Source organism: Pantoea sp. SGAir0430, assembly GCF_043549295.1.
The window spans coordinates 3,093,218-3,150,729 of record NZ_CP039427.1 but is presented as its reverse complement, the minus strand read 5'-3'; the positions used below and the strand labels follow the sequence as shown (position 1 = coordinate 3,150,729).

Below are 57,512 nucleotides of genomic sequence, written 5' to 3'. Positions count from 1 at the left end.
GGCCAAGTTTTGTCGCGCTGCTGATTGTCGGACTGGCGCAGGCGCTGATCGAAGTGGCGCTGTTTAGCTATCTCAGCCGTATTATCGATCTGGTCAATCACACCACGCCCGCAACGCTGTTCAGCGATAACTGGCCGATTCTGCTGTGGATGGCGGCGGTGGCGCTGGTGCTGCGGCCGGTGGTGATCGCACTGCACGATATGCTGGTGCATCAAAGCATTAACCCCAGCATGACCAGCATGATCCGCTGGCAGCATCACAACTATGTGCTGCGGCAGAGCCTCAATTTCTTCCAGAACGATTTTGCCGGCCGTATCGCCCAGCGCATCATGCAAACCGGTAACTCGCTGCGTGACTCGGCGGTTCAGCTGGTGGATGCGATCTGGCACGTGGTGATTTACGCCGTGACCTCACTGGTGCTGTTCGCGGAAGCCGACTGGCGCCTGATGATTCCGCTAATCGTCTGGATTGTGGCGTACAGCCTGTCGCTACGCTTCTTTGTGCCGCGCGTTAAGCAGCGCTCGGTGGTGTCATCCGAGGCGCGCTCGAAGCTGATGGGCACCATCGTTGACGGTTACACCAATATCGCCACCCTGAAACTGTTTGCCCATAACGATCTGGAAAAACGCTATGCGCGCGACGCCATTCAGGAGCAGACCGACAAAACCCAGCACGCCAGCCGCATGGTGACCAGCATGGATATCACGCTGTCGACGCTCAATGGCCTGCTGATTGTCAGCACCTCCGGCCTCGCGCTGTGGCTGTGGAGCCAGTCGCTGATCAGCGTAGGCGCCATCGCGCTGGCCACCGGCCTGGTGATTCGCCTGGTGAACATGTCCGGCTGGATCATGTGGGTGGTGAACGGCATCTTCGAAAACATCGGCATGGTGCAGGATGGCCTGAATACCATTGCGCAACCGCTCAGCGTGCAGGATGCGCCGCAGGCGAAAAAGCTGCAGGTGACGCGCGGCCAGATCCGCTTTGAGGATGTGCGTTTTGACTATGGCGGCGGCCGCCAGGTGATTAACCGCCTGAATCTCAATATCAAGCCTGGCGAGAAAATCGGTCTGATTGGCCCGTCCGGCGCCGGTAAATCGACCCTTGTGAACCTGCTGCTGCGGCTGTATGACATCAACGGCGGGCGCATTCTGATTGACGATCAGGACATCGCGCAGGTCACACAGGCGAGCCTGCGCAGTCAGATTGGCATGATCACCCAGGATACGTCGCTGCTGCACCGCTCGATTCGCGAAAACCTGCTGTACGGTCGCCCGGATGCCAGCGAAGCCGAACTGCAGGCGGCGATTGTGCGCGCCCGCGCCGACGAATTTATCCCGCTGCTCTCCGATCCGCAGGGCCGTACCGGGCTGGATGCGCACGTCGGCGAGCGCGGCGTCAAACTCTCTGGCGGCCAGCGCCAGCGCATTGCCATCGCCCGCGTGCTGCTGAAAGATGCGCCGGTTCTGATCATGGATGAAGCCACGTCGGCGCTCGACTCGGAAGTAGAAGCGGCGATTCAGGAGAGCCTGGAGACGCTGATGCAGGGCAAAACGGTGATCGCCATCGCCCATCGCCTGTCGACCATCGCGAAAATGGACCGGCTGGTGGTGCTGGAAAATGGCGGTATTGTTGAGATGGGTAACCATCGCGAACTGCTGGCGCACGGCGGGCTGTACGCGCGCCTGTGGCAGCATCAGACCGGCGGATTTGTCGGCGTCGATTAATCGCCGCGCCGGTAAGGCAGGGCGTCGCGCGCTTCCTGTGCCCAGGCGTGTACCCCTGCCCGCTCCTGCTGCAGAAAATCCCCGACCGCATCACGCAGCCCCGGATGGCACAGATAGTGCCAGGAGTGGGTGAGTTGCGGTTCAAAGCCGCGCACCAGCTTGTGCTCGCCCTGCGCACCGGCATCAAAGCGCTGCAGCCCTTCGGCGATGGCGAAATCCATGCCCTGGTAGAAACAGGTCTCGAAGTGCAGCCGGTCAAACTCCGCCAGACAGCCCCAGTAGCGGCCATACAGCGTGTCGTCATCCACCAGACAGAAGGCCATGGCGGCGGGCTGCTGCTGTAGCGTGGCGATCACCACGCGAATCGCCTGCGGCATCCGCTCCGCCAGCAGGCTGAAGAAGGAGCGCGTCAGATAGGGACGCTGGCCGCGCACCGCGTAGGTGTTGGCGTAGCAGGTATACACAAAATCCCACTGATCTTCACGCAGCTCATCGCCACGATACCAGTTAAACGCAAAGCCGCTGCTGGCCACCTGTTCGCGCTCTTTGCGCAGCTGCTTGCGTTTGCGCGACATCAGCGTGTCGAGAAAGTCGTGAAAATCGCGGTAGCCGCGATTGTGCCAGTGATACTGCACGCCGAGGCGCGCCAGCCAGTCCGGCTGGGTTGCCAGCAGCGCGTTGGCGTGCGGCGTGGTGAAGTTGATATGTGCCCCGCTTAAGCCGTGCCGCTGCAACGCATCGGGCAGCGCCTCCAGCATCGGGATGATGGCCGTCTCGTCGCCCAGCAGCCGCGCACCGGTCACCGGGCTGAACGGAATGGCGCCGAGCCATTTGGGGTAATAGGCGATGCCGGCACGCTGGCAGGCATCGGCCCATGCGTGATCGAACACATATTCGCCCCACGAATTGCGTTTACGGTAGCCCGGCAGCGCCGCCCGCAGCCTGCCGTCTTCGCGCCACAGCAGATGATCCGGCTGCCAGCCGTTTTCCGCGCGCACGCTGCCACTCTCTTCCAGCGCGAGCAGGAAGGCGTGACGCAAAAAAGGTTGATTGTCAGGTAACAGCGCATCCCATTCGGCAGCGGTGATCTCCGCCAGCGATGACAGGTGAAGCAAAGGCATTGGTGGCTCCCGGCCAGCTTAAGGCGAACGCCTAGTTCAGCAGGTTTTGCCGCTGTGCGAAAGGTGCGGCGCACTGAATGTAAAGCGGGTCGTTGCGCCATGCTGCGCACATTGCTGTCGCGGCCCGTGCCACGATTTTTCACTTCGCCTGTGTATACTCACCCTTTTCCCTTGCAGGAAATACCATGGATCGTCTTGATTGTGATCGCATGTTTGTCGCCGTACTCGAAGTCGGCAGTTTTGCGGGTGCCGCCGCCCGGCTCGGCACCAGCAGCGGCCAGGCGTCAAAGCTGGTGTCGCGTCTGGAGCAGCAGCTTGGCGTGCAGCTGTTCAAGCGCAGCACACGGGCGCTGTCGCCCACCGAGATCGGCCGCGCCTATTACGAGCGGGTGAAAACCCTGCTGGAGGCGTTCGACGCGCTGGATGCCACGGTGCAGGAGAATGCCCGCTCGCCCACCGGCCGCCTGAAGATTAGCGCACCCGGCACCTTCGGCACCGCGGTGCTGGCCAGCGTGCTGGTGGCGTTCGCGCGTCACTATCCGCTGATTGAGCTGGACGTCAACTTCTCCGACCGCGCCGTGAATATCGTCGATGAAGGCTTCGATATGGCGATCCGCATCGGCAAGCTGGACGACAGCAGCCTGATTGCGCGCCGTCTGGGCGAGGTGCCGATTCGCCTCGCCGCCGCGCCCGGCTATCTGCTGCAGCACGGCACGCCGCAGCACTGGCGCGATCTGGCGACGCATCAGTGCATCAGCGACACCAACTTTCGCGATCCCTGGCACTGGCCGTTCGTTACGCCGTGTGGCGACAGCGTCAGCATGCCGATTCGCGGCCGCCTGTGCTTCTCCAACACCGAAGCCTGCCTGCAGGCGGCGCTGGCCGGCCTCGGCATTGCGCGTCTGCCCGGTTTTATCGCTGCACCGGCGCTGCAGCGGGGCGAAATCGTCACGCTGCTGGAGGACTTTGCGCCGCCAGCCATGGGCCTGTTTGCTCTGTATCCGCCCGCGCGCCATCTGGCGCAGAAAACCCGCCTGCTGATCGACTTTCTGGCCGAGCACTTCCGCCTGCATCCGCCCGGCTGATTCCTTCCATTCTGGAAACAATAAAAGCCGTTTTGCCCGGATTATCAGCATAACGGCAGCACGGTAAGCTGCTGACATCACTTCAGAGGAGCAGAGCGATGTTGGTAAACGGTAAGTGGAGCGCAGAGTGGCATCCGGTTCAGGCCACCGATAAACAGGGTGGCTTTGTACGCCAGACTTCCAGCTTTCGTCACTGGATTAGCGCCGATGGCAGCAGCGAATTTGCCGCCGAGCCGGATCGCTATCATCTGTATGTCGCGCTGATCTGCCCATGGGCCTCGCGCACGCTCATTGCGCGCAGCCTGAAAGGGCTGGAGCAGATTGTCAGCGTGTCGGTGGTTGAGCCGCAGCTTGGCGCGCAGGGCTGGCGCTTCGGCGATTATCCCGGTGCCGATCGCGACCCGCTGAACAACGCTGAGTATCTCCACCAGCTGTATACCCGCGCCGACGCCGACTTCACCGGGCGCGCCACCGTGCCGGTGCTGTGGGATAAAAAAAACCAGACCATTGTTAACAATGAGTCGGCGGATATTCTGCGCATGTTCAACAGCGGCTTTGGCGATCTGGCTGACAACCGGCTCGATCTCTACCCTGAGGATCTGCGCCCGGAGATCGACGCGCTGAACGCAACGATCTATCCGCGACTTAATAACGGCGTTTATCGCACCGGTTTCGCTACTACCCAGGTGAGCTATCAGCAGGCGTTTAATGAGGTATTCGAGCAGTTGGATGAGCTGGAGCAACGGCTGAAAGATGGCCGCACTTTTCTGCTGGGTGAACGACTGACCGAAGCCGATATCCGCCTGTTCGTGACACTGATACGCTTTGACGTCGCCTATCACGGCCTGTTCAAATGCAACCTGCGCCGCCTGCGCGATTACCCGCTGCTCGATCGTTATCTGAAGAGTGTGCTGGCGGTCTCCGGCGTGCGGCAAACGGTGAACATCGATCACATCAAACAGGGCTATTATTCGATTAAAGCGCTGAATCCCAACGGCATCGTGCCGGCGGGACCGGATTTGGCGGACTACGGTTTTTAAGGAGCAGGGCAATGGCAAAAGCGTTAGTGGTGTTTTTACATGGCGTCGGCAGTAATGGCGCGGATTTGGCGGTGCTGGGGCAACACTGGTCAGCGCTGCTGCCCGACGTGGCATTTGCCGCGCCCGATGCGCCCTTTCCCTTCGAGCACGCTATGGGCTATCAGTGGTTCAGCCTGACCGGCATCACGCCGGAAAACCGTCCGGCACGCGTACGGGCTGCGCGCGACGCCTTTGACGCCACGCTGCAGCAGCTGATGGCGCAGCACGCGATGGCCGGCGCATGGCAAAAGGTGATTCTGGTGGGATTCTCGCAGGGCTCGATCATGGCGCTGGATGCGCTGGCCTCCGGACGCTATCCGCTGGCTGGTGTGGTGGCCTTCTCCGGTCGCCTGGCCTTTGACGAGGCGCTCACGCCGCCGCCGCATGCCTCCGCGCTGCTGATTCACGGCAAAGCCGATGAGGTCATCCCGTTCAGCGAAACCGTCTCCGCCGCGCAGCGCCTGCAGAGCGCGGGCGTCGCGGTCACCGCACAGTATGAACCCACCACCGGTCACACCATTTCCAGCCACGGCGCGATGCAGGCAGCGGCCTACATCGCCCAGTGCCTGCAGGATTAAGGCCAGTAGCGCTGCAGCGCCTGCCACGCCTGACGCGCGACCGCTTCCGGCGGCTGTGCTTTGAGGCGATCGTTAAACACTTCGATGCCCACCGGACCGCGATAGCCTGCGCTTTTCAGCTTATCGACAAAGCGTTCCACTTCAATGATGCCGTCGCCGGGCAGTAAGCGCTGATGGCGCGCATAGTCGCTCAGCGCCTGCTTTTCCTGCGGTGGCATCTGCGCCATATCGCACAGCTGCACTTCATAAATGCGGTCGGCCGGAATGCCGTCGAGCTGAGAGGCATCGCCACCGCGTGCGCAGATGTGGAACAGATCGACCACCAGCCCGATATTGGGCTGATCCAGCCGCTGCAAACGCTGCCACGCCAGCGGCAGCGTATTGTCGACGCTGCACCACGCCATCGGTTCATACATGATGCGCATGTTATAGCGCGCGGCTTCCGAGGCCAGCCAGCGCAGATCTTCATCAATGCGCTCCGCAACGCAGTCTTCGCGCGTGGTCGCCGGCGCCTGAATGGTATCGCAGCCCAGCGATTGCGCGACGCGAATGAAATCACGCAGTTCGGCGCGCTTTTGCAGCCGTTCGCTGTCCGGCGCGCCGGTAAAGTCACGCAGCACCTGCAGATTGGTAAAGCCCAGGTTTAGCTGCGCGGCCAGCGCCGCCGTGTGCTCAGTAACCTCTTCCCGCCATATTTCAACCTGATCGAACCCGGCGGCACGCGCCGCCTGCAGCTTATGCGCCGATTCACCGTTTAACAGCACCAGGTTAAGGAATTTCGGGTTTGCAGACATCAACAGCTCCTTAATCGTCCGGATAAAGCGGTGACAGAGGCTGTGCGCCACCCGCACAGCATCCTGATCAGTATCCCCCTCTTAAGGGTGATTTCAAGCGTGTCGTTTAGCCCAGCAGGTTCACCACGGCGAAACCGGCAAAGGTCATCAGCAATGAACCGATGACATGCACCATCACGCTCGACATTGCCCACAGGTATTTTCCTGATTGTAGCAACACCACGATCTCGGCCGAGAAGGTCGAAAACGTCGTCAGCCCGCCGCACAGGCCGGTGACGATCAGCAGTTTCCATACGGGATCGATGTGCGGATTGCGCACAAACCACGCCATCGCCGCGCCAATAATAAAGCCACCGACCAGATTAACGATCAGCGTACCTGGCGGCAGGTTGGGGAATAACGTATTGAAACGCAAAGAGATAAGCCAGCGCAGCGTGCAACCGATGGCACCACCGATCATGACCGCGAACAGCGACTTCAGCATAGTCTGGAGCTCCTGAATTGAGATACGCGCAGGGCCGCGGCAGGACAGAAACTACACCTGACACACCGCCGTCTCCCGCGCAGGGATAAGCAAGTTGTCAGGCGTCATCAGCCGTCTGTAACCAGAGGGCGGTTGGGTAAGGTGGCACGCCATCACCTCAGAGGCACGATAATACGCTGGCGCGGCGGAGGTGACAATATTCACCTGCCGTCAGCGTATCGTCGGGAACAATTATGTTTTACCGTGGCAGACATCATCAGCGAGGAGATTCCGATGCGTACCCTGATTTTTGATACTGATATCGGCGTGGATGACGCCTTTGCGCTGGCGTATGCGGCGCGCACGCAGCAGCTGCTGGGCATCACCACGGTGTTTGGCAATGTCGCGGTTGGCCAGGCGGTAAAAAATGCCCGGCTGTTCTGTGCAAAGATGAACATCAGCGCGCCGGTGTATCGTGGCTGTGCGCGTCCGCTGGCGCTGGCCCCTTCCGCACCGGCTACCCTGCACGGCGCAGACGGTCTCGGCGATGCCTTCGATAACCCGTATAGCGATGCCGCCGACAGCGCGGTGCAGTTCATCATTGATAGCGTACGCGCGCAGCCGCACGCGATTACCCTGGTGGCAATCGGGCCGCTGACCAATATCGCCTGCGCCATCAACCAGGCGCCAGACATCATTCCGCTGGTGAAAGAGCTGGTGATCATGGGCGGCGCGTTTGGCACCGACGGCCACGCCGGTAACGTGACGCCGTTCGCTGAGTTCAATATCTGGAAAGATCCGCATGCCGCCGATCAGGTGCTGGCCTCGGCGCTACCGGTGGTGATGCTGCCGCTGGATGTGACGCACAAGGTGCTGATCAGCGGAGAGGAAGTGCGCCAGCTGAATCAGCCGGTGTTGAGTGCCATCTGCCGGCCTTATCTGGCTTACAGCCTGCAAAAAGAAGGATTTGATGGCATGGCGCTGCACGATACCCTGACGCTGTCGTGGCTGGCGCTGCCGCAGGCGTTCAGCGTGACGACAGCGCCGGTGCGCGTGGTGACCGAAGGCATCAGCCGCGGCCAGACGCTGCAGCGCGTGAGCACCCTCGCCTCGCGCGACGATCCATTCGCCGGCCTGCGCGCCCAGCGGTTGTGTCTGGGCGTCGACGCCGAGGCGGTACGGCAACATTTTTTTGCCACACTGCGCGCCTGACACTCTCTAGCGGGCGAAATGGATGACGCCTTTGATCAGCTCAGGGTTGTTGATCACCCCGGGCTCAAAAGTCTCGGCCAGCGTCGAGAAGTCGTAATGGCGGTTGAGCATCATATCGGCCCGCAGCTGACCGCTGGCCATCAGGGCGCGCACCTTGTCGAAGTCTTCCCGCGTGGCGTTGCGGCTGCCCAGCAGCGTGGTCTCCTTTTTGTGAAACTCGGTGTCAGGGATCACCAGATCGCCTTTGTGCAGGCCAACAAACACGATGGTGCCGCCGTGACGAATCAGCTGCACGGCGCTGTTCATCGCCGCCGGGCTGCCGGTGGCGTCAATCACTTTGCCGGCCAGCCGTCCGCCAAACTCTGCGCGTAGCGCGGCCGTAAAATCCGCCGCCAGCGGATCGATCGTCGCCAGCTGCAGCTGCTGCGCAACGTGCGCGCGCCGCTGCGCGCTGGTATCGGCCACCACCACCTGCGCACCGGCTGCGGCGGCAATCGCCGCGACGCCCAGGCCAATCGGTCCGGCCCCGACCACCAGCACCTGCTCATCGGCGACCAGCGCCGCGCGTCGTACCGCATGGGCGCTGATGGCAAAGGGCTCAATCAGCGCCGCTGCTTCGGGCGCCACATCATCAACCGCCAGCAAATTAGTGTCCGGCACGCTGAGAAACTCGCAAAAACCGCCGTCCTGATGCACGCCAATCACTGAAATCTGTTCACAGCAGTTGGTTTTGCCGCTTAAGCAGGCGTCGCAACCCTGACAGGCCACGTAAGGAATCAGCGCCACGCGCTGCCCTGGCTGAAAACCCTGCGCCGCCGCGCCCAGCGCCACCACTTCACCGCACAGCTCATGACCGAGCACGCGCGGATAGGAGAAAAACGGCTGATTGCCAGCCCAGGCGTGAATATCGGTGCCGCAAATGCCGGCGGCAATCGGTTTAATCAGAACTTCGTGCGCGGCAGGCGTCGGTACGCTGCGCTGCTGCCACACCATGCTGCGCGGCTCGGCGACCACCAGCGTTTTCATATTCGTCATCGTTTCCTCCTGGCTGTTCACGCAGTTATGGCGAAAATCGACCGCGGCGGGAGGTTGCGCTGTACGAAGTGTGAGTCAGCGCGATTTTTTTGGGCTTTGTGTGGTTTTTAATGCATAAAAAACCGGAGGGCCGTATGAGCCGAAGTCAGAATCTGCGCCAGAACGTCATCAATCAAATGCTGGAAGCCATTGCCCGCCGCCATGTGCGCTCGCCGCTGCCCCCGCAGGCGGCGCTGGCCGAGATGTTTAATATCAGCCGCACCACGGTGCGGCACACGCTGCAGCATCTGCATCAGCGCGGCGTGCTGGAAAAAGTGGCTGAGACCTACGTGATCGTGCGCGATCCCTGCGAGGAGGATGGATTTAGCGTACTCAGCCCACCGATCGACCAACAGGCGGTGCAGTTTGAGCAGGCGTTTTTTAACCTGATTAATCAGCGCTTGCTGATGCCAGGCGACAGTTTTACCGAACTGCAGCTGGCGCAGCAGGTGCGGGTCAGCCCGGTGGTGGTGCGCGAGTTCCTGCTGCGCTTTATGCGCTATAACCTGCTGGAACCGGTTAAGCGCGGCCACTGGCGAATGAAGAAATTCGATCAGGAGTACGCCGAAAAGCTGTTTGAACTGCGCGAAATGCTGGAAACGCACGCGCTGACCCGCTTTCTTAACCTCGCCGCCGGTGATGAACGCTGGGTGCAGGCGCGCGATCTGCTGGATCGTCATCGCGCGCTGCGCGACACCATCGCCAGCAACTACCGCCAGTTTGCCGCGCTGGATAAAGAGATGCATACGCTGATTCTCTCCGCCGCCAACAATCCGTTTTTCAACCAGTCACTGGAAATTATCTCTGTGATTTTTCACTCGCATTATCAGTGGGATGAAAGCGACCTGAAACAACGCAACATCGTCGCGCTGGAGGAGCATATGGCGATTCTCACCGCGCTCATCAGCCGCCAGGATGTGGACGCGCTGTGCGCGCTGCATGCGCATCTCAGAACCGCCAAACACTCAATGATCCGCTCTATCCGGCAGTACAATTAAAAACCGATTAAAAACCACAAAGCATAAGCGCCCGCACGAATCAGAAACATGTTTGCAACATCTCCCGCGGTTTACTTCTAGTCTCGAAGGCAGCCCCTTAGGGCAGCCCGTTTCGCTGCCGCAGGAACCCCAAGACTGATAACGATAAGTACCCGAACCTGGGAGGTTGCAATGGAAAATACATCAACGCGCGGCGGCACCACCGCGCCAGCACCCGAGCACGCCGGACAGGATTATGTGCCGGCGCGCGCCGATGTGGTGCGCTCTCCGCGCATCCGTAAGATTCAAATCACCGCCATGCTGCTGCTGCTGTTCGCCGCCATCATCAACTACCTTGACCGCAGCTCGCTGTCGGTAGCCAACATGACCATCCGCGAGGAACTGGGCTTATCGGCCACCGAGATTGGCGTGTTGCTGTCGGCGTTTTCGCTGGCCTACGGTTTAGCCCAGCTGCCGTGCGGCGCGCTGCTCGATCGCAAAGGCCCGCGCATTATGCTGGCCATCGGCATGTTCTTCTGGTCACTGTTCCAGGCGGCGGCCGGGCTGGTGCATAACTTCACACAATTTGTGCTGGTGCGCATCGGGCTGGGCATTGGCGAAGCGCCGATGAACCCGTGCGGCGTGAAGGTGATTAACGACTGGTTCAACATCAAAGATCGCGGTATGCCGATGGGGATGTTTAACGCGGCGTCGATGATTGGTCTGTCGGTGGCACCGCCGATTCTGGCGGCGATGATGCTGGTGATGGGCTGGCGCGGCATGTTTGTCACCATCGGCGTGCTGGGCATGTTTCTCGCCATTGGCTGGTATCTCACCTATCGCGACCGGGATAACAACAAGCTGAGCGGTGAAGAGATTCACTATCTGCAGGCGGGCAGCGTGGCGTCACGCAAAGAGCCGCTGAGTTTCGCCGAGTGGCGTGGGCTGTTTAAGCAGCGCACCATGTGGGGCATGATGATTGGCTTCAGCGGCATCAACTATACCGCGTGGCTGTACATCGCCTGGCTGCCGGGCTATCTGCAGTCGACCTATCATCTGGATCTGAAAAGCACCGGCCTGCTGGCCGCCATTCCTTTCCTGTTCGGCGCGGCGGGCATGCTGCTCAACGGTTACGTGGTGGATTCACTGGTGTGTCGCGGTTTTGACGCGGTGAAAGTGCGCAAGGTGTCGATTGTCAGCGGCATGCTGCTCTCCGCGGCCTTTACCACCTTTGTGACGCGCGCCACCGACACCACCAGCGCGGTAACGCTGATTGGGATGGCGCTATTCTGCATTCACTTTGCCGGTACCTCATGCTGGGGCCTGATCCACGCTAACGTCACGGCGCGCATGACGGCGTCAGTGGGCAGTATCCAGAACTTTGCCAGCTTCGTTTTCGCCTCTTTTGCGCCAGTAATTACCGGCTGGGTGCTGGATACCACCAAATCGTTCAGCCTCGCGCTGATGATATGTGCGGGCGTCACGGTGGTCGGCGCGCTGGCTTACCTGCTGCTGGTCAGAAAACCGATCACCGATGGGGTGTAACACCAGGGTTTCTGCTTAATCCTCTTCTCCGGGTGCGCAGGTTATGCGCACCCTTTCTTCATCCGCCCGCCACACCTATTCCAGCCGCCGCGTTATCGCCTGATTCTGCATCTGATCAGATAAATTAAACTGCATGATGGCAATTACTATCCAGCACCATTAAGCCCAAAATAAGGAAAATATACCGCTAAACACGCCGGTAATAGTTATTATTTTAAGACAAAACTCAAAGACGAATATTATAAACCACCACCCTCAATGTATTATTATCCATTAATGCATTAACGAAGATGAATTAATTAGCCACAGTAAACTTTTGTGGATTAGATCAAAGTTTGACCGGATAATTTAACTTACCGTTCAGTCACTATTAATGTTCAGGTATGAGCGTGGTGACCAAATGGATTTACAACGCAAGGCCCTTTTTATCTCTTTTGATGCTGTGGCATTATCGGGTATTACGGTAGAAGCCACTAAAATTGCCGTTCGTTTACGCGAGCAGGGAATCACCTCCTTTCTTGATATCGGCTACGACATAAAAATTGATAAGGGAAATTTCGGACGCCCCTATTCCGAAAATGAAATCAATTCGCTGCAGCATCATTTTACCTTAGTCCGGCACGATGAAATTCGTCAGGTGGAAGGTTATAACCCGGCCTTTCTGCAATATATTCATGACGTGCTGATTAAGCATAGCCAGACGCTGGATGCCGCCGCAGAGAAAATCCTGGTGCAGCAGACGGAAAAGATGGCACAGGCGGTGGCAAACGCGCTGTGCGCAAAATGGCAGGCGCTGGATATCAATTATTTAATCATTGAGAACGGGACGCTGCCGGATAATATTATTTTTACCCGCGCGCTCTATCTGGCGATTACGCAATACGGCGCCGCAAAACAGCTCGGCCGGTTTGTGTTGTGGCGCGACCATGACCTGATGTGGAACAGCGAATCCACCTCATCGCGCTACGGCAATGCGCCCTGGCCACATGCCGTCAGGCCACAGCCCTCGCCGCATATTACCTACGTCACGCTGAACCAGGCACTGGCCTCACAACTGGCGGCCTGGTGCGAAAATCAGGTCGAAATCGAGGTGATGCGTAATACCTATCCTTTTGACCCGAGTCATCCGCGCAAAGATTTACGCCGCCAGTTTGGGTTGCTGGCGCAGGACAAGGTGATTGCCCGCACCACGCGAATTATTCCGGCTAAGCGACTCGATCGGGATATTCACCTGTTGCATGCGCTGAACAGTGAACTTATCGCGCAGCATCAGCCACAGCGCGTTTATTTAATGGTCGCCGGCGATCCGCTGGAAGACAGCGTGCATTATCACGCATTAAAGCAGTTAATTAGCCGGTTCCAGCTGGAGCGTTACGTCATCTTTTTTGGCGCGTTAAATCACGACTTCATGGAGCGTAATCCACAGGCCACCACCATTCAGGATCTTTATCACGCCTGCGATGTGGTGTCGTTTTTAACCGCATGGGATTACGACAGCTACGGTAATCCGATTGGCGAGGCGATCAGCCATCAGCGCTGTTATATCGCCACCCGCTATGAATATTATCACGAGGTGTATGGCCAGTACGGTTTTGAAGGCGAACTGATGGCGATTTCCGCCAGCCATGATGGCCTGCCGGATGCCGATTTTATTCAGCGCGTCAGTGCCTTATTACAGGATGACGCACGCCGCGACGCCATCGCCACGCGCAATTATCAGAAAGGAAAATCCCTGCTGTCGGATCACATCTTCCGGCAGATATTTAATGTGTAGTTAAGGAGTGACTATGGATAACCGTTGTTTTATTTCTGTCGTGCTGCCGGTTTATAACGAGGCAGCACGTATTAACGCGGTGCTGGAATCAATATTGCAGCAGCGTTCACCCGGCGGATTGTTTAATTTTGATAATCTGGAAGTGATCATGGTGGATAATAATTCCACCGATAACTCGGTCGCGCTGATTGAAGCCTTTGCCGCGCAGCATCCGCAGCTGACAATTCATCAGCTGCAGGAGACGGTGCAGGGCGTCTCTTCGGCGCGGAAAAAAGGCATGGATTTCGCCTCACAGCGCGCCGGTCTGCGCGACGAGGCCAGCGGTTTTCAGCGCAAACATTACATTCTCTCTGCCGATGCGGACTGCACCGTTGATGCACTGTGGATCGACGAACTGGTCGGCACCATGATTGCGCAAAACGGCGATCTGGGCACCTGTAACTACTACTACGAAACCGCGGATTTCCACGAGCGCCCGCGGCTGTATGCGGAGATTGATAAAACGCTGCGCTGCCGCCACGCTTCCTTCTCCCTGTTTGGCGGCTTTCCGGACGGCAAAGGCTTTGGCGTCGAAAAGCAGCTGTACGATGAAGTGGGCGGCATTGAGATTTTTTACCAGCTGAAAAACGGTGAGTTTGTCGAGCATCTGTCAGACGACTGGGATTTTGGCATCAAGGTGATCGCCGCCGGCGGCAAACCGGTGTATGCGCCCAACTCCCGCGTGCAGATCAACAGCCGCCGGGTGGATAATCTGCTGCACGAAGTAATTGAAGGCGTGGCCTACGGCCATAACGGCACCATCATCATGAAAGATGTGCGACCCACGCTCACCGCACTGACGCCGTTCACCGATGTCAGCGCAGAGCAGGCGCAGCAGGCGTGGCACTACTCGATTAAAGATTACGTGCCAAAAAATCTGGTGCTGCCGGTGCTGCTGAATCCGTCGCTGCTGCGCGACAACGCCGCGGTGATTGATTTCTTCACGCCAGAGGTGGCTGAACGCCTGTTCGACCGCATTCACAGCATAATGCTGGAGATGAGCGTGACCGATTTCCTGCCGATTCACAGCTACAAAACCCCGGCGTTTCGCCTCTATTTTGAATTCCGCCATGAGCTGTTTGCCGCGCTGCGTCGTGCCGTCGGCGCAGAGATTGGCGAGCCACCGCCGCTGCCGGCCTGCTTTGCTCAGGTAACGGAAAATGATTTCGCCCGCTTTGTCTGGTATTACTGCGAAGATCGCGAATCCGGTGAGGCGCATAACTACTTTGCAAACGGCGGGGTGTTCTGATGCGTGCTGCCTGGCTGCAATCCCTGCAGGATATCGATCGTCACTATCCTCGCCCGGCCATATGCGAGGTGCTTAGCCGGCCGGAAAACGCCGATTTGCTGGAATACGTGGTGCATGATCCTTTTGGTTGCCATGTATTTCCCGGTGATATTGACGATTTCCCGCTGCCGAATTTTTTCCGCGCCATGCAGCACAGCCTGAGCCATGCGCCGCAAATTCATCTGTGGGCGTATATCCCTACCTGCCGCTACAAGTGCCACTTTTGCCAGTTTCCTACGGTGATTGTAAATCCGCAGTCGCCGCGCGCACCTGAGCTGTTCCGCGATATCGTCGATCGCAACATTCAGGAGGCGAAACTGTGGCTGGCGCAGCTGCCGGCACTGGGTGAAGTGCCGGTGGGTGAGTTCAACCTGTTCGGCGGCACGCCCTCGCTGCTGCCACCGGATGAGCTGCGGCGCTTAATGGATTTTTACCGCAACCATTTCAACTTCCGCGAAGCCACGCTGCGCTTCGAAGGCGAGCCCGGCACGCTGACGCGCGAATTCCTCGCGCAGCTGCGCGAACTGGGCTTCAGCAAACTGTCGTTTGGCGCGCAGTCATTCTCAGATCGCCTGATCAAAGGCTGTGGTCGCCTGCACAGCGCGGATGCCTGCTACAAGGTGATTCGTGATGCGCGCGAGCTGGGCTTCGCCCTGGTCAGCGTCGACCTGATGTATGGCCTGCTGGGACAAACGGTGGACGACGTGCGTGACGATCTGCAGCAGGCGCGCGCGCTTGACCTGTCGCATCTGGTGTTCACCAAGCTGCACATGAAGCCGTTCGCCGAGAGCCGCACCGGCGTGTCGGCGGAGGGAGAAAATGCCTGGCAGCGTAAGAATGCGGCGATGCCCAGTCTGGGTCAGCAGTATCAGATGCGCGCGCTGGCCGAGCAGTGGCTGGATGGCGATTACCTTGAACATCCCACCATGTATTTCCACCATCGCAGCGCACCGCCGGAGAAGTGGAAAGCGATCATTACCGATCTCGACCAGCAGGCGCCGGAAGTGGCGATTGGCCTTGGCGGCAGCTCCAAATGTGCCGGCGCGGAGCTGATTAACCTGACCGACTACGCCGATTATCAGCGCGCACTGGATAACGGTGAGCTGCCGATCGCCTCGGTGCGCGGTATGTCGCCGGATCAGCAGGCCATCAACGGCTGCAAGATGGCGCTGTCAACGCTGATTCCGCTCGACGATGTGCTGTTTCAGCAGAAGTTTGGCGTCAGCCTGTTTGCCCAGCCGACCATCGCCCGTGCGCTGCGTGAGTTGCAGCAGCGCGAGTTAGTGCACAGCGATGGCCGCTACGTCACGCTCACCCCCGCCGGCCGCGTGCTGGTAGAAGCCATCATCAATACCCAGTTCGACTAAACCGCCCTTACCTCTCAACGGCACGCGACGGCGTGCCTGGAGCCTGTTATGTCCCAGTCTGTTTATAGCTTTTTTTATATCGCCATCGACACCGAAGCGGGCGTCACCGCTGAACAGTTTGAAACCTTCGTGCGCGAAAAAGGCGTGCATCTGCCCTGCTATCCCGGCTGGCGCTGGACGCTGTTTCGCGGTCTGCGCGGCGAGCGCGTCGATCAATACCTGATGCTGTTTGAAATGAAAGATGCGGCACAGCGCGCGCGCTTTATGCAGGATGACGGGGAACTTACCGCCGAGGCAGAGCACTTCTGGCATCTGCATCCCGACGCGGACGCGCTGCTCAGCGAGTGGCGCCAGCTGGCGACCTTCGCGCGACGCCCGACAATTTTCACCCATTTCGATCTGCTGGCAGAGAATCCTCACAGTACGCTGCCGGGTGGCCCGCGATTTGATGCCCGCAGCGGCACCGCGCGCATTCTCGGTACCCACTATCTGGCGCTGCGACCGGGCGTGCAGCCGCAGGAATTTGAGCAATTCATCGCGCAGAATGCCGCGCATATCGTTGATTATCCCGGCTGGAAGTTTCATCTGCTGAAAGGTCACAGCGGCAACCGGCTGGACGGCTATGTGGTGATGATGGAGATTGAGAGTGAAGCGGCGCTGAATGTGTTTTATCCGCAGCCTGATATCGCCACCGCCAGCGCGGCTGACTTTGCGCGCGCGCACCGGGATACCAAACAGATGTATGAAGAGTGGAAGCAACTGGCGTCCTTTTCCGGTTCGCCGCAGCTGTATACCGATTATCTCGCCGTGGCGGAATGCGGCACGCTGAAGTGAGTGCAGGCGGCGCGTTCTGCTCATTGCTGAAACGCGCCGCCGGTTTTCTCCGTTACGACTGGTAATAATACACCGCTTCAAAAGGCCGCAGGTACGTCAATGCCCCAGGCGGCGATGCCTCATTGTAATTACTCATCAGCACCTGCCAGTTGCCTTCAACTTCCGGCAGCAGCAAGGGCTGCGCGCTGTGACTCAGGTTCGCCACCACCAGCAGGCTTTCACGCGGCGAATTGCGACGATAACACCAGATGTGTGACGCTTGCGGTGCCAGATCCTGATAATCGCCCTCGGTGAAGATAGCGTAACGCTTACGCAGCCGAATCAGCGTTTGGTAGCCATAGAACACCGAGTTGCTGTCGAGCAGCGCGTTAGCCGCGTTGATCAGCGTATAGTTATCCGCCACGCCTATCCACGGCTCACCCCGCGTGAAGCCGGCATTGGCGCTGCTGTCCCACAGCATCGGCGAGCGGCTGTTGTCGCGCGATTTGCTGGCCAGAATCGCCAGGATTGCCGCCTCCGGCTTGCCCTGCGCCAGCCACGCAGCGTGGATGTTGTGGCTCTCAATGTCCTGATACTGCTCAATGCGGGTAAAATGAGGGTTGGTCATCCCCAGCTCTTCGCCCTGATAGATATAGGGCGTGCCCTGCATGCCGTGCAGCAACATCGCAAAGCATTTTGCCGAGGCGATGCGCAGCGCACCTTCATCACCAAAGCGCGTGACGATACGCGGCTGATCGTGGTTACACCAGAACAGCGCATTCCACGCCACGTCATGCATCCCGCGCTGCCACTCCCCAAAAATTGCCTTGAGCTGAACGAAGTCCGGTGCCGCCAGCGTCCATTTGTCGCCCTGGGGATAATCCACCTTGAGATGGTGGAAGTTAAAGGTCATCGACAGCTCGTTTTGCGCCAGCGAAGCATAGCGCTGGCAGTTGGCCAGCGTGGTCGAGGACATTTCTCCCACCGTCATCAGCCTACGCGGCGTGAACACATCGCGGTTGAACTCCTGCAGGTAGTCATGGATGCGCGGGCCATCGGTATAGAACCGCCGCCCGTCATGGCCGGGCAGATCGTCGCTAAAATCCTGATGCTTCGACACCAGGTTGATCACATCAAGCCGCAATCCATCGACGCCTCGATCCGCCCAGAAGTGGCATACCTGCTTTAACGCCTCGCGCACCGCCGGGTTTTCCCAGTTGAGATCGGCCTGCTCCGGCGCGTACAGGTGCAGATAGTATTGCTGACGCCGTTCGTTCCACGCCCAGGCGCTGCCGCCAAACTTAGACTGCCAGTTATTGGGCGGCGTGCCGGGCACCCCGTCGCGCCAGATATAGAAATCGACGTACGGCTGCTCACCGGCTTCGGCACGCTTAAACCAGGCGTGCTCGGTCGAGGTGTGGTTGAACACCATATCCAGCACCATGCGCATACCGCGCCGGTGCGTCTCCGCCAGCAGGTGGTCAAAGTCGGCCATGGTGCCGTAGGCGGGATCGATGGCGGTGTAATCCGCCACATCGTAACCGTTATCGATCTGCGGCGACACATAGATCGGCGTCAGCCACAGCGCATCGACGCCCAGCTGCTGCAGATAATCCAGCCGCTGGATCACACCGTTGAGATCGCCGGTGCCGCGCGCCCCGCTGTCCTGAAAACTTTTAGGATAGATTTGGTAGATCACCGCCTGGCGCCACCAGGGATATTCAGCGTGCCTGTTCATGTTGCACCTCTGCCTGGCTGATGATGGCGGTTGCCGCTTTTCGTTTGGTGATGATGATGGTCAGCAGCAGCGGAACCAGAATCGCCACCAGAATCGCCAGCGAGTAAACCGTCCAGTACTGTGGCTGAATCGAGAGGATGCCCGGCAAGCCGCCTACGCCGATGCCGTTGGCCATCACGCCGTTGAGGCCGCACAGCAGCGCCGCCAGCGCAGAGCCAATCATGGCGCACAGCATGGGGTAGCGGTACTTGAGGTTGACGCCGTACATCGCCGGCTCCGTTACGCCGAGCCACGCTGAAATGGCGGCCGGCACGGTGAGGTCGCGTTCAGCACGATCTTTGTTAGCGATAATGATGCCGACCACCGCTGCACCCTGTGCAATATTGGACAGCGCAATCAGCGGCCACACCGGCGTGCCGCCCATGCTCTGAATCATCTGCAGATCAACCGCCAGCGTGGTCTGATGCACGCCGGTGATCACCATCGGCGCATACAGGAAGCCAAACAGCGCGGCACCAATCGGCGCGAAGCTGCCGGTCATCAGATGACGCACCGCGAAGGCGATGCCGTCGCCAATCAGACGGCCAAATGGGCCAATCAGGCTGTGGGCGAGGAAAACCGACAGCAGCAGCGCACACACCGGCACCACCACCAGCGTCAGATAGGCGGGCACGATACGTTTTAGCGCCAGTTCGATTTTTGCCAGCGCCAGCCCGGCCAGCAGCGCCGGAATCACCTGCGCCTGGTAGCCGACCCGATCAATGCTAAACCAGCCGAAATTCCACACTTCCGGCACCTGGCTGCCAATCAGATACGCATTCATCAGCTGTGGTGAAACCAGCGTAATGCCCAGCACAATCCCAAGGATTGGCGTACCGCCCAGCTTGCGCACCACCGACCAGCAAATCCCCACCGGCAAATAGAAGAAGATCGCTTCGCCAATCAGCCAGAGGAAATCGTACAGCCCTTTCACACCGGGATAGAGCTGCACCAGGGTTTTATCATCCGCCACGGCAATATCGCCGAGCACGTTACGGAAACCGAGAATTAAACCGCCGCTAATTAACGCCGGTAATAACGGGAAAAATATCTCGGCAAAATGGGATAATAATGCCTCGTGCCATTTCATCTGGCTGCGCGCCGCAGATTTAATCTGCTCTTTAGAGGTCTCACTAATATTTAGTGCTTCTACTAACGCTTTATAATAAGTGTCAACTTCGGTTCCAATAATTACCTGAAACTGTCCGGCAGAGTTAAAGCATCCTTTAACGCCGGGCGTGGCGCGGATGGCCTCTGGATCGGCCTTGTCGACATCCTGCAGCACAAAGCGCAGGCGGGTAATACAGTGCGAAAGTGACAGAATATTTTCCCGACCGCCCACGCGGTCAATGAGATCGTTAATGATCTCGCGACTGATGGTTTTCATTATCATCCCTTATTTCCATGCCGGAATCGGCAGTGGACGATAATACGCCGCTGCTTTTAATTTTAACTATAGCAAAGCGAGGGAATTAGTTGGCGATCACAAAAATATTTACGTAATACATTGCAGGAAAATTAACTTAACAATAATTATTTAACCTGATAACTAAATCTGCGCCATATAAATATAAATTCGGGACATTTCGTATTGTTGAATATTTATTTAAACGGTAGCGCGGTGGCTGTGCAACGTTTGCCACCGCGCAGCAATGCGTCAGACGATGCGGTGGCGCAGACGACCAATCTTCTCAATTTCCACTTCGATCTCATCGCCAGGGAACATAAACAGCGGTGGCGTACGCTTTTTCCCCACGCCGCCCGGTGAGCCGGTGATGATGACATCGCCCGGTGACAGCGGACTAAACGCCGAGATGTATTCAATGATCTTCGCCACCGGATGCACCATGCTGGCCGTGGTATCGTTCTGCACTTCACGCTGATTCAGCCAGGTTTTGATCGCCAGCTGCTGCGGGTCCGGGATGTCGTCGGCGGTGGTCATCCACGGGCCAAAGCCGCCGGTTTGCTGCCAGTTTTTGCCTGCGGTAAACCAGGTGAACTGCATGTCGCGCACCGTGGCATCCATAAAGCAGCTGTAGCCCGCCACATGCTGTAGCGCATCGGCGGCTTTTACCTGATAAGCCGCTTTGCCGATGATCACCGCCAGCTCGCCTTCGTAATCAAATTCAGCCGTGGTCGCCGGTTTAAGCAGGGCCTGCTCGTGCCCAGCCAGCGAATCGGCAAAGCGCACGAATAGCGTCGGCGCGTCGAGCGTGGCGGCAAACTCCTGGCGCTTGTCGGCATAGTTCATACCAACGCAGAAGACTTTGCCTGGGTTTTCCACCACCGGCAGGAAGCGAATCGCGCTGAAGGCATAGTCCACCGGCTCGCTCAGGTATCCCTGCAGGTCACTCAGGCCACCGCGCTGCAGCAGAGTTTTCAAATCCGGACAGCTGTCGCCCAGCCGCGCACCGAGATCGATCACGCCGTCGGGTTGCACGATGCCATAACTTTTTCTTGCCTGGTCAATAAGAGAAAAACTGCACAGCTGCATGATGGCCTCAATGTTATAGAGAATTTGCGCGCAGGTTATCAAAAGCCAGACGGAAAAGCGGTATGACCTGAGGGTAAAGTAATTAATGTTTGTGAGTTTTGGTGACAGAGATGCGCAGAGGGGGTCGGCGCCGGGTGATAACCACAGGTCGATCCCTGACCGCGATTATCGAGGGTTTCTGGCGGAGCGCTTAGTTTAAGGCGCCCGGCGGTACGTGTTTGAAGGTCTCAACATAAGAGCGAAACACGGAGCGGAAAAAACGTTTCATGGTGCACCTGATACAAAAATTGTTGAAGAATTACGCGAAAATTATAACGCCCGCGCATTTTTCACGCAATTATTTTTGAACCAGATCACAAAAACGCGCCCACCTCAGGGTGCCAGACGTTAACGGAACAGCCCTAAGTGCTCAATCAGGATGGTGCAGCCAATACTGATCAGTACCACGCCGCCCAGCACTTCCGCCCATTTGCCCATTACCGGACCGATAAAGCGGCCGACCAGCACACCGGTGGTCGCCATGATAGTGGTAGCCGCACCGATGGTGAGCGCGGTGAGCACAATGTTAACCTGCAGGAACGCGAGGCCAACCCCCACCGCCAGCGCATCGAGGCTGGTCGCTACCGCCGTCAGCGCCAGTACCATAAAGCCGTGGCGCTGCGGCGCTTCACACGGCTCGTCGGCCGTCTGACGGAAACCTTCCATGATCATGCGGCCACCAAGAATGCCCAGCAGACCAAATGCCACCCAGTGATCCCACGCCATAATGTAGTGGCTGGCGGCCAGCCCGATGGCCCAGCCCACCAGCGGCGTCAGCATTTCAATGACGCCAAAAATCAGCCCTGTGCGTAATGCTTCTTTGAAGCCCGGACGATACAGCGACGCGCCTTTGCCCAGTGCTGCAGCGAAAGCGTCCATCGACATACCAAAGGCCAGAATCAGGGTTGCGATAAATGTCATGGTTTTCAGTCAATGCGGTGAAATAAGACGATTAAGCCTGCACTTTGTCCGCATATCGGGTTCAGTAATGAAAAAGTGCGCGCAGTCTAGCACGCTAACCCGCCAAAAAAAAGACAACAAAATCATGGGTTTAAGTATAGCAAAGGCTATAACTCTTAACTGCCGCTATTTCTGCAGCTAAGTGGATGGAATAGAAGAAATTTCTTAGCGCGCTGCTGCGGGGATTGCACCGCGCCGCGGTTTTATGCGCTAATGCCCGCGCTAACTGATTTGGAATGATGCGATGAAAAACCCATTTGAAACGCTGATCATCCCGGGCGGCATTCTGCTGCTGGGCTTTCTTTCGGCGCTACTGCTGCCCGCCCCTTCGTTTGGCGTGGCGCTGGCAAAACAGCTGCAGCAGGCTCTGCATCTGCAGGATGTGAATCAGCTGTACACCATAGTGTTCTGCGTCTGGTTTTTGCTGCTGGGTACCGTTGAGTTTTTCATTATCCGCTTCGTCTGGCGCCGCTGGTTCCAGCTGCGCTGAATGGTGCACGTGATGCATTTTTCTTCTGACGGGCGCCTGACACGGTGCCCAAATTAAAAGTCACACAAATGTAACATTATTTTTACACGATCTGGCGAAACATCAGGCAACATAAAATCCGCATAAAAAATCAATTTCGCTAAAACCTATCGTTTTCAATGCGTTAATTTGTGATCCAGCTCACCGTGTGAAATCAACCCTCTCCATTTCCCTCACACTGTCGCAACAACTACGTTACTATAACTGCCTGATTAGGGGATAAAAATCCCTTATGACAGCGCCGTCGGGCTGATTAATTCTTATGCTGAATCATTTCTGCATTTAAAAAATAAACAAACGTTTAATTCCGATACGAGAATGTTATATTCGAATGCATATGCATAACGTGCAGTTAACCGTTATCACACCTATGGCTTAAACCTGAGTCTTAACCTTTGAGAAATAGCGCAACGCGCTTGCAAAAAGCGTGGCTGTTTCGCCTGCGAACCTGTTGAGCTTCAGGGCAACAGAGAGGAGATGTCGCCTCATGAGCAACACTGCGGTAAATCTGGCGCTAGCCGCCGCTGGCATGGAAAGCACACACCTTCAGGAACGAAAAGACGTAGATGTCCTGCTGATCGGCGCAGGCGTGATGAGTGCTACCTTAGGCACCTGGCTGCAGGATCTCGAGCCAGACTGGTCGATTGAGATGGTCGAGCGGCTGGATGATGTCGCGGTCGAATCCTCTAATGGCTGGAACAATGCCGGCACCGGCCACGCGGCGCTGGCCGAGCTGAACTATACGCCCGAAAGAGCGGATGGCAGCATCGACATTGCCAAAGCGGTGGCGATTAACGAATCCTTCCAGATTTCCCGCCAGTTCTGGGCGTATCACGTACAGAAAGGCAACCTGACTAATCCACAAAGCTTTATTCACAGCACGCCGCACATGAGTTTTGTCTGGGGCGAGGCCAACGTCGCTTTCCTGCGCAAGCGCTTCCAGGCGCTGCAGAAAAGCACCCTGTTCCGCGGCATGAACTATTCCGAAGATCGTGACCAGATCGCTGAGTGGATTCCGCTGGTGATGAACGGGCGTGACCGCAAGCAGAAAGTGGCGGCCACCTGGACCGACATGGGCACCGACGTTAACTTCGGTGAAGTGACGCGCCAGCTGATTGCCGCGCTGGAGAAGAAAGAGAATTTCCGCCTGCGTCTGCGTCAGGAAGTGCGCGATATCAAGCGCCTGAGCGATGGGCGCTGGCAGGTAAGCCTGCACAACCTCGCCAGCGGTGAGTCGCGGGTGCTGACCGCGCGCCAGCTGTTTATCGGTGCCGGCGGTGCGGCGCTGCCGCTGCTGCAAAAAACCGGCATCCCGGAAGTAAAAGGCTACGCCGGTTTCCCGGTGGGCGGCTCGTTCCTCGTCACGGAAAACCCGGACGTGGTGGCGCAGCACATGGCGAAGGTGTACGGCAAAGCCAGCGTGGGCGCACCACCGATGTCGGTACCGCACGTTGATACCCGTGTGCTGGATGGCAAGCAGGTGCTGCTGTTTGGCCCGTTTGCGACCTTCTCCACCAAATTCCTCAAGCAGGGCTCGCTGCTGGATATGTTCGGCGCGATGAACAGCAGTAACCTGCTGCCGATGATGCAGGTTGGGCTGAAAAGCTTCGATCTGGTGAAATATCTGGTCGATCAGGTGCTGCAGAGCGATGACGATCGTATGGAAGCGCTGCGCGCTTATGTGCCGCAGGCAAAACAGGAAGACTGGAAGCTGGTCACGGCCGGTCAGCGCGTACAAATCATCAAAAATGATGAAAAAGAGGGCGGCGTGCTGCGTCTCGGTACCGAAGTGGTCACCTCGGCCGACGGCTCGATCTCTGCGCTGCTGGGCGCGTCACCGGGTGCCTCCACCGCAGCACCAATTATGCTGGAGCTGATGGCGAAAGTATTCCCGGAGCAAATGCGCTCGCCAGAGTGGCAAACAAAAATCCGCGCGGTAATCCCGTCGTGGGGCCGCAAGCTGAACGGCGACGTGGCGCTGACCGAGAAGGTGCTGGCCGAAACCAGTCGCGTGCTGCAGCTGGATTACGCACCGGTCATCACGCCGGAAGCCGCCAACGACGAAGGCCGTGAAACCGCCCATGTGGTGGGCAAGTAAGCGGCGACGCCTGTTCCTTCACCGGTAAATACAGACCTGCCTGAGGCCGCAATAGCGGCCTCTTTTTTTTTGATTACGGTGTCGCCTTTTGGATGACGCAATCCCTGACGGTTCAGCCAGGGATTTATTCACCAGGAAGCGCGCGTTTGTTAGCGGCACAATACATTGCACATTGCGCGATAAATCGCGCCGCTACATCAGGGTGCGTCGTACGGCTTCGTTAACTGACCAGCCCCACATATTGTGCTCATGCTTATCGCGCCATCAAACGCCGTCGCATCAGCTCATTAGCAGCGCGTCATACAGCATCCAGCCGGTGGTCGCCACCAGCGACAGCGCCATCAGCGTATTGAACGCCTGACGTTTCCACGCAATCTGCAGGTGATGGCGCAGCCGGTCGCCCAGCGCTGCCCAGATTAAAATGCACGGCAGGTTGAGGGCGGCGAAGCCGAGCAGCACCGCCAGCACACCGTTGCTGTTGGCGTACATCAGCGCCACGTTGGTGACCATCAGCCAGGCTTTGGGATTCACCGCCTGGAAACACACGCCGCCCAGCAGGGTCATCGGACGCGGACGTTCGCGCAACTGCGGCGCACCGGCGCGGAAGATTTTCCACGACAGCCACAGCAGATAGCTGCATCCCACCACCGTCAGCGGCAACCGCACAGACGCCATCCAGTGCAACAGCAGCTCCAGCGCCACGCTCGCCAGCAGCATCTGTAACGCACAGCCGAGCAGGATGCCAAACAGCATCGGTAGCGTGCGCCGGAAGCCAAAATTAACGCCGGAGGTGGCCAGTAACAAGTTGTTCGGACCCGGTGTAATCGACATCACCGTAACGTAGCTAAAGAAGGATGGATCGAGCATGGTGCGTTTCCCTGAGAATCAACGAAGCACCATGCTAATGCGCAAATTACGATGGCAACAGAGACACAAAATCACTATTGTGATGGATACAGTTAAGGCAATTTTAAATTGTACCTATCGCGCGCGGAGGCTTTTGTGTCCCTTCCTCTCTCATCCGGCCAGACGCTGTACCAGCAGCTGGCTGACAGCTTTGCCGAATCTATCCATCAGGGCACGCTGAAGCCGGGTAAGCGCCTGCCGGCCATCCGGCGCGTGGCACAGTCGCACCAGGTCAGCATCAATACCGTGCTAAGTGCCTGGCATATTCTTGAAGATCGCGGCCTGATAGAAGCCCGTCCGCAGTCGGGCTACTACGTGCGTGGCGTGCTGCCCGCGGTGACGCGACCGCTCAGGCCAATGAGCGCCAGCGTTAATGACCCCAGCACGCAAAAACTGGAACTGATCGAGCAGGTGTTCGCCGCGCAGAATCACCCCGACTACACCAATATTTCGCTGGCCTGCCCGCAGGATAGCGAGCTGTTTCCGGCGGCGAAACTGGGACGCATTACCGCCTCCATTATTCGCCGCGATAACGACATCATTGGTCGTTATGCGCTTCCGCCGGGTAGTGAGCGCTTACGGGAGGAGATTGCGCGCCGTAGCCTGCACACCGGCCTGAATCTCACTGTCGCGGACATCACCCTGACCCACGGCTGCATGGAGGCGCTGCAGCTGGCGCTGCGTGCGGTGACGAAGCCGGGCGACTGTGTCGGGCTGGAATCGCCGACCTACTTCTTTTTGTTCCCGCTGCTGGCCTCACTCGGGCTGAAGGCGCTGGAAATCCCCACCGATCCGCAAAACGGCCTGTCGCTGGATGCGCTGGAGATGCTGCTACAGGAGCAGCGCATTCAGGCGCTGATCGCCATGCCGGGCGCGCAGAATCCGCTGGGCTACGTGATGCCGCTGGAGAATAAAAAGCGTCTCGCGAAGTTAGTGAATACTTACCACGTTCCGCTGCTGGAAGATGGGCTGTATGACGAATTGCAGTTTGACTGGCCGCTGTCGCCACCGGTCAAAGCCTTTGACCGCGACGGCTGGGTGATTTACTGCACCAGCTTCACCAAAACCGTCGCGCCCGATTTTCGCGTGGGCTGGACGGCTGCCGGCCGCTTCCATCCGGCGATTGCGCGGCTGAAAGCGGTATCGTCGATGACCGAATCAAAACTGCTGAGCGAAACGCTGGCCGAATTTCTCGCCAGCGGCGGTTATGATCACCATCTGCGTTCGCTGCGGCGTCGCTATGCCGCCAATCTGGATGCGGCGCGCGGCATCATTGCCCGTCATTTCCCGCAGGGCACGCGCGCTACCCTGCCGCGCGGCGGCTTTGTGTTTTGGGTCGAGCTGCCGGGCAAGGTTGACACGGTGGAGATGTTCCATCGCCTGTTGCAGGAGCAGATTTGCGTCACGCCGGGCGCGCTCTATTCACTGAGCGATCGCTATCGCCATGCGCTGCGTCTCTCCTGCTGCTATCCGTTTGATGAGCGTTACACCTGGGCACTGAAACGCACCGGCGCGCTGGCCTGTGAAATCACCGGTATCGCGCCGGGTCAGGATCAGGGCTTACCGTTGCGACCCCAGGTGGTGTAACCCTCGCGTTCGGTCAGGCGCTCGTAATAGGTTTGCACGGCAGGAAAGTCCGGATGGTCGAGCGGGGTTTCAAACCAGCGGTTCACCGCCAGGCCAACCGGAATATCCGCCAGGGTAAAATTACGGCCCGCGACGTAGCGCCCGGTTTTTTCCAGCTGCTGATTAAGAATACCCATGGTGTGGCTCCAGCCTTTGATGGCGGCAGCCAGCAGGCGCGGATCCTGATGGGCCGGCGAATTGCGCACCAGCGACATAAAAGCATAGCGCCATGAGGTGTTGAGTTCGGTCGCCTGCCAGTCCATCCACTGATCGACCGGCGCACGCGCGCGCGGATTATCCGGGTAGAGCCACTCACCGCCGTTGCTGTTGGCGAGGTAGCGCAGAATCGCGTTGGACTCCCACATCACGAAGTCATCTTCGATGATCACCGGCACCATGGCGTTGGGATTGAGCGCCATAAACTGCGGTGAGTGCAACGACTGCGGGTCTTCGCCCCACGGCTCGTGCTCCCAGGCAATATCCAGCTCTGAACAGAGCCACAGCACTTTACGAACGTTGATTGACGAGTTACGGCCCAGAATTTTTAACATAGCGGACTCCGCTGGCAGAATTGTTAATCTATTCATAGTCCTGTTAGACGCCTTAAGCAATCAGCAGGATGTAAATCCGGATTTCAGACAACCTCAATGAGGAAAGGAGCGAACATGCAGGTGGCGTTTAAACAAGTGGATGTGTTCTCCACAGGTGCGTTCAGCGGCAATCCGCTGGCGGTGATCATGGATGCCCGGGGTCTGAGCGACGCACAGCTGGCGGCCATCGCGCGCTGGACCAATCTGTCGGAAACCACCTTCGTGCTGCCACCACAGGATGCCACAGCCGACTATCGTGTGCGCATCTTTACGCCTGGCGGCGAACTGCCGTTTGCCGGACACCCCACGCTTGGCACCGCGCATGCCTTGCTGGAAGCCGGCTGGCCCCTGAAAACAGCGGGTAAGATTGTGCAGGAGTGCGGCGTGGGCCTGGTGGAGGTGCAGATTGGCGCTGACGGTACGCTGGCCTTTGCCGCGCCGGACGCCAGCCTGACGCCGTTCAGCGATGCGCTGATGAGCAGCGCACTGCACAGTGACGCGTTCGATCTCAGCCAGACGCCAGCCGTGGCGGATATGGGGATTCGCTGGCTGTTGATTCCGATGAGCAGCGCGCAGGCGGTACTGGAGGTGGTCACCCAGGCGGACGATTTACTGCGGCTGCAGCAGCATGCGGGTGTGAACGGCATCGCCCTGTTTGGCCCGCTGCCCCAGGATGCAGAGGCGCAGTACGAGCTGCGCGCGCTGCTGGTCGAGAACGGTAGCCTGGTCGAAGATCCGATCACCGGCAGCGCCAACGCCTGTCTGGCACGCTATCTGGCGGCGCAGGGCCAGCGGCAGGATTACTGTGCGCGTCAGGGCAGCGCCATCCAGCGTGCCGGTCGCATTTTGGTGCGTTTTGCCGATGAGACAATCTGGATCGGCGGGCAAACCCTCACCCTGATTGATGGCACGATTGAGGTGTAAAACGGGCGCTGCTCCGTTCGTTAACACGATTCGGTCGCAGCGCGATGTTTTTACAGTGCCTGACCGCCAGAGGCCTCGATGCGCTGGGCGGTAATCCAGCCGGTTTCGTCGCTCAGGATCGCGCTGATGGCATCACCGATGTCATCCGGCAGACCAACGCGGCCCAGCGCGGTCACTGAAGCAATATGCGCGTTCAGATCTTTGGTGTCGCGCACGCGACCGCCGCCAAAGTCGGTTTCAATCGCCCCCGGTGCCAGAATGTTGACGCGAATGCGGCGCTCGCCCAGCTCTTTTGCCTGATAGCGCGTCAGCACTTCCATCGCCCCTTTCATCGCGGCATAAGTACCTGAACCCGGCAGCGTCATACGCGTCAGACCGCTGGAAATGTTCAGGATGCGTCCACCATCGGCGATCAGCGGCAGCAGTTTCTGCGTCAGGAAATACGGCCCTTTAAAATGCACATTCACCAGCGCATCAAACTCCTCTTCACTGGTTTCGGCCAGCAGCTTGTAATGACCGTGGCCAGCGTTGTTCACTAAATAATCAAAGCTATCGCGCTGCCAGGTCTCGTTCAGCGTTGCTTTGACCCGCGCCGCAAAGTCATCGAACTGCTTACTGTCGCCCACATCCAGCTGCAGCGCCACCGCACGCGCGCCCAGCGCCTCAATCTCCTTCACGACCGCCTGCGCTTCTTCAGCATGACCGCGCCAGGTAAACAGAATATCGACGCCCTTAGCGGCCAGTTTCAGCGCGCCATTCTTGCCCAGACCGCGGTTACCGCCGGTAATCAATGCAATTTTATGAGACATGTTTCGCTCCGGTTGGAAAATTGAACACGGATTAAGGATATTCGCGAATAATTGATCTATAAACGCAAGGGAATACACAGCACTGTTTCACTAACAACAACAATCGGTGAACAACATGGATAAAATTCACGCTATGCAGGTGTTTGTGCGGGTGGCAGAAATGGGCAGTTTTACCCGCGCGGCTGAGAGTCTGGGTTTACCTAAGGGCAGCGTGTCCCGCCAGCTGCAGGCGCTGGAAAACCAGATGGGCACACGCCTGCTGCACCGTACCACGCGCCGTGTGCATCTCACCCAGGATGGGCTGGTGTATTACGATCGCTGCCTGGATTTGCTGTCGATGCTGGATGATATGGACAGCCTGTTCCAGCACGATCCTGCCACGCTGAGCGGCAAGCTGCGCGTCGATATGTCGGTGGCGATGGCGACCGGTTTTATCCTGCCGCGTCTGCCGGAGTTTTTGCAGCACTATCCGGGCGTAGAGATTGAACTGAGCAGCAGCGATCGCCAGGTTGATGTGATTCGCGAGGGCTTTGACTGCGTGTTGCGCGTTGGCGAACTGAAAGATTCCGGTCTGATTGCGCGAAAAATTGGCTCGCACGCCTTGATCAACTGCGCCAGCCCTGGCTACCTTTCCCGCTTCGGCATGCCGGTGCGGCTGGACGATCTCGGCCAGCACGCCATGGTGCACTATACCCAACAGCTGGGGCAGCCCTCGCCGGGCTTTGAGTACTTTGATGGCAAACAGTGCCACTACGTGCAGACCGGCGGCGTGGTGACGGTAAACAGCACCGAAACCTATCGCGCCGCCTGTATTGCCGGGCTGGGCATTATTCAGGTACCGGCGATTGGCGTGCAGCCGCTGCTGGAATCCGGCCAGCTGGTCGAAGTGCTGCACCATTTCCCGGCCAAACCGATGCCGATTTCCCTGCTCTATCCTCACCGTCGCAACGTGGCGCGCCGCGTGCGGGTGTTTATGGAGTGGCTGAGTCAGGTGCTGCAGCAATACGTGACCTGAACGGGCAGGCTATAATTTTATTTTCGCTGTGAACAGGATGCAGAAGGTCTATGACGGACAAAACCACAAAAGCCTCAGCGGCTGAAGCTAAGCCGCTGATTGATATCAAAACCGGGAACAAAACGGTGGATGGCTCGATCAGGCGCGTCTCACGCTTTGCCGCCTGGTTTCAGGCGATCCCGGCAGTGGCGCACTTTTTGCGCGCGCTGGAGCGCTTTAACGATCGCCTCGGCAGTCAGTTTGGTGCGGCGATCACCTATTTTTCATTTCTTTCGCTGATACCGATTTTGATGGTCTCCTTTGCGGCGGTCGGCTTTGTGCTGGCGTCCAATCAGGACCTGCTTTCTGAGTTGATCAACAAAATCGTTAACAGCATCAGCGACCCGACGCTGGCCACCACGCTGAAAAATACCGTCAATACCGCGATTCAGCAGCGCGCGACCGTGGGCCTGACCGGTTTGCTGCTGGCACTCTACTCCGGCATCAACTGGATGGGTAACCTGCGCGAAGCGGTACGCGCCCAGTCGCGTGACGTATGGGAACGCACGCCGGATGACCAGGAGAAGTGGTGGAAGAAATACCTGCGCGACCTGGTTTCGCTGCTGGGTCTGATGCTGGCGCTGGTGATTACGCTGTCGCTGACCTCGATTGCCGGCGCAGCGCAGGCGGCGATCGTGAATGCGCTGGGGCTGGGCGATATCGAGTGGCTGCGGCCGGCGATGACCATCATCGCGCTGTCGATCTCCATCTTCGCCAACTATCTGCTATTCCTGTGGATTTTCTGGATCCTGCCGCGCCACAAGCCACGCAAAAAAGCGCTGCTGCGCGGTACGCTGCTGGCGGCGATTGGGTTTGAAGTGATCAAGTTTGTCATGACGCTGACGCTGCCGAAGCTGGCGACGTCGCCCTCCGGCGCCGCCTTTGGATCGGTGCTGGGGCTGATGGCCTTCTTCTACTTTTTCGCGCGTCTGACGCTGTTCTGCGCCGCGTGGATCGCCACCGCAAAATACAAGGATGATCCCGAGATGTCGCAGCCGCATCACCCGGCGTAACTCGACAATTCAGTTACATTTGCCGCAACAGCAAAAAATGTTTCCTGCTGGCTACTAAAGCAGCAAAAACCAGCAGGAAACGCTGGAGGGTCACTTTTATTTGGCCCTTTTGCAGAGAATCACGCCAGAAAAGCCGCGCTTCCCCTTCCCATCCGCCGCCGATTGCCGTAACTCAGAAATTATCCTCTTTTTCGCCGCCAAAGCCCGGTGTGACGCGGTTTTTCGTCATTGAATGCGGCAAAACAGGTGCGTAAGATTCTTTGTTTACATTTACAATTAAGAAACAGTTATGCAAGCCTCCATCTCCGAAACACCCGACCAACCACACGACGGCACACCGGTTAACTCACGCAGTAAAGTGGTAGTTGCCTCGCTGGTCGGCACTGCGATCGAATTCTTCGATTTCTATATCTATGCCACCGCCGCGGTAATCGTTTTTCCGCATATCTTCTTCCCGCAGGGTGATGCTACGGTTGCCACACTGCAATCGCTGGCGACCTTCGCTATTGCCTTTGTTGCGCGCCCTATTGGCTCCGCGCTGTTTGGTCACTTTGGCGACCGCGTGGGCCGTAAAGCGACGCTGGTTGCCTCGCTGCTGACCATGGGCGTTTCTACCGTACTGATCGGCCTGCTGCCGGGTTATCAGACCATTGGCGTGGCGGCACCGCTGCTGCTGGCGCTGGCGCGTTTTGGTCAGGGCCTGGGACTGGGCGGCGAATGGGGCGGCGCGGCGCTGCTGGCCACCGAGAACGCCCCGGCGAAGAAACGTGCGCTGTACGGCTCGTTCCCGCAGCTGGGCGCACCGATTGGCTTCTTCTTTGCCAATGGCACGTTCCTGCTGCTCTCGTGGCTGCTGACCGATGAGCAGTTCATGAACTGGGGCTGGCGCGTGCCGTTTGTGCTTTCTGCGGTGCTGGTGATTATCGGTCTGTATGTGCGCGTATCGCTGCATGAGAGCCCGGTGTTTGCCAAAGTGCAGAAAGAGAAGAAACAGGTGCGGATCCCCATCGGTACGCTGCTGAGCAAGCATATGACCGCGACCATTCTTGGCACGTTTATCATGCTGGCGACCTATACACTTTTCTACATTATGACGGTGTATTCGATGAGCTACGGCACCGCGCCGGCGCCGGTTGGTCTCGGCTATTCGCGTAACAGCTTCCTGTGGATGCTGATGGTGGCGGTCATCGGTTTTGGCGTGATGGTGCCGATTGCCGGCCTGCTGGCGGACCGTTTTGGCCGTCGCAAAACGATGATCACCATTACGCTGATGATCATCGCCTTTGCGCTGATGTTCCCGCTGCTGCTCGGCTCCGGCTCGCAGATTCTGGTGATGGGCTTCCTGCTGCTCGGCCTGAGTATTATGGGTCTGACATTCGGCCCGATGGGCGCGCTGCTGCCAGAACTGTTCCCGACCGAAGTACGCTATACCGGCGCGTCGTTCTCTTACAACCTGTCGTCGATTCTTGGTGCCTCGGTAGCGCCTTATATTGCGACCTGGCTGAATGCGAACTATGGCTTGCAGGCGGTGGGCTTCTATCTGGCCTCCATGGCGGTGCTGACGCTGATCGCGCTGATCGCCTGTAAAGAGACGCGCCACCAGACGCTGTATGAAGCGGTGTGATTGATTGCGTGTTGACAGAACCCGGCTCCGGCCGGGTTTTTTATTGGCGGTGTGGGGATCGTGCGGTGTGTCCCTCACCCTGGCCCTCTCCCGCTGGCGGGAGAGGGAACCGTTTGGTGCGGGCTGATGTTTCTGCACTTATCCATCAACACCGCGCGGACGCTCCCTCTCCCGTTTACGGGAGAGGGCCGGGGTGAGGGCGAGGGCGAGGGCGAGGGCTAGGGTGAGAAAAACCCTTCTGCACCCAGACATAAGACATAAAAAAACCCCGGCAGGCCGGGGTTTGATTGGGCTGAAAACTGTGTCTCGCGTGCCTTAGCCCGCGACGGCGATGCGTTTCATGTCGGTCATATAGCCACGCAGTTTGCGGCCAACGGCTTCGATTGGATGCTGGCGGATCGCTTCGTTCACGTCGCGCAGCTGCGCGTTATCCACCTGCGTGCCTTCCACCGCTTTGCCCAGATCGCCAGGCTGCAGCGTGGTCATGAACTCTTTCAGCAGCGGAACGGCCGCGAAGGAGAACAGGTAGTTACCGTATTCTGCGGTATCGGAAATTACCACGTTCATTTCATACAGACGCTTACGGGCGATGGTGTTGGCAATCAGCGGCAGCTCGTGCAGCGATTCATAGTAAGCCGACTCTTCGATGATGCCCGCGTCAACCATGGTTTCGAATGCCAGCTCAACGCCCGCTTTCACCATCGCGACCATGACCACGCCTTTGTCGTAATACTCCTGCTCGTCGATTTTGCCTTCGAACTGCGGGGCATTTTCGAACGCGGTTTTGCCGGTCTCTTCACGCCAGGTCAGCAGGTTTTTGTCGTCGTTCGCCCAGTCAGCCATCATACCGGAAGAGAATTCACCCGAGATGATGTCATCCATGTGCTTCTGGAACAGCGGTGCCATGATGGTTTTCAGCTGCTCAGACAGCGCGTAAGCACGGATTTTTGCCGGATTAGACAGACGATCCATCATCAGCGTGATGCCGCCAAACTTCAGCGATTCGGTGATGGTTTCCCAGCCGAACTGAATCAGTTTCTCGGTGTACGCCGCGTCGTGACCTTCAGCCACCAGCTTGTCGAAGCACAGCAGTGAACCGGCCTGCAGCATACCGCACAGAATGGTCTGCTCGCCCATCAGGTCTGATTTGACTTCTGCCACGAAGGACGATTCCAGCACGCCTGCACGGTCGCCGCCGGTGGCTGCAGCCCAGGCTTTGGCAATCGCCATGCCTTCGCCTTTTGGATCGTTTTCCGGGTGAACAGCGATCAGCGTTGGAACGCCGAAGCCACGTTTGTACTCTTCACGCACTTCGGTACCCGGGCACTTCGGTGCCACCATCACCACGGTGATGTCTTTACGGATGGTCTCGCCCACTTCGACGATGTTGAAACCGTGAGAGTAACCCAGCGCGGCACCGTCTTTCATCAGCGGCTGAACGGCCTGCACAACGGCAGAGTGCTGCTTGTCTGGTGTCAGGTTAACCACCAGATCCGCCTGCGGGATCAGCTCTTCGTAAGTACCCACTTTAAAACCGTTTTCGGTGGCTTTACGGAACGACGCACGCTTCTCAGCAATGGCTTCAGCGCGCAGTGCGTAAGACACATCGAGGCCAGAGTCACGCATGTTCAGACCCTGGTTCAGGCCCTGCGCGCCGCAGCCGACGATGACCACTTTCTTACCTTTCAGGAAGCTAGCGCCATCCGCGAATTCATCGCGCGACATGAAGCGACATTTGCCTAACTGCGCTAACTGATTGCGCAGATTCAATGTGTTGAAGTAGTTAGCCATGGGTACTCCGCTCAGATGTTGTGTTTGCTTTTGTTCAGTAACGGTGCCGGATTTAGCGCCGCGAATGACCCCATCATATGACAGGAAATCTGTTGCTTAAATTGATATATTAACAACGTCACATTGCAGAATTTGCAACATCACGCTGAGGGCAAAACGCGCATGGATTTACGAGACCTGAAACTGTTTCTTCACCTGGCGGAAAGCTGCCACTTTGGCCGCACCGCGCGCGCCATGCACGTCAGCCCGTCGACATTATCACGCCAGATTCAGCGGCTGGAAGAGGATGTCGGACACGCGCTGTTCCTGCGCGACAACCGCACCGTGACGCTGACCGAAGCCGGCGAGCGGCTGCGTCAGTTCGCTCAGCAGACCCTGCTGCAGTATCAGCAGTTGCGCCATGTCATGGACCTCAACGGTCCGTCGCTGAGCGGCGAGCTGCGCCTGTTCTGCTCAGTAACCGCCGCCTACAGCCATCTGCCGCCGATTCTCGACCGCTTTCGCGCGGAGCATCCGCAGGTGGAAATTAAACTCACCACTGGCGACGCCGCCGATGCCATTGAAATGGTGCAGTCCGGCGAAGCGGATCTGGCCATCGCCGGCCGGCCGGAGTCGCTGCCCGCCAGTATCGATTTTACACCGCTGGGTTTGATCCCGCTGGTGCTGATCGCCCCGGCGCTGCCCTGCCCGGTGCGCAGCCAGGCGACGCAGGAACAGCCGGACTGGTCGCAGATTCCCTTTATCCTGCCGGATCAGGGGCCGGCGCGGCGCGGTATTGATTTATGGTTTCGCCGCCACCGCATTGCCAACCCGCAGATTTACGCCACGGTGTCAGGCCATGAGGCGATTGTGTCGATGGTGGCGCTCGGTTGCGGCATCGCGCTGCTGCCGGATGTGGTGCTGGAAAACAGTCCGGAACCGGTGCGCAATCGCGTGCTGACGCTGGAGAATGTCGAGTCGGTGGCGCCGCTGGAGCTTGGCGTATGCGTACAAAAAAAGCGGCTCGGGGAGCCGCTGATTAATGCTTTCTGGCACCTGCTGTAGTTTAGCCGGCGAGGAAGAAGCGAAACGCCGGATTGCTGGCCTCGTCGTGCCACTCATAGCCGAGCGCGTTGAGGTGAGTGTCGAAATCCGGCTCTTTGTCGTTGATCTCGAACGCCGCCAGCACGCGACCAAAATCGGTGCCGTGGCTACGATAGTGGAACAGCGAAATATTCCAGTGCGCACCCAGCGTCTGCAGAAACTTCAGCAGCGCGCCCGGCGCTTCCGGGAATTCGAAGCTGAACAGCCGTTCACGCAGCGGTTTTGACGGGCGTCCGCCCACCATGTAGCGCACGTGCAGCTTCGCCATCTCATCATCCGACAAATCCACCACCTGATAGCCGCCTTCAGCCAGCTGGCTGATGATCTCGCTGCGCTCCTCAAGGCCGCGCGTTAAACGCACGCCAACAAAGATGCAGGCGTTGTCGGCATCGGCATAACGGTAGTTGAACTCGGTTACCGCACGGCCGCCCAGCGTCTGGCAGAAACGCAGGAAGCTGCCCTGCTGCTCAGGGATGGTGACCGCCAGCAGTGCTTCACGCTGTTCACCCAGTTCACAGCGCTCAGAGACGTAGCGCAGACCGTGGAAGTTAACGTTGGCGCCCGACAGCACGTGCGCCAGCCGCTCGCCTTTGATGTCGTGCTGCTGGATGTACTTCTTCATGCCCGCCAGCGCCAGCGCGCCGGAAGGCTCCGCCACCGCACGCACATCCTCGAACAGATCCTTCATCGCCGCGCAGATGGCATCGCTGTCCACGGTGATAATGTCGTCGAGGTATTCTTTGCACAGGCGGAAGGTTTCGCTGCCGATACGCTTGACCGCCACGCCTTCGGCAAACAGCCCGACGCGCGGCAAATCCACCGGCTCGCCGGCATCAAGCGCCGCCTTCAGGCAGGCAGAGTCCTGCGACTCGACCGCGATAACCTTGATTTGCGGCATCAGCTGTTTAATCAGTACCGCCACACCCGCCGCTAAGCCGCCGCCGCCTACCGGCACAAACACGCGATCGAGATGCGCATCCTGCTGCAACAGCTCCATCGCCAGCGTGCCCTGACCGGCAATCACCGCCGGATGATCAAACGGCGGCACGAAGGTGTAACCCTGCTGCTCCGCCAGCTCAATCGCTTTGGCTTTTGCCTCGTCAAAGTTGGCTCCGAACAGGTAAGCCTCACCGCCAAACGCGCGCACTGCATCAACCTTGATGTCCGCCGTTGCCACTGGCATCACAATCAGTGACCTGATGCCGAGCGTGCTGGCCGAGAGCGCCACGCCCTGCGCGTGGTTGCCCGCCGAAGCAGTAACCACGCCGCGCGCTTTCTGCTCTTCCGTCAGCCCGGCAATCATGGCGTAGGCACCGCGCAGCTTGAAGCTGTGCACCGGCTGGCGATCTTCGCGCTTCACCAGAATGGTGTTGCCAAGACGCGACGAAATTTTTTCCATTTTTTGCAGCGGCGTCACCTGGGCAATTTCGTACACAGGCGCACGCAGCACCGCGCGCAGATACTCCGCGCCATTGGGCGACGCGGAAAGCGGTTGAGACGCAGCCATCAGAGATTAGCCTCCCAGCTTAGACTTATCGCGCACCGCGCCCTTGTCAGCGCTGGTGGCGAGCGATGCATAAGCACGCAGTGCGAAGGAGACCTGACGCACACGACCGTGCGGCGTATAAGCCGCTTCGCCACGCGCTTCCTCTTCTTCACGGCGGGCATGCAGTTCGTTATCCGGTACCGCCAGCTTAATGCCGCGATTCGGGATATCGATTTCAATGATGTCGCCATCTTTAACCAGCGCGATGGTGCCGCCGTTCGCCGCTTCCGGCGATGCGTGGCCAATGGAGAGACCCGAGGTGCCGCCCGAGAAGCGTCCGTCAGTGATCAGCGCACAGCTTTTGCCAAGGCCCATCGATTTCAGATAAGTGGTCGGATAGAGCATTTCCTGCATGCCCGGACCGCCTTTTGGCCCTTCGTAGCGGATCACCACCACATCACCGGCGACCACTTTGCCGCCGAGAATCGCTTCTACCGCATCGTCCTGGCTTTCATACACTTTTGCCGGACCTTTAAAGGTGAGGATCTCTTTGTCGACGCCGGCAGTTTTCACGATGCAGCCATCTTCCGCCATGTTGCCGTACAGCACTGCCAGACCGCCATCCTGAGAGAACGCGTGTTCGCGTGTGCGGATACAGCCTTCCTGACGATCGTCATCCAGCGTATCCCAGCGGCAATCCTGTGAGAACGCCTGGGTAGTACGGATGCCCGCCGGGCCGGCGCGGAACATCTTCTTCACCGCTTCGTCTTTGGTCAGCATGATGTCGTACTGATCGAGGGTTTCGCGCAGGTTGAGGCCCAGCACGTTGCGTACGTCGGTGTGCAGCAGGCCGGCACGATCCAGCTCGCCAAGAATACCGATTACCCCGCCCGCGCGGTGCACATCTTCCATATGATATTTCTGTGTGCTCGGCGCCACTTTGCACAGGTGCGGCACTTTGCGTGACAGGCGATCGATGTCGGAAATGTTGAAATCGATCTCGCCTTCCTGCGCGGCGGCCAGCAGATGCAGCACGGTATTGGTGGAACCGCCCATGGCGATATCCAGCGTCATGGCGTTTTCGAACGCGGCTTTGCTGGCGATGTTACGCGGCAGCACGCGCGCATCATCCTGCTCGTAGTACTGTTTGGTCAGGTTAACGATGCGCTTGCCGGCGTTGATGAACAGGTCTTTACGATCGGCGTGGGTTGCCAGCAGCGAGCCGTTGCCCGGCTGCGACAGGCCCAGCGCTTCGGTCAGGCAGTTCATGGAGTTGGCGGTGAACATGCCGGAGCACGAGCCGCAGGTCGGGCAGGCGGAACGCTCAATCTGCTCGCTGTCGGCATCGCTGACGTTCGGGTTCGCCCCCTGAATCATCGCGTCCACCAGATCCAGCTTGATGATTTTGTCTGACAGCTTGGTTTTACCGGCTTCCATCGGACCGCCGGAGACAAAGATCACCGGAATGTTGAGGCGCAGCGAGGCCATCAGCATGCCGGGGGTGATTTTGTCGCAGTTGGAGATACACACCATGGCGTCGGCGCAGTGGGCGTTCACCATATATTCCACGGAGTCGGCAATCAGCTCACGTGAAGGCAGTGAATACAGCATGCCGCCATGACCCATGGCGATACCGTCATCCACCGCGATGGTGTTGAACTCTTTGGCTACACCACCCGCGGCTTCGATTTGCTCAGCGACCAGTTTGCCAAGATCGCGCAGGTGCACGTGGCCCGGTACGAATTGGGTGAAGGAGTTGACCACGGCGATAATCGGCTTACCGAAATCGTCGTCGGTCATTCCGGTGGCGCGCCACAGGGCACGGGCACCCGCCATGTTACGACCATGGGTGGTGGTGGCGGAACGGTACTTAGGCATGCTCTATTTACTCCAGTCTGAAAAATGACGCGGGCGCTGCTGCACCCGCGTTACTGTCTTGTTATGGATTCACCTGATCCAGCCAGCCGTACTTGTCTTCGGTTTCGCCGGTGAACAGGCCAAAGAACGCCTGCTGGATTTTGGTGGTCACCGGGCCACGTTTGCCCTCACCCACCTGGATGCCGTCCACGCTGCGTACCGGCGTGATTTCTGCGGCAGTACCGGACATGAACACTTCATCCGCCAGGTACAGTGATTCGCGAGACAGCACCTGCTCGCGCACTTCGATACCGAGATCCTTCGCCAGCTTGATGATGGCGTCGCGGGTGATGCCCGGCAGCGCTGAAGAGGTGAACGGCGGGGTGAACAGGATGCCGTCTTTCACTTCAAACAGGTTTTCGCCAGCACCTTCGGAGATATAACCCTGGGTATCCAGCGCGATACCTTCCTGATAGCCGTGGCGGCGCGCTTCGCTGCCAACCAGCAGGGAAGAGAGATAGTTACCGCCTGCTTTCGCCGCGGTTGGCAGGGTATTTGGCGCCACGCGATTCCAGGAAGAAACCATGGCGTTAATGCCCTGCTCCAGCGCTTCGGCGCCCAGGTAAGCCCCCCACGGGAACGCAGCGATGATCACATCGGTGGTGAAGCCGTCTGGCGGGTTAACGCCGAGGCCCACGTCGCCGACAAAGGCCAGCGGACGAATGTAGGCACTCTTCAGTTTATTGACGCGGATGACTTCGCGGCACGCTTCCATCAACTCATCCACGCTGGCTTTGATCGGGAAACGGTAAATTTTGGCGGAGTCGTGCAGACGCTGCATGTGTTCACGGTGACGGAACACCACCGGACCTTTGTGTGAGTCGTAGCAGCGAACGCCTTCGAACACAGAGGTGCCGTAATGCAGTGCGTGAGACATAACGCTAACCTTAGCGTCTTCCCACTTAACCATCTCTCCATTGAACCAGATAAAGTCTGCTTTCTTCGTACTCATTGTTATTTCCTTTGGCGACTAGGCGCGGATTTGTTGTGTTGTCTGTTGCTGGATCTCGACACAGGCGACATCCATAAGTTTGCTTAACTGCGAAGACAGTAAATCGACTGAGCGCTGGCTGGCAACGGTCATTTCGATATTAATGTTCTCCGCATTGACGGCGGACGCCATATTCATCGCGCAGACCTGGAAGCCACGGTGACGCACGACGCGCAAAATGCGCTCCAATATTTCAGGGCGAAAGCGGGCTTCGATAGACAATTGATGCTGGTTCATACGGTTTTCTCCATCATGTTTGCGTTGCTGGCACCCGGCGGTACCAGTGGCCAGACGTTTTCATGCTCATCAATCGCAACATGCAGGAAGTAAGGACCTTCACTGTTCAGCAGAGCATCAATCGCGGCGTCGACCTGATCTTTACGGCTAATGCGCTGGCCCGGAATATCAAAGGCGCTGGCCAGCGTGAGGAAATCGGGGTTATCGGTGAGGATGGTTTCGCTGTAGCGGCCATCAAAGAACAGCTGCTGCCACTGGCGAACCATGCCAAGACGCTGGTTATCCAGCAGCAGGATTTTTACCGGCAGCTGCTTACGCTTGATGGTGCCCAGCTCCTGAATATTCATCATGATTGAGCCGTCACCGGACACGCAGATAACGGTGTCATCCGGACGGGCAACCTGCGCGCCCACCGCAGCCGGCAGCCCAAAGCCCATGGTGCCCAGACCGCTGGAGGTGATGAAGTTTTCCGGCGCGCTGAAGCGCATGTGCTGTGCCGCCCACATCTGATGCTGGCCAACGTCGGTGGTTACCACCGCGCTGTCAGGTTTACGATCTGACAACTGCTTCAGCAGCAGCGGCGCGTAGATCGCCTCGCCGGGATGGTCGTAACGCCACGCGAACTCCGCGTTCATCGCTTTAACTTCGGTACGCCAGCCGTCGATCTGCAGCGGCATGCTCAGCGCCGGCAACACCTGGTTGAGATCGCCCTGCAGCGAAACGTGAGCGCGACGCAGTTTGTTCAATTCCGCCGGATCGATATCAATATGGATGACGCTGGCGTGCGGCGCGAAGGTATCCAGCTTACCAGTGACGCGGTCGTCGAAGCGTGCGCCGACGGCAATCAGCAAATCACAGGATTGCACCGCCAGGTTGGCCGCTTTGGTGCCGTGCATGCCGAGCATACCGAGATAGAGATCGCTGCTGGCTTCGGCGCTGCCCAGCCCTTTCAGGGTAGAAACCATCGGGATGCCGGTCTCCTGCGCCATAGCCCGCAGCGCCGGGACGGCCTGCGCCATGCCGACACCGCCGCCGATATACAGCATCGGTTTTTGCGCTTGCGCCATCAGCGCGCGCGCTTCGGCAATGTGCTGCGGTGAATGGCTCAGTGCCTCTTCAACCGGCAGCAGGTGCGGCGTCAGGTCACCGCTGGCAATCTGAATATCTTTGGGAATGTCGACCAGCACCGGTCCCGGACGGCCGGACTGCGCGATGGCGAAAGCTTCCGCCATCACCGAGGGTAAATCATCCAGCGATTCAACGAGGAAGCTGTGTTTAGTGCAGGCTAATGACAGGCCAAGAACGTCGATCTCCTGAAAGGCGTCGGTACCGATAAACGCTGAAGAGACCTGCCCGGTGATGGCGACAACCGGAACGGAATCCATCATCGCATCGGCCAGCCCGGTGATCAGGTTGGTGGCGCCCGGTCCGGAAGTCGCGATGCAAACCCCGGTTTTGCCGGTCGCACGCGCATAACCGATCGCTGCCATCACCGCACCTTGTTCATGACGACACAGTAGATGTTCCACGCCGCCATCGTAGAGCGCATCGTACACTGGCATGATTGCTCCGCCAGGATAACCAAACACTGTGTCGACACCCCGCGCGCGTAAAGCCTGAACTACCCACTGTGCACCTGTCATGGTTATTCTCCTGTATTCCTGCTGGAACAACAGAATTTTATGCTACTGCTCATAATCTGTTCCTCGCTGATTCGCTGATATTTCGTCTGGTCGAAAAAAAACCCCCGGACCTTACGGTGCGGGGGTTTTTCGAATTCCAGGCTTGATTTTTAAGCCTTTCTTTCTCCAAGCGTAGCCCCGCACGGTGGGTTAATAATCACCACCACGCTAATCACGACTAGGCTAATCACTTGTAGAAGGGCTTTCATGTGTCGTCTGTTTTTTCGTTAGTTCGAAGTAATACCTACAGAGTTACCATAGTTAGCAGGGGATTTACAATAATTTTCATCGGAAAATTTTATGACGCGCGCAGTTGACGTGCGTTATCGCTTTGTAAGTAAAAGGTTATTCGCATTTGTGATAATTATTCATTACGCCCGCGACGCAACCGTTATTTTGCTTTTGCGATCTGGCTGCGAAAATTAATGAACAGGATGAAAAGCACAGCGATTTTCCTGAATACCGCTTCAGGATGATAGTTTCAGCGGTCGCCGTGTGGATTTTTTTCAGCAAGGATAAAGGCAACAAGGAGCGGTTATGTCTTTATCGAAAGTATTAACACGCGCGGCGCTCGGAGTGCAGGCTCCACTGGTGACGATTGAAGTGCATATCAGCAACGGTCTGCCAGCATTGACACTGGTAGGTCTGCCGGAAACCACCGTCAAAGAAGCCCGCGAACGCGTGCGCAGCGCCATTATCAATAGCGGTTTCACCTTTCCGGCGAAGCGCGTCACCATTAATCTCGCACCAGCTGATTTACCTAAAGAGGGTGGGCGCTACGACCTGCCGATCGCTATCGCCATTCTCGCGGCCTCAGAGCAGCTGCCAGGCGATAAGCTGGCCCATTATGAGTTCCTGGGTGAGCTGGCGCTAAACGGCGCGCTGTGTGGCGTTCAGGCCGCGATTCCTGCTGCCATGGCGGCGCTGCAGGCCGGACGTCAGATGGTCTTAGCGGAGCAGAATCAACAGGATGTCGGCCTGATACAACAGGGTGAAACGCTGGTGGGCAAGCATCTGGTGGAGATCTGCGCTTTCCTGCATAACCAGACGGCGCTGACGGTCGCCCATTACCAGCCTGAAACGGTGCCGCACGAGCAACAGGACCTGAGCGATATTATTGGCCAGCAGCAGGGACGGCGCGCGCTGGAAATTACCGCCGCCGGTGGCCATAACCTGTTGCTGCTGGGCCCGCCCGGCACCGGTAAGACCATGCTGGCAACCCGATTGCCCGGCATTATGCCGCCGCTGGATGACCAGGAAGCGCTGGAGTGCGCCGCAATTGCCAGCCTGGTCAGCAGCGGTACGCTACATCATCAGTGGCGTAGACGGCCGTTCAGAGCGCCTCATCACAGCGCATCGCTGTATGCGCTGGTCGGCGGAGGATCCCTGCCGCGGCCGGGCGAAATTTCGCTGGCGCACAATGGGGTGCTGTTTCTTGATGAACTGCCCGAGTTTGAGCGCAAAGCGCTGGATGCGTTACGCGAACCGATTGAGTCCGGTGAAATCGCCATTTCCCGTTCCCGCGCCAAAGTCACTTTCCCTGCGCGCTTTCAGCTGATTGGTGCAATGAATCCCAGCCCGACGGGTCATTATCAGGGGAATCATAATCGCTGCACGCCGCAGCAGGTGCTGCGCTATCTCAGCCGGCTGTCTGGCCCGTTTCTGGATCGCTTCGACCTGTCGCTGGAGATTCCGCTGCTACCGGGCGGCTCGCTTAGCCAGAAGCAGCAGCACAGCGAAACCAGCGCGCAGGTGCGCGCCCGCGTACTGGCCGCCCGGGCGATACAGATGGCACGCGCGGGCAAAGTGAATGCGCAGCTGTCGAATCCGGAGATCGCCCGTGATTGTGTGTTACAGCAGCAGGACGCGGAATGGCTGGAGGAGATCCTGAATGCACTGGGATTATCGGTGCGTGCATGGCAGCGCATCTTAAAGGTGGCGAGAACCATCGCAGATTTAGCGGGTGAACGGCAGATTACGCGTCAGCATCTGCAGGAGGCGGTGGGATATCGCAGTATCGATCGTTTACTGATTTACCTGCATAAAAGCCTGGAATGACAACGGGGCTGAAATCAGCCCCGTCATGTTAATCGTCGCTATCGCTGAAGTCTTCCACCGTGTCCATCTGCGGTTTACCGCCGGACAAGGTATGAAAACGTTTCGGACGCTTGATACGTGCAGTGTATTTTGACCAGACACGTTCAGCCTCAGTCTGCGGCTCACGCAGACCACGACAGACTTCAATAAACAGACGCTCTTCTTCGGTCTCCGGATCGCGCTTAGCGAGATCCAGTTCGTTGAAAGCGTATCCGTGGCGTTCCAGAAGCTGAGCTTCTTTAATGGTGAAGTCACCATGACGCGAAAAACCACGAGGGTAATGTTTGTTATCAAAGAAACGATTAGTTGTTGCGAAGCTGTCCGCCATCTTACACGCTCCTGATTCTCATATGGCCGTGCTATTTATGGCGCGGAGTATTAGATAGGCTTGACAGAGTGTAAAACAAAACATTTAAATCAGTACGACAAACATTTTTTGGGAGAATGCTGTGGATACGGAATTACTGAAAACTTTCCTCGAAGTGAGCAGAACGCGTCATTTCGGGCGTGCTGCTGAAGCGCTTTACCTCACGCAATCTGCCGTTAGTTTTCGCATCCGTCAGCTGGAAAATCAGCTGGGCGTTAATCTTTTTACCCGTCACCGCAATAATATCCGGCTGACTTCAGCAGGCGAGCGCTTATTGCCCTACGCTGAGAGCCTGATGAGTACCTGGCTGATGGCAAAAAAGGAGGTTTCGCATACCCAGCAGCACCATGAGCTATCAATCGGTGCCAGTGCATCGCTCTGGGAAGCGTATCTTACGCCCTGGCTGCAGACGCTATACGAGAACCGGGAGAGCCTGCATCTGGAAGCACGTATTGCTCAGCGCCATTTGCTGGTCAAGCAGTTACATGAGCGTCAGCTCGATTTGCTGATCACCACCGAAGCGCCAAAAATGGATGAACTCACCAGTCAGCAGATCGGTCATATTTCACTCGCGCTCTTTCGCGCACGCAAAACTGAAAAGCGTGAAAAATATGATTACATCAAACTCGAGTGGGGCGCGGATTTCCATCAGCATGAAAGTTATCTTTCCAGTGATGACGTACCGGTATTAACTACCACTTCAGCACATGTGACCCGCGAATTGCTGCATACCACGGGAGCCTGCGCTTTTTTACCTGATTTCTGGCACGGCATTTACAGCGATTTGATGGTTATTCCAGACACACCTGTCGCAGTGCGACCGTTATATGCGGTATGGCTGCAGAATAGCGATCAACAGGCACACATTCGGCAGCTGCTTAAATATCCGGTCCTGACTCACTGAAGCAATAATTGAGGGAGTTTGAGTGGAAGAAATGAAACTCAGGCTCTTGCCTGTGCCGAATTTCAGGCAAAAAAAATCCTTTGCCGAAGCAAAGGATTATTTTCTGGCAGGGGCGGAGGGACTCGAACCCCCAACACCCGGTTTTGGAGACCGGTGCTCTACCAATTGAACTACGCCCCTAATTAGGGTGGCGGAACGGACGGGGCTCGAACCCGCGACCCCCTGCGTGACAGGCAGGTATTCTAACCAACTGAACTACCGCTCCACCGATTCTGTACTGATATCAGACCGTCGCTGATTTCAGGTGTTTCGCCCTTTCCGCGTCACCGGGAAGGTCACGACCCGATTAGGGGTCTTAAATTGATGCCTGGCAGTTCCCTACTCTCGCATGGGGAGGCCCCACACTACCATCGGCGCTACGGCGTTTCACTTCTGAGTTCGGCATGGGGTCAGGTGGGACCACCGCGCTGTTGCCGCCAGGCAAATTCTGTTTTCGTCCGCGTCTTTCGCGCTCTGACTGCGTTGCCCCGCTCGCGCCGCTCAGTCACATACTCGTGTATGCTCCTTCACGTCGTCTCGCGTGCCGCCTTGTCACAGCACAAAATCCACTGGACGTAATCCGGTGAACAAAGCTGAAAATTCTCCGGTCTCTCAGACCAAAACGCCTCTGGCGTTGTAAGGTTAAGCCTCACGGGTCATTAGTACCGGTTAGCTCAACGCATCGCTGCGCTTACACACCCGGCCTATCAACGTCGTCGTCTTCAACGTCCCTTCAGGACCCTCAAGGGGTCAGGGAGAACTCATCTCGGGGCAAGTTTCGTGCTTAGATGCTTTCAGCACTTATCTCTTCCGCACTTAGCTACCGGGCAGTGCCATTGGCATGACAACCCGAACACCAGCGGTGCGTTCACTCCGGTCCTCTCGTACTAGGAGCAACCCCCCTCAATTCTCCAGCGCCCACGGCAGATAGGGACCGAACTGTCTCACGACGTTCTAAACCCAGCTCGCGTACCACTTTAAACGGCGAACAGCCGTACCCTTGGGACCTACTTCAGCCCCAGGATGTGATGAGCCGACATCGAGGTGCCAAACACCGCCGTCGATATGAACTCTTGGGCGGTATCAGCCTGTTATCCCCGGAGTACCTTTTATCCGTTGAGCGATGGCCCTTCCATTCAGAACCACCGGATCACTATGACCTGCTTTCGCACCTGCTCGAGCCGTCACTCTCGCAGTCAAGCTGGCTTATGCCATTGCACTAACCTCCTGATGTCCGACCAGGATTAGCCAACCTTCGTGCTCCTCCGTTACGCTTTGGGAGGAGACCGCCCCAGTCAAACTACCCACCAGACACTGTCCGCAGCCCGGATTACGGGCCTACGTTAGAACATCAAACATTAAAGGGTGGTATTTCAAGGTTGGCTCCACGCAGACTGGCGTCCACGCTTCAAAGCCTCCCACCTATCCTACACATCAAGGCTCAATGTTCAGTGTCAAGCTATAGTAAAGGTTCACGGGGTCTTTCCGTCTTGCCGCGGGTACACTGCATCTTCACAGCGATTTCAATTTCACTGAGTCTCGGGTGGAGACAGCCTGGCCATCATTACGCCATTCGTGCAGGTCGGAACTTACCCGACAAGGAATTTCGCTACCTTAGGACCGTTATAGTTACGGCCGCCGTTTACCGGGGCTTCGATCAAGAGCTTCTCCTTGCGGATAACCCCATCAATTAACCTTCCGGCACCGGGCAGGCGTCACACCGTATACGTCCACTTTCGTGTTTGCACAGTGCTGTGTTTTTAATAAACAGTTGCAGCCAGCTGGTATCTTCGACTGGCCTCGGCTCCGGGAGCAAGTCCCTTCACCTACGCGCCAGCGTGCCTTCTCCCGAAGTTACGGCACCATTTTGCCTAGTTCCTTCACCCGAGTTCTCTCAAGCGCCTTGGTATTCTCTACCTGACCACCTGTGTCGGTTTGGGGTACGATTTCGTGTTACCTGGAGCTTAGAGGCTTTTCCTGGAAGCAGGGCATCAGTTACTTCACCGCCGTGGCGGCTCGTCGTCACGCCTCAGTGTTAAAGAAGACCGGATTTGCCTGGTCTTCACACCTGCACGCTTAAACCGGGACAACCGTCGCCCGGATAACCTAGCCTTCTCCGTCCCCCCTTCGCAGTAACACCAAGTACAGGAATATTAACCTGTTTCCCATCGACTACGCTTTTCAGCCTCGCCTTAGGGGTCGACTCACCCTGCCCCGATTAACGTTGGACAGGAACCCTTGGTCTTCCGGCGAGCGGGCTTTTCACCCGCTTTATCGTTACTTATGTCAGCATTCGCACTTCTGATACCTCCAGCATGCCTCACAGCACACCTTCAGCGGCTTACAGAACGCTCCCCTACCCAACAACACATAGTGTCGCTGCCGCAGCTTCGGTGCATGGTTTAGCCCCGTTACATCTTCCGCGCAGGCCGACTCGACCAGTGAGCTATTACGCTTTCTTTAAATGATGGCTGCTTCTAAGCCAACATCCTGGCTGTCTGTGCCTTCCCACATCGTTTCCCACTTAACCATGACTTTGGGACCTTAGCTGGCGGTCTGGGTTGTTTCCCTCTTCACGACGGACGTTAGCACCCGCCGTGTGTCTCCCGTGATAACATTCTCCGGTATTCGCAGTTTGCATCGGGTTGGTAAGCCGGGATGGCCCCCTAGCCGAAACAGTGCTCTACCCCCGGAGATGAGTTCACGAGGCGCTACCTAAATAGCTTTCGGGGAGAACCAGCTATCTCCCGGTTTGATTGGCCTTTCACCCCCAGCCACAAGTCATCCGCTAATTTTTCAACATTAGTCGGTTCGGTCCTCCAGTTAGTGTTACCCAACCTTCAACCTGCCCATGGCTAGATCACCGGGTTTCGGGTCTATACCCTGCAACTTAACGCCCGGTTAAGACTCGGTTTCCCTTCGGCTCCCCTATGCGGTTAACCTTGCTACAGAATATAAGTCGCTGACCCATTATACAAAAGGTACGCAGTCACACCCGAAGGTGCTCCCACTGCTTGTACGTACACGGTTTCAGGTTCTGTTTCACTCCCCTCGCCGGGGTTCTTTTCGCCTTTCCCTCACGGTACTGGTTCACTATCGGTCAGTCAGGAGTATTTAGCCTTGGAGGATGGTCCCCCCATGTTCAGACAGGATACCACGTGTCCCGCCCTACTCGTCGGACTCACAACTTATGCATCTTCGTGTACGGGGCTGTCACCCGGTATCGCGCGACTTTCCAGACGCTTCCACTGATGCACAAGCTGATTCAGGTCCTGGGCTGCTCCCCGTTCGCTCGCCGCTACTGGGGGAATCTCGGTTGATTTCTTTTCCTCGGGGTACTTAGATGTTTCAGTTCCCCCGGTTCGCCTCGTTAACCTATGTATTCAGTTAACGATAATGCACAAGTGCATTGGGTTTCCCCATTCGGACATCGACGGCTGTAGCGGTTCATATCACCTTACCGTCGCTTTTCGCAGATTAGCACGTCCTTCATCGCCTCTGACTGCCAGGGCATCCACCGTGTACGCTTAGTCGCTTAACCTCACAACCCACAGGCGTTTTGCAACGCTGCGGACTGCAAGCATTTGAGAGACTCGAACGCATCGTTGCTTCATTCTTATTACGGAGAATGAATACGACGCGTCGTTTCAAATTTTCAGCTTGTTCCGGATTGTTAAAGAGCAAATACTTCGCAGCACACCGTCGCCGGTATACTCTGAAGTAAGTTTCAGTACTGTAATGGTGGAGCTAAGCGGGATCGAACCGCTGACCTCCTGCGTGCAAGGCAGGCGCTCTCCCAGCTGAGCTATAGCCCCATACAGTCACTGCAGAGACCATCTACATCCACTCACCAGGAGTCACGTTTCTCACACGGGAAATGTGATTTCGTCTCAGGCAAGGCATGTTTTCGCGAAGCATAGTGAACTATGCGAGCCGGAAACATAACGCGGCATGAGAAGAAATCTGGTAGGCCTGAGTGGACTTGAACCACCGACCTCACCCTTATCAGGGGTGCGCTCTAACCACCTGAGCTACAAGCCTGTAGAGGTTTTTTCTGCTCGTTACTTTTCTATCAGACAATCTGTGTGAGCACTTCGCGGGAAGGTATCTTCAGGTAAGGAGGTGATCCAACCGCAGGTTCCCCTACGGTTACCTTGTTACGACTTCACCCCAGTCATGAATCACAAAGTGGTAAGCGCCCTCCCGAAGGTTAAGCTACCTACTTCTTTTGCAACCCACTCCCATGGTGTGACGGGCGGTGTGTACAAGGCCCGGGAACGTATTCACCGTAGCATTCTGATCTACGATTACTAGCGATTCCGACTTCATGGAGTCGAGTTGCAGACTCCAATCCGGACTACGACGCACTTTATGAGGTCCGCTTGCTCTCGCGAGGTCGCTTCTCTTTGTATGCGCCATTGTAGCACGTGTGTAGCCCTGGCCGTAAGGGCCATGATGACTTGACGTCATCCCCACCTTCCTCCGGTTTATCACCGGCAGTCTCCTTTGAGTTCCCGGCCGAACCGCTGGCAACAAAGGATAAGGGTTGCGCTCGTTGCGGGACTTAACCCAACATTTCACAACACGAGCTGACGACAGCCATGCAGCACCTGTCTCAGAGTTCCCGAAGGCACCAAAGCATCTCTGCTAAGTTCTCTGGATGTCAAGGCCAGGTAAGGTTCTTCGCGTTGCATCGAATTAAACCACATGCTCCACCGCTTGTGCGGGCCCCCGTCAATTCATTTGAGTTTTAACCTTGCGGCCGTACTCCCCAGGCGGTCGACTTAACGCGTTAGCTCCGGAAGCCACGCCTCAAGGGCACAACCTCCAAGTCGACATCGTTTACGGCGTGGACTACCAGGGTATCTAATCCTGTTTGCTCCCCACGCTTTCGCACCTGAGCGTCAGTCTTCGTCCAGGGGGCCGCCTTCGCCACCGGTATTCCTCCAGATCTCTACGCATTTCACCGCTACACCTGGAATTCTACCCCCCTCTACGAGACTCAAGCCTGCCAGTTTCAAATGCAGTTCCCAGGTTAAGCCCGGGGATTTCACATCTGACTTAACAGACCGCCTGCGTGCGCTTTACGCCCAGTAATTCCGATTAACGCTTGCACCCTCCGTATTACCGCGGCTGCTGGCACGGAGTTAGCCGGTGCTTCTTCTGCGGGTAACGTCAATCGGCAAGGTTATTAACCTCACCGCCTTCCTCCCCGCTGAAAGTACTTTACAACCCGAAGGCCTTCTTCATACACGCGGCATGGCTGCATCAGGCTTGCGCCCATTGTGCAATATTCCCCACTGCTGCCTCCCGTAGGAGTCTGGACCGTGTCTCAGTTCCAGTGTGGCTGGTCATCCTCTCAGACCAGCTAGGGATCGTCGCCTAGGTGAGCCATTACCCCACCTACTAGCTAATCCCATCTGGGCACATCCGATGGTGTGAGGCCCGAAGGTCCCCCACTTTGGTCTCGCGACGTTATGCGGTATTAGCTACCGTTTCCAGTAGTTATCCCCCTCCATCGGGCAGTTTCCCAGACATTACTCACCCGTCCGCCACTCGCCACCCAAAGAGCAAGCTCTTCTGTGCTGCCGTTCGACTTGCATGTGTTAGGCCTGCCGCCAGCGTTCAATCTGAGCCATGATCAAACTCTTCAATTTAAGTTTGATTTGCTGCAACGAGTGCAGCGATGCTCTGTGAATTAAACTTCGTAATGAATTACGTGTTCACTCAGCAAAGACTTGATATTTTTTACGTCCGGAGACGCTGATATCAATCCTGCGAGTGCCCACACAGATTGTCTGATAAATTGTTAAAGAGCAGTGCCGCTATTTCTCAAGCGGCGCGGGATGCGTATATTACGCTTTCCGCTTTCTCAGTCAAGCATTTATTTTTGCTTTTCTGAAGGTTGCCGTTAAGGGCCACCTTACTAACAGGGCGCTTCGTAAGCCGTTGTGCCGTGTCAGTGGAGGCGCATTATAGGGAGTTCTTTCGGGCTGACAAGGGCTAAATGCAAATTAATTTTCGAATGCTGTTTTTTTCGGCGAAAGCCCGTCAAATCGCCAGTTTTTCCAGCAGCGGGAAGCCATAACGCTGCAAAACCGGTGATAATTGCACCACTTCGTCATCCATACGCGTACAAAATGCCACATTTTGTCCGCTGGAACGCGCCTGAGGCGCTTCGTGCTCTAACAACCAGGCGGTGCGCCGTGCAATGGCTGCGCCCGAATCCACCAGCCGGGTGCCGTCCGGCAACACCTGCTGCAGCTCTTCACGTAACAGCGGGAAATGGGTACAACCCAGCACCACGGTATCCGGCGGCTCCTTCATGCGTAGCCACGGTTGCACTGCGCGACGTACATCGTCCAGCGACACCGTTTCTCCGTGCAGTTTGGCTTCCGCCAGTTCAACCAGTTCCGCCGAGCCCAGCATTTCGATTTTACATTCGCGCGCAAACTGCGCCACCAGCTCATGGGTGTAAGGCCGTTTCACCGTGCCGCGCGTGGCCAGCAGGCCGACCACGCCGTTACGCGTCAGACGGGCCGCCGGTTTAATCGCCGGCACGACGCCAACGACCGGGAATTCAAAGCGCTGACGCAATGCTGGCAGGGATACAGTACTGGCGGAGTTACAGGCGATGACCACTAACGCCAGCGGCACGCGCTGCACGATAGCCTCCACCACCGCCACGACCCGCTCAACAATGTACTCTTCGCTTTTTTCACCGTAAGGGAAACCGGCATTATCGAAGGCATAGAGATAGTGCAGGCCCGGCAGCAGTTGCCGGACCTCATCATAGACGGAGAGCCCACCGACGCCGGAGTCAAACACCAGCACGGTGGGGCGCAGATCAGAAGCTGTAGCTGGCGCTGAGATAGTACTCCGTTCCTGGAGTTTGATAGCCATACACTGTCTCGTAGTCTTTATCGAACAGGTTGGCAATTCTACCACGAACGGTGAGCTGTGATGTGACCGGATACGAAACTGCCAGATCCCATAAACTTACACCGCCCAGTTTGACGCGTTGCGGGGTAAAGGCGTGGTTGTAATCCGTATCATAGCGATCGCCGAGATAATGATAGGTCAGTGACCAGTCAAACTCATAAATCGTCCAGTCGAGCTGGTATTTCACCTGCTGCTTCGCACGGCGCACCAGCGGTTGATCGGTTTCAGCATCGCGCGCATCAACATAATCGTAAGAAATCTGATGGCTAAGCGGACCGGTATCGAACGACGCCGTGGCTTCTACGCCCTTAATGCGCGCTTTATCGATGTTGTAATAGATATAGGTGGTGGGATCGCTATCAATCAGATTATCGATATCGTTACGATAACCGGATACGCGCCAGTTTACCGGCCCGGTCAGGCCAGAGAAGCCCGCTTCCCACTGTTTACTCTCTTCCGGCTTCAGGTCGCTGTTGCCATAAGAACCATACAACTGGCCGAGACGAGGCGCTTTATACGCCGTCGCGTAATTGGCAAACACGCTATAGCCATCAACAAACGCCCACGACGCCCCGCCCTGCCAGGTGCCGTGCCAGCCAAACTGGCTGTTGTCGTCACCGCGTACCGCGCCTTCCAGCGTTACGCTGCCCAGCTGCTGCTGGGTGGTGGCATAAATGCCGGTGTTACGCAGCTCAGTACTGTCAGCCACGTAAGCGGTGCCGGGTTCTGTGGTCTGTTTCTGCCAGTCCACGCCCGCGCTTACGCTGCCCTGCGCCACCTGCAACGTATTGCCCCACTGCACATTGTACTGCTTGCTGTCATCCAGCGTGGTCGACGGGCCGTAGCGGCCTGTACGCGGATCATAGTTATAATCTTTGCTGCGGCTGTAGCTGGCGATCAGCTGCGTCGAATAAATGTCGTTGCTGTAACGCAGGCCGCTGTCCCAGGTCTGGCTGTAGAGCTGACGGGTATCGTTTAATCCGTTGATGTTGAAACTGTTATCGTAGCTGTAGGTGCCGTCGTAGGCCGTGCGGTTGTCAAAACCGTAGCCGCGAACAAAGCCGCTCAGCCCGTCACTGAACTGGTGCTCCAGCGCGCCATACAGTGTCTTGTTCATGAAGCCATCGCGATCTTTCTGCGCCGGATCGCCATACACATCCGGCAGGTTTGCCACCACATCATAGCCGCGCGTATAGGTGTAGTTGCCCGCCATGGTCAGCGTTGTGGCTGCGCCCAGCTGCTGCTGGGTAGAACCTTCATAGTTTTGATAGCCTTTCGAGCCCACGCCCGCGCTCAGCGTCGTGCCCGGCTTATCACGACCGGTGATGATGTTCACCACGCCGCCAATCGCATCGGAACCATACACCGCCGAGCGCGCACCGCGCACATATTCGATGCGCTGGACCAGAGAAAGCGGAATCTGGCTTAAATCAGACGATCCGGACACACCCGCCTGGTTTAGCCGGATACCGTCGATGAGTATAAGTACGTGGCTGGAGTTGGTGCCGCGCACAAACAGCGAGCTCAACTGGCCGAGGCCACCGTTCTGCGCGATGTCCACGCCAGGCAGGCGACGCATCACGTCCGTCAGGCTTTTAGCCTGCCAGCGATCGATATCGTCGCGGGTCACGACTGTCGTCGGCGCGAGAACGGAGGAAACCGGCTGCAAAAACCGGTTGGCGGTAACGATTTGCGTATCATCATTCTGCTGCGCGTAGCCAGATTGCGCCCAGAGCGACAACGCCGTTGCACTAAAGGCAAACAGCGAAGCGTGTGTTGTTTTCATTGTTATAGCATCCAAAAGACGAAGCAGGATGCCGCAGGTCCGGGATCGATAGCACGCGATGATCTCAGAAGTTGCGACGTCACACCGGCAGGTCTTCGGGCTGGGAATCATAAGTGGTGAAGACTTCCCATCCGCGAGGACAGTGTCTGCAATTGCGATCACCACGACATTCTTTTACCGCTGCGCGTCAGCTCCAGATTCACACTGGATTCCCTTTTAACTCAAGGAGGCCGGCAGCCGCAGTCTACGTTTAAGAAGGCCGGAAATCCAGACAGCCAGCCTTCCTGCACTGTCCGGGACTGGACATCAGCAGGTGAATGCCTACAATCGCCCGGCAGGCAGGCTTAACACCAGGATTGAAGATGACACCCGAACAGCTCCCGATTGAACAATACGACGCGCAACTGGCGGAAAAAGTCAGCCGCTTACAGGCGATGATGGCCCCCTACGCAGCGCCCGACGTGGAGGTGTTCCGCTCGCCGGTCAGCCACTACCGTATGCGCGCCGAATTCCGCATCTGGCACGACGGTGACGATCTTTATCACATCATCTTCGATCAAGAGACCAAACAGCGTATCCGCGTCGATCAGTTTCCGGCGGCCAGCCAGTTGATCAACACGCTGATGCCAAAGTTGATCGCCGCGATCCGCGATAATCGCGCGCTGCGTTTCAAACTGTTCCAGATCGATTATCTCTCCACCCTCAGCAACCAGATCGTGATTTCACTGCTGTATCACCGCAAGCTGGAAGCCGACTGGACCGAAGCCGCGACTGCGCTGCGCGATAGCCTGCGTGCAGAAGGGTTTGATGTGCAGCTGATTGGCCGTGCCACGAAAACCAAAATCTGCCTCGATCGCGATTACGTCGATGAGCGCCTGCCGGTGGCCGGTCAGGAGATGATCTATCGTCAGGTGGAGAACAGCTTCACTCAGCCGAATGCGGCGATGAATATTCAGATGCTGGAGTGGGCGCTGGACGTGACGCAAGATTCGCGCGGCGATCTGCTGGAGCTGTACTGTGGTAATGGCAATTTTTCGCTGGCGCTGGCGCGTAACTTCCGCCGCGTACTGGCGACGGAAATCGCCAAACCGTCGGTGGCTTCGGCGCAGTACAACATCGCGGCCAACCACATCGACAACGTGCAAATTATTCGTATGGCAGCCGAAGAGTTTACCCAGGCGATGAACGGCGTGCGCAGCTTTAACCGTCTGGAAGGCATCGATCTCAACAGCTATCAGTGCGAGACCATCTTTGTCGATCCGCCGCGCAGCGGGCTGGATGACGAGACGGTGAAGATGGTGCAGGCCTATCCGCGTATTCTCTATATTTCCTGTAATCCGCAGACGCTGTGCGACAACCTCAGCGTACTGAGTGCCACGCATACCGTCACGCGGCTGGCGCTGTTTGACCAGTTCCCTTACACCCACCATATGGAATGCGGTGTGTTACTGACGCGCAAAGCCTAAAAAAACGGGAACCCTGCGGTTCCCGTGATTGTTTTCAGTGCTTGTTCTTGCTGCGGCGGAAGCGCATGGCGATCCAGAACACCAGCGCCACCATCAGAATGGTCGGGATGAAGTTAGACCCGATATCCGGATATTCGGCACGCACCAGCGCGCTGTACACCAGAATCCCCAGCAGAAAAAATGCCGCCGCCAGCGAAGGCATGCCGTCCGGCATATTGCGGTTGAGATAGCGCTGATGCAGACACCACGCGGCAAGGCCAAGGGCGATCAGCGGGAAAATCGAAAAGGGAACAAAGGTGCTGAACAGCACCGAAAAGGAGCCGTTGATAGCTAAACCGGTGATAAAAGCCAGTAACAGCGTTCCTTTATCGCGAGGGTTTTGCTCAATCATTTCATTATCCTTATCACATTACTCTTCGGGGGTTTCCAGGGTAACCGCCAGGCGCTCTTGCTCCCGGCGATACCAGTAATACGCGCCTTTGGCGATCATTCGCAGCTGCAGCACCAGACGCTCTTCCAGTTTGCGCCGCTGTTCGATATCCACATCCAGCGCTTCCGCGCCGGCGCTGAACACAATCGTCACCATCGCTTCCGCCTGCGCTTCGGTAAAGCTGCGCGGCATGCGGTTTTCCAGCTCAAGGTAGTCGGCCAGTTCAGCGATAAAGTGCTGAATCTCCCGCGCGACCGCCGCACGAAAAGCCGCTGAGGTGCCGGAGCGCTCGCGTAGTAAGAGACGAAAAGCGTTGGGATTGTTCCCGATGAACTCCATAAACGTGGCGACCGAGGTTTTAATGATGCTGCCGCCTTTGGCAATGCGCTGGCGCGCCTGGCGCATCAGCTGGCGCAGCATCAGGCCACTTTCATCGACCATCGTCAGGCCGAGCTCATCCACATCGCGAAAGTGACGGTAAAACGAGGTCGGTGCAATGCCGGCTTCGCGTGCCACTTCGCGTAAACTCAGGCTGGCAAAACTCCTTTCTGCACTTAACTGACTGAATGCCGCTTCAATCAGTGAACGTCGTGTACGTTCTTTTTGTTGCGCTCGAACGCCCATTTTCCCGGCCTTGTGAGTAATCAGGCAGGCACTATAACAAACTTTTCAGCGTACAGCGGCGCAAAGTTTGTGACCGCCTGTTAACCTCACTGATTGTCAAACTTTGCCAATTTACGCTGTTAGAATTCAGATGTGCGCGGCGAGATGTTAGAATCTCGTTGTAAAAATGTATAGAAACATAGGACGTACTGGTATGCAAAAGTCTTACGATTACGATGCCATTGTGATTGGCTCCGGTCCGGGCGGCGAAGGTGCGGCGATGGGGCTGGTGAAGCAGGGAGCGCGCATTGCAGT

The 57,512-nt window shown here is 57.4% G+C and carries 47 protein-coding genes, 4 tRNA genes, 3 rRNA genes and 2 riboswitches (2 of these 56 running past the window's edge); of the genes, 23 read left to right on the top strand and 31 right to left on the bottom strand.

Translation table 11 applies throughout. The annotated features are described in order from the left end of the window. Positions 1 to 1,724, top strand: partial view of an ABC transporter ATP-binding protein gene (locus E7738_RS14890; protein ID WP_141496773.1) — the 3' portion only. The gene continues 109 nt to the left of window position 1, outside the view; 1,724 of the gene's 1,833 nt are visible here — the last part of the coding sequence; the start codon falls outside the window, past its left edge; its stop codon occupies positions 1,722 to 1,724. On the opposite strand, the gene E7738_RS14885 is transcribed toward E7738_RS14890, so the two are convergent. Continuing rightward, on the bottom strand, positions 1,721 to 2,845 hold the full coding sequence (locus E7738_RS14885) for a GNAT family N-acetyltransferase (RefSeq protein WP_264250228.1): 1,125 nt from the start codon (positions 2,843 to 2,845) through the stop codon (positions 1,721 to 1,723). The genes E7738_RS14890 and E7738_RS14885 overlap by 4 nt on opposite strands. A gap of 185 nt (positions 2,846 to 3,030) precedes the next feature. Between E7738_RS14885 and E7738_RS14880 the strand changes: the two genes are divergently transcribed. From E7738_RS14880 to E7738_RS14870, 3 genes are all read left to right on the top strand, one after another. Beyond that, on the top strand, positions 3,031 to 3,930 hold the full coding sequence (locus tag E7738_RS14880; RefSeq protein ID WP_058759361.1) for a LysR family transcriptional regulator: 900 nt from the start codon (positions 3,031 to 3,033) through the stop codon (positions 3,928 to 3,930). Positions 3,931 to 4,028: 98 nt separating this feature from the next. Beyond that, a complete protein-coding gene (locus E7738_RS14875) occupies positions 4,029 to 4,970 on the top strand; it encodes a glutathione S-transferase family protein (RefSeq protein WP_394515754.1) in 942 nt (313 codons plus the stop codon). An 11-nt stretch (positions 4,971 to 4,981) separates the two neighbouring features. Then, on the top strand, positions 4,982 to 5,587 hold the full coding sequence (locus tag E7738_RS14870) for an alpha/beta hydrolase (RefSeq protein ID WP_058759363.1): 606 nt from the start codon (positions 4,982 to 4,984) through the stop codon (positions 5,585 to 5,587). Here E7738_RS14870 and E7738_RS14865 read toward each other — a convergent pair. Beyond that, complete coding sequence (locus tag E7738_RS14865) at positions 5,584 to 6,381, bottom strand: sugar phosphate isomerase/epimerase family protein (RefSeq protein ID WP_394515753.1); 798 nt, start codon at positions 6,379 to 6,381, stop codon at positions 5,584 to 5,586. The two genes, E7738_RS14870 and E7738_RS14865, sit on opposite strands and share 4 nt — an antisense overlap. A 106-nt stretch (positions 6,382 to 6,487) precedes the next feature. After that, complete coding sequence (crcB, locus tag E7738_RS14860) at positions 6,488 to 6,865, bottom strand: fluoride efflux transporter CrcB (RefSeq protein ID WP_021507890.1); 378 nt, start codon at positions 6,863 to 6,865, stop codon at positions 6,488 to 6,490. 91 nt (positions 6,866 to 6,956) lie between these two features. Beyond that, a riboswitch (Fluoride riboswitch) is annotated at positions 6,957 to 7,031 on the bottom strand. 107 nt (positions 7,032 to 7,138) lie between these two features. On the opposite strand from crcB, the gene E7738_RS14855 reads away from it, so the two are divergent. Continuing rightward, positions 7,139 to 8,056, top strand: a complete 918-nt coding sequence (locus E7738_RS14855; protein WP_058780234.1) for a nucleoside hydrolase — start codon at positions 7,139 to 7,141, stop codon at positions 8,054 to 8,056. Positions 8,057 to 8,062: 6 nt separating this feature from the next. On the opposite strand, the gene E7738_RS14850 is transcribed toward E7738_RS14855, so the two are convergent. Then, a complete protein-coding gene (locus E7738_RS14850; RefSeq protein WP_394515752.1) occupies positions 8,063 to 9,091 on the bottom strand; it encodes a zinc-binding alcohol dehydrogenase family protein in 1,029 nt (342 codons plus the stop codon). A gap of 134 nt (positions 9,092 to 9,225) precedes the next feature. Between E7738_RS14850 and E7738_RS14845 the strand changes: the two genes are divergently transcribed. The 6 genes from E7738_RS14845 to E7738_RS14820 all read left to right on the top strand — a co-directional run bounded on the left by E7738_RS14845 (position 9,226) and on the right by E7738_RS14820 (position 16,954). Next, positions 9,226 to 10,128, top strand: a complete 903-nt coding sequence (locus tag E7738_RS14845; RefSeq protein WP_021507893.1) for a GntR family transcriptional regulator — start codon at positions 9,226 to 9,228, stop codon at positions 10,126 to 10,128. A 171-nt stretch (positions 10,129 to 10,299) separates the two neighbouring features. Next, positions 10,300 to 11,652, top strand: coding sequence for an MFS transporter (locus tag E7738_RS14840; protein ID WP_394515751.1), 1,353 nt, complete (start codon positions 10,300 to 10,302; stop codon positions 11,650 to 11,652). 400 nt (positions 11,653 to 12,052) lie between these two features. Beyond that, complete coding sequence (locus tag E7738_RS14835; protein ID WP_394515750.1) at positions 12,053 to 13,426, top strand: glycosyltransferase family protein; 1,374 nt, start codon at positions 12,053 to 12,055, stop codon at positions 13,424 to 13,426. A 13-nt stretch (positions 13,427 to 13,439) separates the two neighbouring features. Further along, on the top strand, positions 13,440 to 14,714 hold the full coding sequence (locus E7738_RS14830) for a glycosyltransferase family 2 protein (protein ID WP_394515749.1): 1,275 nt from the start codon (positions 13,440 to 13,442) through the stop codon (positions 14,712 to 14,714). Then, positions 14,714 to 16,120: a radical SAM protein gene (locus tag E7738_RS14825; RefSeq protein ID WP_021507897.1), complete on the top strand. Its 1,407-nt coding sequence runs from the start codon at positions 14,714 to 14,716 to the stop codon at positions 16,118 to 16,120. The genes E7738_RS14830 and E7738_RS14825 overlap by 1 nt, the downstream gene beginning before the upstream one ends. A gap of 48 nt (positions 16,121 to 16,168) precedes the next feature. After that, positions 16,169 to 16,954 (top strand): hypothetical protein, encoded by a 786-nt coding sequence (locus E7738_RS14820; RefSeq protein WP_394515748.1) that lies wholly within the window; start codon positions 16,169 to 16,171, stop codon positions 16,952 to 16,954. Positions 16,955 to 17,006: 52 nt separating this feature from the next. Here the strand turns inward: E7738_RS14820 and treC are convergent, their stop codons facing one another. From treC to mntP, 5 genes are all read right to left on the bottom strand, one after another. Beyond that, entirely contained in the window at positions 17,007 to 18,671 is a 1,665-nt protein-coding gene (gene treC / locus E7738_RS14815; RefSeq protein WP_394515747.1) for an alpha,alpha-phosphotrehalase, read from the bottom strand. Continuing rightward, complete coding sequence (gene treB / locus E7738_RS14810) at positions 18,655 to 20,097, bottom strand: PTS trehalose transporter subunit IIBC (protein WP_058770908.1); 1,443 nt, start codon at positions 20,095 to 20,097, stop codon at positions 18,655 to 18,657. The genes treC and treB overlap by 17 nt, the downstream gene beginning before the upstream one ends. Positions 20,098 to 20,367: 270 nt before the next feature. Continuing rightward, positions 20,368 to 21,204, bottom strand: coding sequence for a fumarylacetoacetate hydrolase family protein (locus tag E7738_RS14805; protein ID WP_394515746.1), 837 nt, complete (start codon positions 21,202 to 21,204; stop codon positions 20,368 to 20,370). A 190-nt stretch (positions 21,205 to 21,394) separates the two neighbouring features. After that, a complete protein-coding gene (azuC, locus tag E7738_RS14800; protein WP_125310475.1) occupies positions 21,395 to 21,472 on the bottom strand; it encodes a stress response protein AzuC in 78 nt (25 codons plus the stop codon). 119 nt (positions 21,473 to 21,591) lie between these two features. Then, entirely contained in the window at positions 21,592 to 22,164 is a 573-nt protein-coding gene (mntP, locus tag E7738_RS14795) for a manganese efflux pump MntP (protein WP_021507902.1), read from the bottom strand. 283 nt (positions 22,165 to 22,447) lie between these two features. On the opposite strand from mntP, the gene E7738_RS14790 reads away from it, so the two are divergent. After that, complete coding sequence (locus E7738_RS14790) at positions 22,448 to 22,693, top strand: DUF1158 domain-containing protein (RefSeq protein WP_132466520.1); 246 nt, start codon at positions 22,448 to 22,450, stop codon at positions 22,691 to 22,693. 526 nt (positions 22,694 to 23,219) lie between these two features. Further along, a complete protein-coding gene (gene mqo, locus E7738_RS14785; protein ID WP_058780242.1) occupies positions 23,220 to 24,830 on the top strand; it encodes a malate dehydrogenase (quinone) in 1,611 nt (536 codons plus the stop codon). 279 nt (positions 24,831 to 25,109) lie between these two features. Here mqo and E7738_RS14780 read toward each other — a convergent pair whose 3' ends face one another. After that, complete coding sequence (locus E7738_RS14780; protein ID WP_021507904.1) at positions 25,110 to 25,697, bottom strand: LysE family translocator; 588 nt, start codon at positions 25,695 to 25,697, stop codon at positions 25,110 to 25,112. Positions 25,698 to 25,832: 135 nt separating this feature from the next. Here E7738_RS14780 and E7738_RS14775 point away from each other — a divergent pair, with 135 nt between their 5' ends. After that, on the top strand, positions 25,833 to 27,323 hold the full coding sequence (locus E7738_RS14775) for an aminotransferase-like domain-containing protein (RefSeq protein ID WP_031279768.1): 1,491 nt from the start codon (positions 25,833 to 25,835) through the stop codon (positions 27,321 to 27,323). On the opposite strand, the gene E7738_RS14770 is transcribed toward E7738_RS14775, so the two are convergent. Beyond that, a complete protein-coding gene (locus tag E7738_RS14770; RefSeq protein WP_021507906.1) occupies positions 27,290 to 27,913 on the bottom strand; it encodes a glutathione S-transferase family protein in 624 nt (207 codons plus the stop codon). The genes E7738_RS14775 and E7738_RS14770 overlap by 34 nt on opposite strands. Positions 27,914 to 28,027: 114 nt before the next feature. On the opposite strand from E7738_RS14770, the gene E7738_RS14765 reads away from it, so the two are divergent. Beyond that, complete coding sequence (locus tag E7738_RS14765) at positions 28,028 to 28,876, top strand: PhzF family phenazine biosynthesis protein (RefSeq protein ID WP_394515745.1); 849 nt, start codon at positions 28,028 to 28,030, stop codon at positions 28,874 to 28,876. Positions 28,877 to 28,926: 50 nt separating this feature from the next. On the opposite strand, the gene E7738_RS14760 is transcribed toward E7738_RS14765, so the two are convergent. Next, complete coding sequence (locus E7738_RS14760; RefSeq protein WP_021507908.1) at positions 28,927 to 29,685, bottom strand: SDR family NAD(P)-dependent oxidoreductase; 759 nt, start codon at positions 29,683 to 29,685, stop codon at positions 28,927 to 28,929. Positions 29,686 to 29,800: 115 nt separating this feature from the next. Here E7738_RS14760 and E7738_RS14755 point away from each other — a divergent pair, with 115 nt between their 5' ends. The 3 genes from E7738_RS14755 to E7738_RS14745 all read left to right on the top strand — a co-directional run bounded on the left by E7738_RS14755 (position 29,801) and on the right by E7738_RS14745 (position 33,376). Further along, positions 29,801 to 30,700, top strand: coding sequence for a LysR family transcriptional regulator (locus E7738_RS14755; RefSeq protein ID WP_394515744.1), 900 nt, complete (start codon positions 29,801 to 29,803; stop codon positions 30,698 to 30,700). A 50-nt stretch (positions 30,701 to 30,750) separates the two neighbouring features. Further along, positions 30,751 to 31,752: an inner membrane protein YhjD gene (gene yhjD, locus E7738_RS14750; protein ID WP_021507910.1), complete on the top strand. Its 1,002-nt coding sequence runs from the start codon at positions 30,751 to 30,753 to the stop codon at positions 31,750 to 31,752. 289 nt (positions 31,753 to 32,041) lie between these two features. Next, complete coding sequence (locus E7738_RS14745) at positions 32,042 to 33,376, top strand: MFS transporter (RefSeq protein ID WP_021507911.1); 1,335 nt, start codon at positions 32,042 to 32,044, stop codon at positions 33,374 to 33,376. Positions 33,377 to 33,691: 315 nt separating this feature from the next. Here E7738_RS14745 and ilvC read toward each other — a convergent pair whose 3' ends face one another. Continuing rightward, positions 33,692 to 35,167, bottom strand: coding sequence for a ketol-acid reductoisomerase (gene ilvC / locus E7738_RS14740; protein ID WP_021507912.1), 1,476 nt, complete (start codon positions 35,165 to 35,167; stop codon positions 33,692 to 33,694). A gap of 162 nt (positions 35,168 to 35,329) precedes the next feature. Between ilvC and ilvY the strand changes: the two genes are divergently transcribed. Continuing rightward, positions 35,330 to 36,211 (top strand): HTH-type transcriptional activator IlvY, encoded by an 882-nt coding sequence (gene ilvY, locus E7738_RS14735; protein ID WP_021507913.1) that lies wholly within the window; start codon positions 35,330 to 35,332, stop codon positions 36,209 to 36,211. A gap of 1 nt (position 36,212) precedes the next feature. Here the strand turns inward: ilvY and ilvA are convergent, their stop codons facing one another. The 6 genes from ilvA to ilvL form a co-directional block, all read right to left on the bottom strand. Then, a complete protein-coding gene (gene ilvA / locus E7738_RS14730) occupies positions 36,213 to 37,757 on the bottom strand; it encodes a threonine ammonia-lyase, biosynthetic (RefSeq protein ID WP_021507914.1) in 1,545 nt (514 codons plus the stop codon). Between the two features lie 6 nt (positions 37,758 to 37,763). Further along, positions 37,764 to 39,614 (bottom strand): dihydroxy-acid dehydratase, encoded by a 1,851-nt coding sequence (gene ilvD, locus E7738_RS14725; protein WP_021507915.1) that lies wholly within the window; start codon positions 39,612 to 39,614, stop codon positions 37,764 to 37,766. A 61-nt stretch (positions 39,615 to 39,675) separates the two neighbouring features. Beyond that, on the bottom strand, positions 39,676 to 40,605 hold the full coding sequence (locus E7738_RS14720) for a branched-chain amino acid transaminase (RefSeq protein ID WP_021507916.1): 930 nt from the start codon (positions 40,603 to 40,605) through the stop codon (positions 39,676 to 39,678). Positions 40,606 to 40,623: 18 nt separating this feature from the next. Then, positions 40,624 to 40,881 (bottom strand): acetolactate synthase 2 small subunit, encoded by a 258-nt coding sequence (gene ilvM, locus E7738_RS14715; RefSeq protein ID WP_008106624.1) that lies wholly within the window; start codon positions 40,879 to 40,881, stop codon positions 40,624 to 40,626. Next, positions 40,878 to 42,524 carry an acetolactate synthase 2 catalytic subunit gene (gene ilvG, locus E7738_RS14710; RefSeq protein ID WP_394515743.1) on the bottom strand — a complete coding sequence of 549 codons (1,647 nt, stop codon included), beginning with the start codon at positions 42,522 to 42,524 and terminating at the stop codon, positions 40,878 to 40,880. Before ilvG ends, ilvM begins: the two co-directional genes overlap by 4 nt. A gap of 149 nt (positions 42,525 to 42,673) precedes the next feature. Continuing rightward, positions 42,674 to 42,772, bottom strand: coding sequence for an ilv operon leader peptide (ilvL, locus tag E7738_RS14705; protein ID WP_071813600.1), 99 nt, complete (start codon positions 42,770 to 42,772; stop codon positions 42,674 to 42,676). A gap of 328 nt (positions 42,773 to 43,100) precedes the next feature. Between ilvL and E7738_RS14700 the strand changes: the two genes are divergently transcribed. Next, positions 43,101 to 44,621: a YifB family Mg chelatase-like AAA ATPase gene (locus tag E7738_RS14700; protein WP_021507918.1), complete on the top strand. Its 1,521-nt coding sequence runs from the start codon at positions 43,101 to 43,103 to the stop codon at positions 44,619 to 44,621. A gap of 28 nt (positions 44,622 to 44,649) precedes the next feature. Here the strand turns inward: E7738_RS14700 and E7738_RS14695 are convergent, their stop codons facing one another. Continuing rightward, positions 44,650 to 44,988 (bottom strand): DUF413 domain-containing protein, encoded by a 339-nt coding sequence (locus tag E7738_RS14695; RefSeq protein WP_021507919.1) that lies wholly within the window; start codon positions 44,986 to 44,988, stop codon positions 44,650 to 44,652. A gap of 121 nt (positions 44,989 to 45,109) precedes the next feature. On the opposite strand from E7738_RS14695, the gene hdfR reads away from it, so the two are divergent. Beyond that, positions 45,110 to 45,931, top strand: coding sequence for an HTH-type transcriptional regulator HdfR (gene hdfR, locus E7738_RS14690; protein ID WP_031279770.1), 822 nt, complete (start codon positions 45,110 to 45,112; stop codon positions 45,929 to 45,931). Between the two features lie 104 nt (positions 45,932 to 46,035). Here the strand turns inward: hdfR and E7738_RS14685 are convergent. From E7738_RS14685 to btuB, 9 genes are all read right to left on the bottom strand, one after another. Further along, positions 46,036 to 46,111: transfer RNA gene (locus tag E7738_RS14685), tRNA-Trp, on the bottom strand. Positions 46,112 to 46,119: 8 nt separating this feature from the next. Further along, positions 46,120 to 46,196, bottom strand: a tRNA-Asp gene (locus E7738_RS14680). Between the two features lie 100 nt (positions 46,197 to 46,296). Beyond that, positions 46,297 to 46,412, bottom strand: a 5S ribosomal RNA gene (rrf, locus tag E7738_RS14675). Positions 46,413 to 46,608: 196 nt separating this feature from the next. Beyond that, positions 46,609 to 49,511, bottom strand: a 23S ribosomal RNA gene (locus E7738_RS14670). A gap of 198 nt (positions 49,512 to 49,709) precedes the next feature. After that, positions 49,710 to 49,785: transfer RNA gene (locus E7738_RS14665), tRNA-Ala, on the bottom strand. 149 nt (positions 49,786 to 49,934) lie between these two features. Then, positions 49,935 to 50,011: transfer RNA gene (locus tag E7738_RS14660), tRNA-Ile, on the bottom strand. Positions 50,012 to 50,085: 74 nt separating this feature from the next. Then, a 16S ribosomal RNA gene (locus E7738_RS14655) occupies positions 50,086 to 51,627 on the bottom strand. The 16S, 23S and 5S rRNA genes sit together here with 4 tRNA genes alongside, the layout of an rRNA operon. A 394-nt stretch (positions 51,628 to 52,021) precedes the next feature. Further along, positions 52,022 to 52,873: a glutamate racemase gene (gene murI / locus E7738_RS14650; RefSeq protein WP_040679621.1), complete on the bottom strand. Its 852-nt coding sequence runs from the start codon at positions 52,871 to 52,873 to the stop codon at positions 52,022 to 52,024. Continuing rightward, on the bottom strand, positions 52,818 to 54,698 hold the full coding sequence (btuB, locus tag E7738_RS14645) for a TonB-dependent vitamin B12 receptor BtuB (protein WP_136547368.1): 1,881 nt from the start codon (positions 54,696 to 54,698) through the stop codon (positions 52,818 to 52,820). Before btuB ends, murI begins: the two co-directional genes overlap by 56 nt. A 68-nt stretch (positions 54,699 to 54,766) precedes the next feature. Then, positions 54,767 to 54,948, bottom strand: a riboswitch (cobalamin riboswitch). 112 nt (positions 54,949 to 55,060) lie between these two features. On the opposite strand from btuB, the gene trmA reads away from it, so the two are divergent. Then, complete coding sequence (gene trmA / locus E7738_RS14640) at positions 55,061 to 56,164, top strand: tRNA (uridine(54)-C5)-methyltransferase TrmA (RefSeq protein ID WP_058775573.1); 1,104 nt, start codon at positions 55,061 to 55,063, stop codon at positions 56,162 to 56,164. Between the two features lie 34 nt (positions 56,165 to 56,198). Here the strand turns inward: trmA and E7738_RS14635 are convergent, their stop codons facing one another. Both E7738_RS14635 and fabR read right to left on the bottom strand, forming a co-directional pair. Further along, complete coding sequence (locus E7738_RS14635) at positions 56,199 to 56,555, bottom strand: YijD family membrane protein (protein ID WP_021506823.1); 357 nt, start codon at positions 56,553 to 56,555, stop codon at positions 56,199 to 56,201. Positions 56,556 to 56,573: 18 nt separating this feature from the next. Continuing rightward, entirely contained in the window at positions 56,574 to 57,218 is a 645-nt protein-coding gene (gene fabR, locus E7738_RS14630; protein WP_031279587.1) for an HTH-type transcriptional repressor FabR, read from the bottom strand. A gap of 193 nt (positions 57,219 to 57,411) precedes the next feature. On the opposite strand from fabR, the gene sthA reads away from it, so the two are divergent. Beyond that, positions 57,412 to 57,512 carry the beginning of a Si-specific NAD(P)(+) transhydrogenase gene (sthA, locus tag E7738_RS14625; protein WP_021506825.1) on the top strand. Its footprint extends 1,300 nt past the window's final position, so the window shows 101 of its 1,401 coding nt (coding positions 1–101); it begins with the start codon at positions 57,412 to 57,414; its stop codon lies off the right edge, out of view.

Excerpts from the sequence above, each read along its gene's own strand:
- btuB (WP_136547368.1), bottom strand. The coding sequence starts at position 54,698 with ATGAAAACAACACACGCTTCGCTGTTTGCCTTTAGTGCAACGGCGTTG.
- ilvC (WP_021507912.1), bottom strand. The coding sequence starts at position 35,167 with ATGGCTAACTACTTCAACACATTGAATCTGCGCAATCAGTTAGCGCAG.
- ilvM (WP_008106624.1), bottom strand. The coding sequence starts at position 40,881 with ATGAACCAGCATCAATTGTCTATCGAAGCCCGCTTTCGCCCTGAAATA.
- mntP (WP_021507902.1), bottom strand. The coding sequence starts at position 22,164 with ATGACATTTATCGCAACCCTGATTCTGGCCTTTGGTATGTCGATGGAC.
- mqo (WP_058780242.1), top strand. The coding sequence starts at position 23,220 with ATGAGCAACACTGCGGTAAATCTGGCGCTAGCCGCCGCTGGCATGGAA.
- ilvA (WP_021507914.1), bottom strand. The coding sequence starts at position 37,757 with ATGGCTGCGTCTCAACCGCTTTCCGCGTCGCCCAATGGCGCGGAGTAT.
- ilvY (WP_021507913.1), top strand. The coding sequence starts at position 35,330 with ATGGATTTACGAGACCTGAAACTGTTTCTTCACCTGGCGGAAAGCTGC.
- E7738_RS14850 (WP_394515752.1), bottom strand. The coding sequence starts at position 9,091 with ATGACGAATATGAAAACGCTGGTGGTCGCCGAGCCGCGCAGCATGGTG.
- trmA (WP_058775573.1), top strand. The coding sequence starts at position 55,061 with ATGACACCCGAACAGCTCCCGATTGAACAATACGACGCGCAACTGGCG.
- E7738_RS14820 (WP_394515748.1), top strand. The coding sequence starts at position 16,169 with ATGTCCCAGTCTGTTTATAGCTTTTTTTATATCGCCATCGACACCGAA.
- E7738_RS14875 (WP_394515754.1), top strand. The coding sequence starts at position 4,029 with ATGTTGGTAAACGGTAAGTGGAGCGCAGAGTGGCATCCGGTTCAGGCC.
- fabR (WP_031279587.1), bottom strand. The coding sequence starts at position 57,218 with ATGGGCGTTCGAGCGCAACAAAAAGAACGTACACGACGTTCACTGATT.
- E7738_RS14635 (WP_021506823.1), bottom strand. The coding sequence starts at position 56,555 with ATGATTGAGCAAAACCCTCGCGATAAAGGAACGCTGTTACTGGCTTTT.
- E7738_RS14760 (WP_021507908.1), bottom strand. The coding sequence starts at position 29,685 with ATGTCTCATAAAATTGCATTGATTACCGGCGGTAACCGCGGTCTGGGC.
- E7738_RS14790 (WP_132466520.1), top strand. The coding sequence starts at position 22,448 with ATGAAAAACCCATTTGAAACGCTGATCATCCCGGGCGGCATTCTGCTG.
- E7738_RS14745 (WP_021507911.1), top strand. The coding sequence starts at position 32,042 with ATGCAAGCCTCCATCTCCGAAACACCCGACCAACCACACGACGGCACA.
- E7738_RS14870 (WP_058759363.1), top strand. The coding sequence starts at position 4,982 with ATGGCAAAAGCGTTAGTGGTGTTTTTACATGGCGTCGGCAGTAATGGC.
- E7738_RS14825 (WP_021507897.1), top strand. The coding sequence starts at position 14,714 with ATGCGTGCTGCCTGGCTGCAATCCCTGCAGGATATCGATCGTCACTAT.
- E7738_RS14855 (WP_058780234.1), top strand. The coding sequence starts at position 7,139 with ATGCGTACCCTGATTTTTGATACTGATATCGGCGTGGATGACGCCTTT.
- E7738_RS14770 (WP_021507906.1), bottom strand. The coding sequence starts at position 27,913 with ATGTTAAAAATTCTGGGCCGTAACTCGTCAATCAACGTTCGTAAAGTG.
- ilvL (WP_071813600.1), bottom strand. The coding sequence starts at position 42,772 with ATGAAAGCCCTTCTACAAGTGATTAGCCTAGTCGTGATTAGCGTGGTG.
- E7738_RS14720 (WP_021507916.1), bottom strand. The coding sequence starts at position 40,605 with ATGAGTACGAAGAAAGCAGACTTTATCTGGTTCAATGGAGAGATGGTT.
- E7738_RS14840 (WP_394515751.1), top strand. The coding sequence starts at position 10,300 with ATGGAAAATACATCAACGCGCGGCGGCACCACCGCGCCAGCACCCGAG.
- E7738_RS14885 (WP_264250228.1), bottom strand. The coding sequence starts at position 2,845 with ATGCCTTTGCTTCACCTGTCATCGCTGGCGGAGATCACCGCTGCCGAA.
- E7738_RS14700 (WP_021507918.1), top strand. The coding sequence starts at position 43,101 with ATGTCTTTATCGAAAGTATTAACACGCGCGGCGCTCGGAGTGCAGGCT.
- E7738_RS14880 (WP_058759361.1), top strand. The coding sequence starts at position 3,031 with ATGGATCGTCTTGATTGTGATCGCATGTTTGTCGCCGTACTCGAAGTC.
- treC (WP_394515747.1), bottom strand. The coding sequence starts at position 18,671 with ATGAACAGGCACGCTGAATATCCCTGGTGGCGCCAGGCGGTGATCTAC.
- yhjD (WP_021507910.1), top strand. The coding sequence starts at position 30,751 with ATGACGGACAAAACCACAAAAGCCTCAGCGGCTGAAGCTAAGCCGCTG.
- E7738_RS14845 (WP_021507893.1), top strand. The coding sequence starts at position 9,226 with ATGAGCCGAAGTCAGAATCTGCGCCAGAACGTCATCAATCAAATGCTG.
- E7738_RS14765 (WP_394515745.1), top strand. The coding sequence starts at position 28,028 with ATGCAGGTGGCGTTTAAACAAGTGGATGTGTTCTCCACAGGTGCGTTC.
- murI (WP_040679621.1), bottom strand. The coding sequence starts at position 52,873 with ATGGCTATCAAACTCCAGGAACGGAGTACTATCTCAGCGCCAGCTACA.
- E7738_RS14830 (WP_394515749.1), top strand. The coding sequence starts at position 13,440 with ATGGATAACCGTTGTTTTATTTCTGTCGTGCTGCCGGTTTATAACGAG.
- E7738_RS14695 (WP_021507919.1), bottom strand. The coding sequence starts at position 44,988 with ATGGCGGACAGCTTCGCAACAACTAATCGTTTCTTTGATAACAAACAT.
- E7738_RS14835 (WP_394515750.1), top strand. The coding sequence starts at position 12,053 with ATGGATTTACAACGCAAGGCCCTTTTTATCTCTTTTGATGCTGTGGCA.
- ilvG (WP_394515743.1), bottom strand. The coding sequence starts at position 42,524 with ATGACAGGTGCACAGTGGGTAGTTCAGGCTTTACGCGCGCGGGGTGTC.
- E7738_RS14780 (WP_021507904.1), bottom strand. The coding sequence starts at position 25,697 with ATGCTCGATCCATCCTTCTTTAGCTACGTTACGGTGATGTCGATTACA.
- azuC (WP_125310475.1), bottom strand. The coding sequence starts at position 21,472 with ATGAAACGTTTTTTCCGCTCCGTGTTTCGCTCTTATGTTGAGACCTTC.
- E7738_RS14865 (WP_394515753.1), bottom strand. The coding sequence starts at position 6,381 with ATGTCTGCAAACCCGAAATTCCTTAACCTGGTGCTGTTAAACGGTGAA.
- E7738_RS14755 (WP_394515744.1), top strand. The coding sequence starts at position 29,801 with ATGGATAAAATTCACGCTATGCAGGTGTTTGTGCGGGTGGCAGAAATG.
- crcB (WP_021507890.1), bottom strand. The coding sequence starts at position 6,865 with ATGCTGAAGTCGCTGTTCGCGGTCATGATCGGTGGTGCCATCGGTTGC.
- E7738_RS14805 (WP_394515746.1), bottom strand. The coding sequence starts at position 21,204 with ATGCAGCTGTGCAGTTTTTCTCTTATTGACCAGGCAAGAAAAAGTTAT.
- ilvD (WP_021507915.1), bottom strand. The coding sequence starts at position 39,614 with ATGCCTAAGTACCGTTCCGCCACCACCACCCATGGTCGTAACATGGCG.
- treB (WP_058770908.1), bottom strand. The coding sequence starts at position 20,097 with ATGAAAACCATCAGTCGCGAGATCATTAACGATCTCATTGACCGCGTG.